At 62.4% G+C, this 52,750-nt stretch carries 34 protein-coding genes and 1 pseudogene (1 of these 35 cut by a window edge); 16 read left to right on the top strand and 19 right to left on the bottom strand.

What is annotated here, in order from left to right; translation table 11 throughout:
- The 4 genes and pseudogenes from AC244_RS20325 to AC244_RS20310 all read left to right on the top strand — a co-directional run.
- A pseudogene (locus tag AC244_RS20325) lies at positions 1–734 on the top strand (transposase); the annotation flags it as partial.
- Between the two features lie 271 nt (positions 735–1,005).
- Positions 1,006–2,169: an NAD(P)/FAD-dependent oxidoreductase gene (locus AC244_RS20320; protein WP_234716991.1), complete on the top strand. Its 1,164-nt coding sequence runs from the start codon at positions 1,006–1,008 to the stop codon at positions 2,167–2,169.
- A gap of 91 nt (positions 2,170–2,260) precedes the next feature.
- Complete coding sequence (locus tag AC244_RS20315) at positions 2,261–3,859, top strand: ABC transporter substrate-binding protein (protein WP_053250619.1); 1,599 nt, start codon at positions 2,261–2,263, stop codon at positions 3,857–3,859.
- A 5-nt stretch (positions 3,860–3,864) separates the two neighbouring features.
- Positions 3,865–4,998, top strand: a complete 1,134-nt coding sequence (locus AC244_RS20310) for a serine hydrolase domain-containing protein (RefSeq protein ID WP_234716990.1) — start codon at positions 3,865–3,867, stop codon at positions 4,996–4,998.
- A gap of 86 nt (positions 4,999–5,084) precedes the next feature.
- Here the strand turns inward: AC244_RS20310 and ade are convergent, their stop codons facing one another.
- The 3 genes from ade to AC244_RS20295 form a co-directional block, all read right to left on the bottom strand.
- Positions 5,085–6,875 carry an adenine deaminase gene (gene ade, locus AC244_RS20305; RefSeq protein WP_053250618.1) on the bottom strand — a complete coding sequence of 597 codons (1,791 nt, stop codon included), beginning with the start codon at positions 6,873–6,875 and terminating at the stop codon, positions 5,085–5,087.
- Between the two features lie 72 nt (positions 6,876–6,947).
- Positions 6,948–8,351 (bottom strand): NCS2 family permease, encoded by a 1,404-nt coding sequence (locus AC244_RS20300; protein WP_082366985.1) that lies wholly within the window; start codon positions 8,349–8,351, stop codon positions 6,948–6,950.
- Between the two features lie 58 nt (positions 8,352–8,409).
- Positions 8,410–10,212, bottom strand: a complete 1,803-nt coding sequence (locus AC244_RS20295) for an adenine deaminase (RefSeq protein ID WP_053250641.1) — start codon at positions 10,210–10,212, stop codon at positions 8,410–8,412.
- A gap of 108 nt (positions 10,213–10,320) precedes the next feature.
- Here AC244_RS20295 and AC244_RS20290 point away from each other — a divergent pair, with 108 nt between their 5' ends.
- Complete coding sequence (locus AC244_RS20290) at positions 10,321–11,280, top strand: LysR family transcriptional regulator (protein ID WP_053250617.1); 960 nt, start codon at positions 10,321–10,323, stop codon at positions 11,278–11,280.
- A 9-nt stretch (positions 11,281–11,289) separates the two neighbouring features.
- Here AC244_RS20290 and AC244_RS20285 read toward each other — a convergent pair whose 3' ends face one another.
- The 3 genes from AC244_RS20285 to AC244_RS20275 form a co-directional block, all read right to left on the bottom strand.
- Positions 11,290–11,652 (bottom strand): DUF1801 domain-containing protein, encoded by a 363-nt coding sequence (locus AC244_RS20285; RefSeq protein WP_053250616.1) that lies wholly within the window; start codon positions 11,650–11,652, stop codon positions 11,290–11,292.
- Positions 11,653–11,763: 111 nt separating this feature from the next.
- On the bottom strand, positions 11,764–13,119 hold the full coding sequence (locus AC244_RS20280; protein ID WP_053250615.1) for an ATP-binding protein: 1,356 nt from the start codon (positions 13,117–13,119) through the stop codon (positions 11,764–11,766).
- Positions 13,119–13,781, bottom strand: coding sequence for a response regulator transcription factor (locus AC244_RS20275; protein ID WP_053250614.1), 663 nt, complete (start codon positions 13,779–13,781; stop codon positions 13,119–13,121). The genes AC244_RS20280 and AC244_RS20275 overlap by 1 nt, the downstream gene beginning before the upstream one ends.
- A 172-nt stretch (positions 13,782–13,953) precedes the next feature.
- Between AC244_RS20275 and AC244_RS20270 the strand changes: the two genes are divergently transcribed.
- Complete coding sequence (locus tag AC244_RS20270; RefSeq protein ID WP_152976038.1) at positions 13,954–14,652, top strand: L,D-transpeptidase; 699 nt, start codon at positions 13,954–13,956, stop codon at positions 14,650–14,652.
- Between the two features lie 95 nt (positions 14,653–14,747).
- Here the strand turns inward: AC244_RS20270 and AC244_RS20265 are convergent, their stop codons facing one another.
- Complete coding sequence (locus tag AC244_RS20265; RefSeq protein WP_053250612.1) at positions 14,748–15,716, bottom strand: DUF808 domain-containing protein; 969 nt, start codon at positions 15,714–15,716, stop codon at positions 14,748–14,750.
- Positions 15,717–15,937: 221 nt separating this feature from the next.
- On the opposite strand from AC244_RS20265, the gene AC244_RS20260 reads away from it, so the two are divergent.
- The 4 genes from AC244_RS20260 to AC244_RS20245 all read left to right on the top strand — a co-directional run bounded on the left by AC244_RS20260 (position 15,938) and on the right by AC244_RS20245 (position 21,785).
- Positions 15,938–16,546 (top strand): TetR family transcriptional regulator, encoded by a 609-nt coding sequence (locus AC244_RS20260; RefSeq protein WP_053250611.1) that lies wholly within the window; start codon positions 15,938–15,940, stop codon positions 16,544–16,546.
- Between the two features lie 60 nt (positions 16,547–16,606).
- The gene (locus tag AC244_RS20255) at positions 16,607–17,764 is read left to right on the top strand and encodes an efflux RND transporter periplasmic adaptor subunit (protein WP_082366977.1); all 1,158 of its coding nucleotides are present in this window, start codon (positions 16,607–16,609) and stop codon (positions 17,762–17,764) included.
- A gap of 26 nt (positions 17,765–17,790) precedes the next feature.
- Positions 17,791–20,943 carry an efflux RND transporter permease subunit gene (locus AC244_RS20250; RefSeq protein WP_053250640.1) on the top strand — a complete coding sequence of 1,051 codons (3,153 nt, stop codon included), beginning with the start codon at positions 17,791–17,793 and terminating at the stop codon, positions 20,941–20,943.
- Positions 20,944–21,203: 260 nt separating this feature from the next.
- Positions 21,204–21,785, top strand: a complete 582-nt coding sequence (locus AC244_RS20245) for a DUF922 domain-containing Zn-dependent protease (protein ID WP_161807883.1) — start codon at positions 21,204–21,206, stop codon at positions 21,783–21,785.
- Between the two features lie 290 nt (positions 21,786–22,075).
- Here the strand turns inward: AC244_RS20245 and AC244_RS20240 are convergent, their stop codons facing one another.
- The 4 genes from AC244_RS20240 to AC244_RS20225 all read right to left on the bottom strand — a co-directional run bounded on the left by AC244_RS20240 (position 22,076) and on the right by AC244_RS20225 (position 26,678).
- Positions 22,076–22,843: a response regulator transcription factor gene (locus tag AC244_RS20240; RefSeq protein WP_152976034.1), complete on the bottom strand. Its 768-nt coding sequence runs from the start codon at positions 22,841–22,843 to the stop codon at positions 22,076–22,078.
- Between the two features lie 168 nt (positions 22,844–23,011).
- Complete coding sequence (locus tag AC244_RS20235) at positions 23,012–23,692, bottom strand: Crp/Fnr family transcriptional regulator (RefSeq protein ID WP_234716989.1); 681 nt, start codon at positions 23,690–23,692, stop codon at positions 23,012–23,014.
- Positions 23,693–23,949: 257 nt separating this feature from the next.
- Positions 23,950–25,233 (bottom strand): polysaccharide pyruvyl transferase family protein, encoded by a 1,284-nt coding sequence (locus AC244_RS20230; RefSeq protein ID WP_053250608.1) that lies wholly within the window; start codon positions 25,231–25,233, stop codon positions 23,950–23,952.
- Positions 25,233–26,678: a hypothetical protein gene (locus AC244_RS20225; protein WP_053250607.1), complete on the bottom strand. Its 1,446-nt coding sequence runs from the start codon at positions 26,676–26,678 to the stop codon at positions 25,233–25,235. Before AC244_RS20225 ends, AC244_RS20230 begins: the two co-directional genes overlap by 1 nt.
- A 232-nt stretch (positions 26,679–26,910) precedes the next feature.
- Here AC244_RS20225 and AC244_RS20220 point away from each other — a divergent pair, with 232 nt between their 5' ends.
- The 5 genes from AC244_RS20220 (at position 26,911) to AC244_RS20200 (ending at position 42,458) form a co-directional block, all read left to right on the top strand.
- Positions 26,911–27,675, top strand: a complete 765-nt coding sequence (locus AC244_RS20220) for a glycoside hydrolase family 16 protein (protein WP_053250606.1) — start codon at positions 26,911–26,913, stop codon at positions 27,673–27,675.
- 349 nt (positions 27,676–28,024) lie between these two features.
- Positions 28,025–29,971: a non-ribosomal peptide synthetase gene (locus AC244_RS20215; protein ID WP_082366973.1), complete on the top strand. Its 1,947-nt coding sequence runs from the start codon at positions 28,025–28,027 to the stop codon at positions 29,969–29,971.
- Positions 29,968–38,043: a hybrid non-ribosomal peptide synthetase/type I polyketide synthase gene (locus tag AC244_RS20210; protein WP_053250605.1), complete on the top strand. Its 8,076-nt coding sequence runs from the start codon at positions 29,968–29,970 to the stop codon at positions 38,041–38,043. The genes AC244_RS20215 and AC244_RS20210 overlap by 4 nt, the downstream gene beginning before the upstream one ends.
- Positions 38,040–40,847, top strand: a complete 2,808-nt coding sequence (locus tag AC244_RS20205; RefSeq protein ID WP_053250604.1) for a condensation domain-containing protein — start codon at positions 38,040–38,042, stop codon at positions 40,845–40,847. Before AC244_RS20210 ends, AC244_RS20205 begins: the two co-directional genes overlap by 4 nt.
- 24 nt (positions 40,848–40,871) lie before the next feature.
- Positions 40,872–42,458, top strand: coding sequence for a hypothetical protein (locus tag AC244_RS20200; protein ID WP_053250603.1), 1,587 nt, complete (start codon positions 40,872–40,874; stop codon positions 42,456–42,458).
- Here AC244_RS20200 and AC244_RS20195 read toward each other — a convergent pair.
- Both AC244_RS20195 and AC244_RS20190 read right to left on the bottom strand, forming a co-directional pair.
- Positions 42,379–43,179, bottom strand: a complete 801-nt coding sequence (locus AC244_RS20195) for a 4'-phosphopantetheinyl transferase family protein (protein WP_063934122.1) — start codon at positions 43,177–43,179, stop codon at positions 42,379–42,381. The two genes, AC244_RS20200 and AC244_RS20195, sit on opposite strands and share 80 nt — an antisense overlap.
- On the bottom strand, positions 43,169–44,350 hold the full coding sequence (locus AC244_RS20190) for a DegT/DnrJ/EryC1/StrS family aminotransferase (protein WP_053250602.1): 1,182 nt from the start codon (positions 44,348–44,350) through the stop codon (positions 43,169–43,171). Before AC244_RS20190 ends, AC244_RS20195 begins: the two co-directional genes overlap by 11 nt.
- A 276-nt stretch (positions 44,351–44,626) precedes the next feature.
- On the opposite strand from AC244_RS20190, the gene AC244_RS20185 reads away from it, so the two are divergent.
- Complete coding sequence (locus tag AC244_RS20185; RefSeq protein WP_053250601.1) at positions 44,627–46,351, top strand: FAD-dependent oxidoreductase; 1,725 nt, start codon at positions 44,627–44,629, stop codon at positions 46,349–46,351.
- Between the two features lie 33 nt (positions 46,352–46,384).
- On the opposite strand, the gene AC244_RS20180 is transcribed toward AC244_RS20185, so the two are convergent.
- The 6 genes from AC244_RS20180 to AC244_RS20155 form a co-directional block, all read right to left on the bottom strand.
- A complete protein-coding gene (locus AC244_RS20180; RefSeq protein ID WP_234716988.1) occupies positions 46,385–47,206 on the bottom strand; it encodes a methyltransferase, TIGR04325 family in 822 nt (273 codons plus the stop codon).
- Positions 47,207–47,252: 46 nt separating this feature from the next.
- A complete protein-coding gene (locus AC244_RS20175; RefSeq protein WP_161807881.1) occupies positions 47,253–48,773 on the bottom strand; it encodes an oligosaccharide flippase family protein in 1,521 nt (506 codons plus the stop codon).
- Between the two features lie 441 nt (positions 48,774–49,214).
- Positions 49,215–49,892, bottom strand: a complete 678-nt coding sequence (locus AC244_RS20170) for a sugar transferase (RefSeq protein ID WP_053250599.1) — start codon at positions 49,890–49,892, stop codon at positions 49,215–49,217.
- A gap of 201 nt (positions 49,893–50,093) precedes the next feature.
- Positions 50,094–51,401 (bottom strand): glycosyltransferase family 4 protein, encoded by a 1,308-nt coding sequence (locus AC244_RS20165; RefSeq protein ID WP_063934121.1) that lies wholly within the window; start codon positions 51,399–51,401, stop codon positions 50,094–50,096.
- Positions 51,402–51,405: 4 nt separating this feature from the next.
- Entirely contained in the window at positions 51,406–52,326 is a 921-nt protein-coding gene (locus AC244_RS20160) for a glycosyltransferase family 2 protein (RefSeq protein ID WP_053250598.1), read from the bottom strand.
- Positions 52,323–52,750, bottom strand: the 3' portion of a protein-coding gene (locus AC244_RS20155) for a GumC family protein (RefSeq protein WP_053250597.1). 1,846 nt of this gene lie beyond the right edge of the window; only the last 428 of its 2,274 coding nucleotides appear in the window; its start codon lies off the right edge, out of view; it ends in the stop codon at positions 52,323–52,325. The genes AC244_RS20160 and AC244_RS20155 overlap by 4 nt, the downstream gene beginning before the upstream one ends.

Below are 52,750 nucleotides of genomic sequence, written 5' to 3'. Positions count from 1 at the left end.
CCGCCCGAACGGGGTGAAGCACAGCCGCGACCGCCCCAAAACCCCGCGCCCCCCCGTGAGTTATCGCCAGCAGGCGAGTGAACAGTTGCCCCGGGCGCCGGGGCCGGGCCGAACTGGGGCAGCCCCAGCTCCGCCACTATAAGCCGCTGATCGAGCGGATCATCGCCCAGACCGAACGGCGGGTCCTGGCCGGCGAGCCGGTGCCGGCTGGCGAGAAGCTGGTGAGCCTGTTCGAGCCGCATGCCGACATCATCGTCAAAGGCAGCCGCGACGTCGACTACGGCCACAAACTCAATCTGACCACCGGCAGAAGCGGACTGGTCCTCGACCTCGTCGTCGAAACCGGCAACCCGGCCGACAGCGAGCGCTTGCTGCCGATGCTGGAACGCCACATCGCCTTTTATGGCCAGGCGCCGCGTCAGGCGGCGGCCGACGGCGGCTATGCCAGCCGCGATAATTTGAGCCGAGCCAAAGCCTGTGGCATCCGCGACATGGCCTTCCACAAGAAGTGCGGCCTCAAGATCGAAGACATGGTCAAGAGCCGTTGGGTCTATCGCAAGCTCAGAAACTTCCGCGCTGGCATCGAGGCCGGCATCTCATGTCTGAAGCGCGCTTATGGCTTGGGGCGCTGCACCTGGCGCGGGCTCGACCACTTTAAGGCTTATGTCTGGTCCTCGGTGGTCGCTTACAATCTCGCCCTCCTTGCCCGCCTCAGGCCGACCTTACGCTCCTGATCCGGTAGCGTTCAGAGCAAGCCCGGCGAGCGTCGGCCGATACCCCATGATCCCATTGCCGCCAGATCGCTCTTCGGGCCATAACCTGCGCGGCCTTGTGCCATCACGCGTCCCAAGAAACGATGGCAGCCGGCAAACAACCTTTCAAAACCGCAGAAAAACAGGCGTTTATGGACGGGCACTAGCTAGTTCAACTCTGGCCGCCCCGCAACAAGCGTCAAGAATTTTCCGATAGGCTAAATATTGACCGTATCGGAAAATAATTTTACCAATGCCTATGCGCTCAGGACCCTCTTCCCCCAAAGTGATTGTCGTTGGCGGCGGTATCGCCGGGCTCTCGGTTGCCGCCGCCGTCCAGCAATGGGCTTCGGTCACCCTCATCGAACGCGAAGCACATCTCGGCTATCACGCGAGTGGTCGCTCGGCGGCGCTGTTTGCAGAAACCTACGGCAACGCGGTGGTGCGGGCGCTGTCCGTTGCCAGCCGGCCGGCCATCGTCGACGGCGGTTTTGCCGAGCATGTGCGCGGCGCATTGCATTTCGGTGGACGCGATGACGACGCGATGGTCGATGAACTGGCGCAGAAGTACCAGGCGCTTGTGCCCAGTGTCCGGCGGCTTTCGGCAGACGAGGTCAATGCCCTTATCCCGGTCATCCGCGCCGATACCACCTGCGGCGGCGTCTACGAGCCCGGCGCTCTCGATATCGATACGGGCAAGATGGTCCATGCCTGCGCCGCTACGCTGAAGGCGCTCGGCGGGACGGTCATCTCCGGCGAGGAGGTGCTGGAGATCTCCCGTGCTTCCGGCTGCTTCCAAGTGCTGACGTCTGCCGGCTCCTATGTGGCCGATATGGTCGTCAACGCTGCCGGCGCTTGGGTCGATGTGATTGCCGAACGGGCAGGACTGGCCGGGCTCGGATTTTCGCCCAAGCGGCGCACCGCCTTCATGTTCGATCCGCCTCAAGGGCTCGACGCACGCAAATGGCCGCTGGCCGTCGATTTGCACGAGCGCTTCTACTTCAAGCCGGACGCGGGAAAGCTGATCGGTTCGCTGGCGGATGAGACGGATTCGCCGCCCTGCGACGCCTATCCCGAAGATATCGACGTTGCCATCGCCGTCGACCGGATCGAGCAGGCGACGGAGCTTCGCATCGGTCGCCCGCAAAGGCCATGGGCCGGATTGCGCACCTTCTCAGCGGACCGCACGCCCGTCGTCGGCTTCGATCCGCGTTTGCCGGGGTTCTTTTGGCTCGGCGGTCAGGGCGGCTATGGCTTTCAGGTGTCGCTGACTTTGGCGCGGATCGCCTCGGCGCTGCTGCGCGATGCGCCGATGCCGCAGGATGTCGCCGAATTCGGCGTGCAGTTCGATGCGCTGACGCCCGGTCGATTTATCGAGACGGCCCGCACCTCATCGCTTTCCCCGGTCGATCGATGACCGGACAGACCATGAAGATCGAAACGCTGTCGATGCGGTAAGGAGAACCCCGCGGCGACGTCAACACCAGAGGCAACCAGGAGCGTTTGCTATGAAATCCACACGTCTGATCCTGCGCACCGCGCTCGTCGCATCGACAATCCTGCTGGGCGAGCAGGCTTATGCCAAGACCCTGGTTTATTGCTCGGAGGCGAGCCCAGAAACGTTCAATCCGATGATCGGAACGGCGGATTCTACCATGGATGCTGCGGCCAAGCCGATCTTCAATCGGCTGGTCGAGTTCAAGCCCGGCACGACGGAAGTGGGGCCGGCGCTCGCCGAGAGCTGGGACGTGTCGGAGGATGGCAAGGTCTACACCTTCCACCTGCGCCATGGCGTCAAGTTTCATGCTAACGCGCAGTTCACCCCGACGCGTGAGTTCAACGCCGACGATGTGCTCTACACCTTCGACCGCCAGCGCGACCCCGACAATCCGTACCACAAGCTGTCGAACGCATCCTATGAGTACTTCAATGCGCTGGGGCTCGGCCCGCTGATCGAGAAGATCGAGAAACTTGACGACTACACCGTGCGCTTCACGCTGACGTCGGCGAATGTCACGTTCCTGCCCAGCATCGCGCTCGACTATCTCTCGATCCTCTCGCTGGAGCAGACCGAGAAGATGGTGGCAGCTGGTACGCCGGAGCTGATCGACCAGGCGCCTGTCGGCACCGGGCCGTTCGTGCTCGAGGCCTATGCGCAGGACAGCCAGATCAGATATGTGGCCAACAAGGATCATTGGAACGGCGCGCCGAAGATCGACACTCTGGTCTTCGCGATCACGCCCGAGCCGACCGTTCGTGTCGCTCGCCTGAAGGCGAACGAGTGCCAGGTGGCGGCACCACCACCGCCCGGAGCTGTCGCCGATCTCAGAAACGACCCCGATGTGACGGTCTACAACCTTGAAGGCCAGAACATCGGCGTCCTCGGCTTCAACGTCGAACATCAGCCGCTCGGCGATGCGCGTATCCGTTTGGCGCTTGCCAAGGCGGTCAATCGGCAGGCGATCGTCGAGGCGGTCTATCAGGGGGCCGGCAGTGTCGCCGGCAGCGTTGTGCCGCCGGCGCAGCTTGGTGCCGCCAAGGATGCGGGCATCGATTACGACCCTGAAGGCGCCAAGGCGCTTCTGAAGGAAGCCGGGCACGAAGGCGACCTGTCGGTTGCGCTCTGGGCGATGCCGGTGTCGCGCCCCTACAACCCGAATGCCCGTCGCATGGCGGAGATGATCCAGGCAGACTGGAACGCCATCGGCGTCAAATCCGAGATCGTCAGCTTCGAATGGGCCGAGTATCTGAGCCGCACCGCCAAGGGCGAGCATGACGCCTTCCTGCTCGGCGGCAGCAGCGACAACGGCGATCCGGACAACATGCTGAGCTATCTCCTGAGCTGCGACGGCGTGAAGGGCGGGTCCAATCGGGCGCGCTGGTGCAACGCCGACTTTGAAAAGCTGCTTCAGGATGCCCGGGTTGCTGCCGATCCGAAACAGCGCGCGGCGCTCTATGGTAAGGCGCAGGCCATCCTCAAGGCGGAAGTGCCGGTTGCACCGATCGCCCATTCCGTCGTGTCGATCCCCGTGCGCAAGAGCGTGACGAACTACGTTCTCGATGCCTTCGGCCGCCAGAATTTCGCTAACGTCGACGTTACGGAGTGAGCGGGATGGACGAGATGACAGTCAGCGCGAGCGCCACGCTCGCCGATCTGAGCCGACTGCTTCAAGGCTACCTCAACGACGGCGCCGTCGGCGTCTCGCTGGCCTTCTCGCGGGGTGACGGCGAGATCGCCACTGTGACATCGGGCCTTTCCGATCGGGCGCGGGGGATTCCGGTGTCGCCCACGCAATTGTTCAAGATCGGCAGTTGCACCAAGACATTCACGGTCGCCGCCCTGATGAAGCTGGCGGAAAGCGGTGCGGTGGATCTTGGCACCCCGATTTCGCATTGGTTCCCGGATCTGCCGGGAGCTGCTGCAATTTCCGTGCGCCAGCTGGTCAACCATCGCGGCGGGCTGCCGGAATTCGAGTACGACATACCGATGACGCTGGATCGTATCTGGACGCCGGCGGAACTCGTGGATCTCGCCTTTCAGGTCGGCGGTCAGACGGCGCCCGGCGGCCCAGCGGTCTACAACAACACCGGCTATGTGCTGGCCGGGATGCTGATCGAAGCGGTCACCGGCCAGCCGCTCGGGACCTATGTTCGCCATCACGTGCTCGAACCGCTCGGGCTCGAAAACACCTGGTCGCCCTCGACCGAAAGCTTCCCGCAGGAGCGCATGGTGCGCGGGTACTACCACCGGCCGCCGCCGGCTGCGGACGCGGGGTCGAGCGTCGCTGCCGGGGCAGAGATGTGGCGCATGGACGGCGTGCTCCCCTATTCCGACGCGCTTCAGGATTCGTCGGATTCGTTTCCGTTCACGGCGGCCTATGGCTGCGGCGACATGGTCTCGACGCCTGGTGACATGGTCGCCTTCATGCGGACGCTGTTCGGCGGAAGGCTGCTGACGGACGGGATGTTCCGCGAAATGAGCGAAGGCCGCGTCGCGGTCAGCTTTCCCGGAACGCGGATGCGCGAGACCGGGGTGGGGCTGTTCCAAAGCAGCTACGCCGATCGACTCCTCTATGGTCACCAGGGCAGCATTCCCGGCTATGTCACTGTGATGCAGCACGAACCGATATCGGGGCTGACGATCGCGATGACCAGCAATGTCGGCTCGGGCTACCGGATGTCCTTCTACGCCAGCGGTTTGCACCAGCTGCTTGATCGGGCGGTCGGCATCATCCTGGACGGCTAAGCTCGCCGAGCACCTGTCGGCGATTATGTTTCGACGTCAGATCTCGACCGCCCGGTTTGGGCGGTCGAGTGTTTTTGACAGCATTGTTATGAAAGAACGACGTCGACCTTCTCGAAGGTCCTGACATCGATCAGGCCCTTGTCGGAGATGCGCAGTTCGGGAATAACGACAAGCGCCAGCAGCGAATGCTGCATGTAGGCGTTGTTCAGGCGGCAGCCGCAGATGCGCATCGCCTCGACGATCGCCGCGGCCTTGTCCGCCACGATCTCGGCGCGCTGGTCCGACATCAGCCCCGCCACCGGCAGCTCCACCAATGCCAGTTCCTTGCCGTCCTTGATCACGACGATGCCGCCGCCGACCTCGTGCAGCCGGTTGGCAGCCTGCGCCATATCGGCCTTGTTGGTGCCGACGACGATCATGTGGTGGCTGTCGTGGGCGACGGTGCTCGCAACGGCGCAATCGCTGTCGTAGCCGAAGCCGGAAACGAAGGCGTTGACGACGTCGCCGGTGCCGCGATGGCGCTCCACCAGCGCGATCTGGCAGACGTCCTGGGCGCGATCCATCTCGATGATGCCGCCCGCCGCCGAAAGCTCGGCTTCCAGTGCACGCGTCGGCGCCTGGTTCTCGACGACGCCGATCACCCGGACGCGCGCGCGGGTCGCGGTGCTGTTAAGCCCGATGTCGAAATCTCCGGCTTTGAGCGTCTTGCCGAGGTGCACAGTATTGCGGGCACTCTCCGGGTAGATGAAGGGCGGGATATCGCGCACCAGCGCGCCGGAATCCGCCAGCAGTTCGCCGCGGGCAAACACCGTTTCGATCGGCAACGCGACAAGATCCGACGTAATGATCAGGTCCGCCCGCCGGCCGGGCGCGATCGAGCCGAGTTCGCGCTCGACGCCGAAATGCTGGGCGGTGTTGAGTGTGGCCATCTGGATGGCGGTGATCGGCTTCAGCCCTCGCGCGATGGCGTGGCGCACCACCCGGTTCATGTGACCGTCATGAACCAGCGTGCCGGAGTGGCTGTCGTCGGTGCACAGCAGGAAGTTGCGCGGATCGACGCCGGCTTCGGTGATCGCCTTGACCTGCGCGGCAACGTCGAACCAGGCGGAGCCGAGCCGGAGCATGGCGCGCATGCCCTGTCTGACGCGGGCGATCGCGTCCTCGACCGTCGTTCCTTCATGGTCGTCGGCCGGACCGCCGGCGGCATAGGCGTGAAATTCCCGGCCGAGATGCGGCGAGGCATAATGCCCGCCGACGGTCAGCCGCGCATCCTGGGTTGCCGCGATCTCGGCGACCATTTTCGGATCATTGAAGGCGACGCCCGGGAAATTCATCATCTCGCCGAGGCCGATGATGTTGGGCCAGCTCAAGGCTTCGGCCACGTCCTTGGCCGAGAGTTCGGCGCCGGCGGTTTCAAGCCCAGGTGCGCTCGGCACGCAGCTCGGCACCTGCACGTAAACGTTGATCGGCAGGCTCTGTGCTTCGTCGTTCATCAGCCGCACGCCGGCAAGGCCGAGCACGTTGGCGATCTCGTGCGGATCGATGAACATCGTTGTCGTGCCGTGCGGGATGACGGCGCGGGCAAATTCGGTGACGGTGACGAGGCCGCTTTCGACATGCATATGCGCGTCGCAGAACCCCGGCACGAGATAGCGCCCGGCGGCGTCGACGACCTTGGTGCCTTCGCCGATTGTGTGGCTGGCGTCCGCTCCGACATAGGCGAAGCGGCCGGCTCTGACGGCGATGTCGGTGTGCGGAATGATCTCGCCGGAATAGACGTTGACCCATTTTCCGTTGCGGATCACGAGGTCCGCAGGCTTGCGGCCCATGGCGACATCGACAAGCTCGGGTGCGGTCCTCGACCAGGATTGAAGCATGACAGGTTCCTTCGAATGGAGACGATCTCGGCGCCCCTTTTCACTTCTGAGTAAAAAGGGGCGCCGACAGGCTTACTGGGTCTGTGCGACGAGCGCTGCCGCCAGCAGGGCGACGAACCACATGACCGGCTTTACATCGCCCGGGCGGCCGCAGACCAGCTTGATCAGCACATAGGCGATGATTGCCAGCGACAGACCGAGTGTGATCGAGAATGTCAGCGGGATCAGCACGATGGCAAGGAAGGCGGGGATCGCCTCGTCAAGGTCGGTCCAGCGGATCTTGCTCATCGGCTCGGACATGAAGAGGCCGGTGAGGATCAGCACCGGCGCGGTTGCCACGGCCGGAACGAGCGACAGGAGCGGCGACAGAAACAGGAACGGCACGAAGAGCAGGCCGGCGACAAGGGCGACGAGCCCGGTTCGGCCGCCCTGGGCAATGCCGGCGCCCGATTCCAGATAGACGGTGGCGGGGCTGGTGCCGAGCAGTGCCGAGATCAGCGCGGCGACGGCGTCGACGTGCATGGATTGCTTGATGTTGCGCGGCAATCCCTGCTCGTCCTTCAGATCCGCCGCTTCGGCAAGGCCGAGGAAGGTCGAGAGCGCCTCGATGAAATTGGTGAACAGGAAGACGAAGATGAACGGCAGATAGATCAGGCTCAAGGCGCCGACGAGATCGATCTGGCCGACGAAGCTGAAGTCCGGGGCTGCGGAAAAGCCGCTCCAGTTGACCAGTGTATGCACATCCGGCGTATCCGGCCAGAAGGCGCTGCCATCGCCCCACCAGCGGCCGATCGGGATGGAGAGGATGGTGGTGAGGATCATGCCGGCCATCATTGCGCCGGGAACCTTACGAACCACCAGCGCGACGGTCAGGATGAAGCCGGCAATGAAGGTAAGGGTGACCGGGTTGAATGTCGTCAGCCCGACGATCGTATCCGGATTGGCGACGATGAACTTGGCGTTCTCGAATCCGATCAGCGCGATGAACAGGCCGATGCCGCAGGCGATGCCATAACGCAAGTCGACCGGGATCGCCTCGATGATCGTCTGGCGCAAGTTGAAGAAGGCCATCACGGTGAAGAGCACACCGGCCCAGAAGACGCAGCCGAGCGCGATTTCGAGCGGCACCTTGGCGCCGACGACCATTGTATAGGCAAACAGCGCGTTGATGCCCATGCCCGGCGCTACCAGGATCGGGCTTCGCGCATAAAGCCCCATGGCGCAACTGCCGATGAAGCTGACGAGCACCGTCGCCGTGACGCCGGCCGAGAACGGAATGCCGGCATGGGACAGGATCGAAGGGTTGACGACGATCACGTAGGATGCGGCGAGAAAGGTCGTCAGCCCGGCGAGAATTTCGGTGCGGATCGTCGAGCCGAATTTGGAGATCTGGAAGTAGTGATCAAGCAGGCTGGCGAGCCAGGAGGCTTGCGCCTTGCCCGACGCCGGCTCCACGGCCTTGGGTTGGTAGTTCATTTTGTTCCCCTTTTTTGAAATGAGGAAGGGGCCGGCGATGCCGACCCCTTCGAAGGCTTTACTCCGCTGCTGCGGCGCGCTCATCCTCGCCGCCGTTCCCAGCGAGCGGCGAGATCACTTTCAACTGAACGCAATCGACGACGCCGAGATCGGTGATGGCATATTCCGGGATCGCCGTGATCTGCAGCACGAACATGTACATGAACGGCCATGGCAGGGTGCAGCCGAGCGCCCGAGCTGCGTCGTCCAGTTCCTCCTCCAGCGCCGCCATTTGGGACGGCTCGATATCGGAAACGATGCCGCCGATCGGAAGATGCAGGAAGGAGACGACCTTGCCGTCTTTGACCACCACCTGGCCGCCGTGGTTGGCGATCAGATGGTTGATCGCAACACGCATGTCTTCCGGATTGGCGCCGATGCAGATGATGTTGTTGTCGTCGGGCGCGGTCGAGCTGGCGATCGCGCCTTTGCGCAGTCCGAAACCGGAGGTGAAGGCAACGGGCCGGTTCTTCGTCTTGCCGTAGCGCTCGACCACGGTGACATATTGGATGTCCTGGGCCGGGTCGGCGAGCACGCAGCCATCTTTCACCGGTAGGGTGATATCGCGGCGCGTGCGCACGAAGATCTTTTCCGGCGTGACGGCGATTGCCATGGCCGCAGCACTTTCGCCGGTGCCCTCATAACGCAGCTTCAGATCGTGGAGTTCGAGCGGCGCGACCTTCATCGACGTGAGCAAGGCGGCGCTGCGCGGCGGCGGCACGAGCTCGACGGCCATGCGGCCGTCGCGCGCCACTTCCTCGCCCTTCGCGATGACGGCTTCGATCCTGAATTCGCGCAGGTCGTTGACGAGCAGGATGTCGGCGGCGCGGCCGGGCGAGATCGAGCCGACCTTGTCGTCGATGCGAAGCGCATCGGCGCCGTTGATCGTCGCCATCTGGATTGCGGCCATCGGCGAGATGCCCATGGCGATCGCCATGCGCACCATATTGTCGAGATGCCCGCGCTTGAGGATGTCGCTGGCAACGACGTCGTCGGTGCAGAAGCTGATGCGGCGCAGGGCCTTGACGCCCATCTCGGTGACGATGCGCAGATTGTCGGAAAGGAAGTGCGAGATCGAGGATTCGCGCACGACGACATGCATACCGGCTCTCAGCTTCTCGAGCATTTCCTCCGGCGAATAGCTTTCGTGATCGGCGCGCACGCCCGATTGCTGGTAGCCGCTGAGACGCGCGCCGCGCGTCATCGGGCAGCAGCCGAGCACCGGCAGCCGGTTCTTTTCGGCAAGTTCGAGCGCCGCCAGCACGTCAGGGTCTTCCTCCTGGATGAATTCGCGGACCGTTTCCCAGATGCCGACGCATTCCGGCCAATGATGGGTGGCCTGGTGATCGGCCGGGCTGAAATAGTGACCGACGGTCGAGCGCGGCATGGTGTAGGGGGTCTTGCACGGCGCGCCCCAGAACACCTTGAGCGGCGTCTCCCTGGCCTCGTCGAGGAATTCGCGTGCGGCGTCCGGCCCGCCGACGACGATGATCTGGTCGAGGCCGGTGACGATCGAGGTGGTGCCGAGCGGCACGACCGCCTTGGCAAAGCTCGTCAGCGACATCTTCGAGCATTCAACATGCAGATGGCCGTCGATCATGCCGGGCGCCAGGTACTTGCCGGTGGCGTCGATAATCTTCGTGTCCGGCCCGACGTAGTCGGAGATGTCGCCGACGGCGATGATCCGCTCGCCATAGATCGCGACATCGGCCTGGTAGATCTCTTCCGAAACGACGTTGACCAGCCGGCCGCCGCGGATCGCCAATGTGGCCTTGTTGCCGGTACCCGAGGCTGCCCGGATGAATTCTCTGATATCGCTCACTGAAACCTCTCCCTTAGCGTCGGCGAATATTCCCAGTTTGGTTTCGTTTGTACAATGGGCCGAAATGGCGTATTTGTCGGACATATCATCCAATATTTTGGACGAAAAATGGACCTTTCCCTTCTCGACTGCTTCGTGAAAGTTGCAGATTCCCGTTCGATTTCAGCGGCTTCGCGCCTGCACCGGTTGCCGAAATCGACACTGAGCCACAAGATCCGCCAGCTGGAGGACGAGTTCGGCATCGAACTCTTCGTTCGTGAGGGGCACCAGTTGCATGTGACTGACGCCGGAGCCGAGTTTCTGCGCTATGCCCGGCTCATTCAGTCGAATTGCGAGGATGCGGCAACGGCGATGGCGGAGATGCGGCAGGAGGTGGCCGGCACGCTGCGCGTCGGCTCGACCGGTGAGTTCGGCACGACGATCACATCCGAATTGCTCTATGCGTTTCGGCAGCAATATCCGCAGGTCAATCTCGACGTTGTCTTTCTCAGCTCGCGGCAGCCGTTTTCCGAAGTCACCGAGCAAGCGCTCGACGGCATCTTCCACTGGGGCGAACCTTCCGACGTCGACTATATCAGCCGGCGGCTCTCCGTTTCATCCTATGGCCTCTTCGCCAGCCGCGAATACATCGCCCGGCACGGCGCTCCTGCAAAGCCCGACGACCTGACCGGTCATCGCGGCCTCGTCTTTCGCCAGCCGACCCGCCTGCAATCCTGGTATCTGACGAGGGATGGCGACGCCGAGATTGATCTGCTGCCGACGGCGACCTGCACGACCAACGACTATTGGACGATCAAATATTTCGCGGTTGCCGGCGAGGGGATCGCCTACCTGCCGGATTTCTTCGTGGAGACGGAGCGGCAGGCGGGATTGCTGCAGCCGGTACTGGCCGAATGGAGTTCGCCGAAGACGGCGATCAATCTCATCTATTCGCGCCGGAGGCACGTGTCGAAACGCTTCAGGGCCTTCGTCGAATTCTGCATCGATTTCTACCGGGATCGCGAGCGCGCCAGTATTCCGCGTTATTACGTGGAGAAGGTCAGTATGCCGAGCGCTGCGGGGCGCTGACGCGGCGCATCATCCTGATCCGTTGGCGGCGCGGAAAGCCAGGTCGATATATGCGACCACGTGCTTCTCCGCGATATCGGAGACGGACTGCATCTTGATGTGCCGACGTCCCTTGCCTTGACCCATCAGCACGCCATGTGCGTCCGTCAGTGCTGCGCCCTCGCTGAACTCCAGCGTGACATGAGCCGAATAGGGAAATATGCCGCAGAAGGGTTTTGCGGCAGAAAACAGCAGACCGCCATATTTGATTTCTTCCGAAATGCCATTCCCGGACGCCAGCACGATTTCGCGCAGCCGTGCAACGATCGCGAACTGCGTCGCGCCGCGGTCGCGGATATCGGCGAGAAAGGTTTCGATACGCTTGTCCATCATCGCTCGCTCACGATTTGTAGAATGATTTGAGTTCCGGTGCCGCTTGCGCGCCGAGGCACGACTTCCGGCAAGCTTCATACTGTGGACAGGACGGGCATTCTCCGCCTGTGCTCAAACGATGAGGTCTTTGGGCAGGACGATCCTCGCGGATAATCCACCCTTGGCCCGATTTCGCAATTCCAACGCGGCGTCGGCGTGATGGAGCGCGAGCTCGGCGATGCTGAGGCCAAGGCCGCTGCCGATTGCGGCCTTGAAGCGACCACGGAAGAAGCGCTCGGTGACGTGGGGCATTTCCTCCGGCGGGATTCCCGGGCCATCGTCATCGATTGCAATCGTGGCGGCTGCGTCATCTTTTTCGAGCGTACAGAGGATTGTCCCGCCTGCAGGCGAGTGGTGAAGCGCGTTTTCCATCAGGTTGCGGGCGGCAAGCCGGAGCAGATCCGGATTGATCCTGATTCGCAGATGGAAGAGGCCGGGATCAACCAAGACCGTTGCAGCACCGCCGGCATGGCCGAGCAGTTCATTCCTCAGCGAAACCAGCATATCGCCAGGATTGACCTCGGCAGCGGCGCGGGTCGTTTCGGATGCTTCGACCGAGGCGATGTCGAGCAACTGCCTGACGAGCCGTCCAGTGCGGTCGACGCCCGCGACGATCTGGCCGAGGGCCTTTTCTCGGATCTCGGCATCGTTGCTCGCCAGCGCCACCTGGGCCTGGGTCTTCAGCCCGGCCAGCGGCGTTCTGAGCTCATGGGCGGCAAAGGCGATAAAATTCTGTTCGCGTTGACGCGCGCCGGCGACGCGGCCAAACAAGCCGTTCAAGGCTCGGAGCACAGGGCTGATTTCGCTCGGCGTGGCGGTCTCCTTGATCGGGTGCAGGTCCGAGGCGTCGCGCGCGGCGAGATCGCCGGCCAATTTTCTGAGCGGCGCCAGTCCGCGCCCGACGCTCAGCCAGATCAAAGTTGCCAGCAGCGGTATGATCAAGAGGGCCGGAAAGAGCAGACCTTTGACGACATCGTTCACCAGCCTGTCGCGGATGCGCAGGTTGTCGCCGACGAGGACGCGCACGCCGAGTTCGGCGTTTTCGACCGCGTAGACCCGCCAGGTTTCGCCATTGATCACCGTCTCGGAAAGGCCGGTCGCATGCGCCGACAACGTCGTTTCCGGTGCGCTTTCCGACTTGCCGATCAAGGTGCCGTCCAGCGACCAGATCTGGCAGGAGAGCTGCCTGTCATAATGCGGGTGGTCGAGAATGGGAATCTTCGCCTTTGTCTGCGCCGGCCTGTCCGGGTCGATCTCCTGGTTGACCACCAGCGAGCTCACCATCTTCGCTGCCTCCATCAGCCGGGCGTCGAGCACCTGCTCGACCTCGGCGCGGGTGCTGAAGAAGATCCAAAGGGTGGCCGACAGCCACATGAGCCCGGTGGTGACGAGCAATATGAAGAAGAGGCGTGCGCGGATCGATCGCATCAGATGTCGCTGCCGAGCCGGTAGCCGATGCCCCTGACGGTTTCAATCAGGCCGGGTCCGAGTTTGTTGCGCAGGTGATGGATATGCACCTCGACCGCGTTGCTTTCGACTTCCTCCTGCCAGCCGTAAAGCTTGTCCTCGAGCGTTGCCTTGGAAAAGATGGCGCCGGGTTGCGACATGAGCGCATGCAGGATGGAGTATTCCCGGCGCGAGAGCCGGACCGGGGTGCCGGCCTTTTCCACCGATTGCCGGGCCGGATCAAGCCGGATCGTCGCCCATTCGATGAGGGCGGTCGAGCGGCCGGCGGAGCGACGCGCCAGCGCGCGCAGTCGTGCTGCGACCTCATCGAGGTCGAAGGGTTTGCCGAGATAGTCGTCGGCGCCCATGTCGAGCCCGCTGACGCGATCAGCCACCGTGTCGCGGGCCGTCAGCAGCAGCACCGGCGTGTCGTTGCGCGCGTCGCGCAGTTTTTTCAGCACGTCGCTGCCGGAGCCGTCCGGCAGCATTAGGTCGAGCACGACGGCGTCGAAGCTGCCGGCGGCCAGCGCCGCCTCGGCGCTCTCTCGGGTGGCGACGGCATCGGTCGTAAAACCGGCGAGCCCCAGCCCGACCTTCAGCCCGTCACGCAAAATGTCATCGTCTTCGACAATCAGTACCCGCACTCGGATCTCCACGACATAATCGGCGGTCGTTGTTTAGCACCTCCCTTAAGGCAGCCTTAAGGTAGCGCATTCCTTTGGGCGTCATCGTAACAAGCCCCCGAGTCGATGAATGCCCGATAGAGATGAACCGAACCAACCGCCGCGCGCCATAACCGATTTTCGGGCCGGCGGTATGTTGACCCGTCGCAGCCTTTTCGTTGGTGCGACTGCATTGCTGCTTTCCGGCTGCGCGGCAACCGCGCGTCCGACGCCGAAACCGGCGGTCGTCGAGACGCCGCCGCCGTCCAACGGCGCCGTTCCGCCGATGTACTACGCGATGCCGAACGAGCCGTTTCCCATTCCTGCGGTCGATGTCTCTGAGGTCGATCCGAAGTTCTGGCGCCAGGAAGTCGACTATCCCACTGAGGACCGCCCGGGCACGATCATCGTCGATACGCCGGCGAAGTATCTCTACCATGTCCTGCCCGGCCAGCGCGCCATGCGCTATGGCATCGGTGTCGGCCGCGAGGGCTTTGCCTGGTCCGGGCGGGCGGTTGTGGCCTATAAGCGGAAATGGCCGCGCTGGACGCCGCCTGACGAAATGGTGGCTCGGCAGCCGAAACTCGAACCCTACAGCATCAAGAACGGCGGCATGGGGCCGGGCCTGAAGAATCCCCTGGGTGCGCGGGCGCTCTATATCCACAAGGACGGCAAGGACACACTCTACCGTATCCATGGCAGCCCCGAGGCGCGTTCGATCGGCAAGGCCGTCTCGTCCGGGTGCATCCGCATGCTCAATCAGGATGTGGTCTATCTGCATGACCAGGTCGGCGACGGCAGCCCGATCGTTGTCATCCCCGATCCGTCGAAGGTGCATCTCGCAACCAGTTGATCGCGGCTTGCCGGGTCGGCAGGTGTTGCCCAGTGAAAATCCATCGCTCCGGCGCTGACAGGGCCGGAGCTTGGTCACGCCGGTACGCGGCGATGTCAGTGGTTTGCGGGTCTCAATCGGCCCCAGATCGGGGCGACAATGTTGCCCATCACCGCGATCGTTACGGCGCCGACGACGACCGCGAGCAGGGCTTGTTGCGCCGACGTGGCGATCCAGCCGACAAAGCCCGGGGCAACCGGCAGGGCGTGGACCACGGCTTCGGAGATGCCGTGGATGATATGTTCTGGCCCGGCATATCCCATCTGTGCAAGGCCATGAACGAGGATGCTGCCTCCGACCCAGAGCATCGCCGCAGTGCCGACGGCCGCGAGAAACTTCAGGAACATAGGCATGCCGACGACCAGGCCGCGGCCGATGGCACGCAGGGCCGACACGGAGGTTCTCGCCAGTGCGACACCCGCATCGTCGGCTTTGACGATCAGTCCGACGACGCCATAGACGGCAAGTGTGATGGCGATGCCGACCGCGGCAAGCACTGCGCCCTGGGTGTAGATGCTGGCGTCCGCAACGGTTGAGAGCGTCAGCGCCATGATCTCGGCCGACAGGATGAAGTCCGTGCGCACCGCGCCGGCGACCTTCTCGTTTTCAAGCGCGATGGGATCGGTCTTTTGTCCGAGCACGGCGTTTTCGTGCTCATGGGCTGCATGCGGAAAGAAGACGCCATAGAGCTTCTCGGCGCCCTCGTAGCAGAGGTAGATGCCGCCAAGCATCAACAGAGGCGTAATCGCCCAGGGCGCGAAATAGCCGAGCAACAATGCGCCCGGCAGCAGGAACAGGAGCTTGTTCTTGAGCGAGCCGAGCGCAATGCGGCCGATGATCGGCAGTTCGCGCTCCGGCGTCAGCCCGACGACGTAGCGCGGCGTCACGGCTGCGTCGTCGATGACCACGCCTGCCGCCTTCGCGCCGGCCTTTGCGGTCTGCGCGGCGATGTCGTCAAGCGAAGCGGCTGCCATCTTGGCGATGGCCGCAACGTCGTCGAGCAGGGCGATGAGACCAGTAGCCATTGAACGCTAACCCTTTGCGCTGAAATTCCGTGGAGCAGGGCGCTCCGAGGATTCGGCAGTAACCACCGCAGCGTGTCGAGTCAACGACATGCAAAACGTCCGGTGGGCGGACACCATATTGTGAGACGAAAAGCAGTTCGTTTGGATTGACGCGAAGCCGCTTTCGATTTACGACTGACGAAATACGAAAATCGTCAGTCGTAAATCGAAAGCAAGTTTAAATGGACGGCAGCATCGAAAGCCCGCTCGACGCCACGCGGCAGGAGAACGTCTCGCGGATCCTCGATGCGGCCGAGCGGCTGTTTCGGCATTTCGGCTATTCGAAGACAAACGTCGCCGACATCGCCCGCGATCTCGGCATGTCGCCGGCCAACATCTACCGCTTCTTCGCCTCGAAGGCGGAGATTCACCAGGCGATCTGCGGCCGCATGCTGGCGGCCAGCTACCAGCAGGCGCAGGACATCTGTCGGTTGCCGCTGAGCGCGACCGAGCGCTTGCGGCAATATATCCGCGCACAGCATCAGATGACCGTGGAGGTCATGCTCGACGACCAGAAGGTGCACGAGATGGTCGTCATCGCGATGGAACGCGACTGGCATGTGATCGACAAGCATATCGACCGACTGCACGCTCTTGTCGCTGAGGTGATCCGCGAAGGGATTCTTGCTGGCGAATTCCCCGAACAGGACGCCGACGCGGCCTCCAGATGCTTCGGCGCTGCGACCGTCATCCTCTGTCACCCGCAGATGGTGGCGCAATGTCTCTCGAAGGAAAATCGGGCGACGCCGGATGAACTGATCGAATTTGCGATCAAAGCACTGAAAAACTGACCAAGCCGCGCGCGGCCCCGATGTGAACCGTTTGGCTGATGCCACCCCAGGAGTGCGGAAATGCCCTTGCCCGTTCAAACCCGTAGCCGTTTCGCGTTCAGCGGAAAGATGGCCCTTCTTGCCGTGATCTCCGTTGTGCTCGCGGCTTGCTCGGAGGAGGCCGAGGAGGCCAAGCCGGTCGTTCGGCCAGTCAAAGTGGTCGAAATCGGCGATGCCGGCGAAGCGCGGCAGATGAACTATTCCGGTGTCGTGCGCGCCCGAACGGAGATGAACCTCGGCTTCCGCGTCAACGGCAAGATCACCGAGCGCTTGGTGAACGTGGGCGATCGGGTGAAATCCGGCGACCTGCTCGCCCGCATCGATGCGACGGATTACGACCTTTCGGTCAAGAGTGCGGCCGCCAACCTTGAGGCCTCCGAGCGCCAGGTCGAGACGACCGCATTGGTCCGCGCGCGCGCCGAACAACTCTTTGCCCGGAAAGTCGCCTCCCAGGCGCAGCTCGACCAGGCAACACTCGGCCATAACCAGGCCGTGGCAACGCGCGACGCCGCAAGCTCGGCGCTGTCTCAGGCGAAGAACCAAGTGACCTATACCGAACTGGTTGCCGATCGCAGCGGCATCGTCGCAGCAATCGCGGCCGATGTCGGTCAGGTGGTTGGCTCCGGCACCCCCGTCGCCACCGTTGCCGCTGACGGCGAGAAGGAAGTGCTCATTGCCGTCCCGGAAGTCGATGTTGCCAATTTCAAGCCGGGCATGGCGGTCAAGGCCGGCTTCTGGTCGGATCAGGGCCTGATGCTCGATGGCAAGGTGCGTGAGGTGGCCGGCAGTGCCGAACAGCCGTCGCGAACCTTTGCGGTCCGCGTCAGCCTGCCCAACGATCCGCGCGTTCTGCTCGGCATGACCGCGACGATCCTGGCTTCGGCTGATGACGCCGAGCGCCATATGTCCGTGCCCTTGAGTGCTCTGGCGCAGAAGGATGGTGGGACCACGGTGTGGGTCGTCGACCGTGATAGTCAAACCGTGAAGAGCCGGACGATTACTGTTGCCGACTTCACCGGCGAGGGCGTGCGCGTGATCGGCGGGCTGAAGAGCGGCGACCTCGTCGTTGCGGCCGGCACGCAGTTCATGACCGAAGATCTGAAGGTAGCGATATCGGGCGATGTCGTCCGCCAGTCTGCTGCGACCGACAAGACCGCAGCTGCCGAAATCGTGCGCTGAATCAACCCAACCGCGGAATGATGCCGATGTCCATGCCCACCGAAGAAAAGCGGCCTTTCAACCTTTCGCGCTGGGCGATCGCCCATCCCAGCATCGCGCGCTTCCTGTTCGGCTTGATTATCATCACCGGTGCCCTCGGTCTGATGCGCATGGGTCAGAAGGAAGATCCTGATTTCACCTTCCGCGTCATGGTTGTGCAGGCCTTCTGGCCGGGCGCCTCGATCCAGGAGATGGAGGACCAGGTCGTCAACAAGATCGAGCGCAAGCTGCAGGAGACCCCGCATCTCGATTTCGTGCGCTCCTATACCCGCGCCGGCAGCGCGATCATCACCCTGCAGGTCGAGGGCGACACCAATGCTGAGCAGGTGGCTGACGCGTTCTACCAAGTTCGCAAGAAGATCGGCGATATCGCCAATGAACTGCCCGAAGGGCTGCTCGGGCCGTATTTCAACGACGAGTTCGGCGACACCTTCATCACCCTGCATTCAGTGAGCGGCGACGGTTACAGCTATCCCGAGCTGAAGAAGTTTGCGATCGAGGCGCGTGACATGCTTTTGACGACGCCGGGCGTCGAGAAGGCGGTGATCATCGGCGACCAACCCGAGAAGATCTATATCGACGTCTCCTCCAAGGTGTTGGCCGCGCGCGGTCTGACGCTCAACGATCTTAGGAATACGATCGCCGGACAGAACAATGTCGATCCGGCGGGCTCGGTCGATACCGGTGCGCGCTCCGTGCGCATTTCCGTCGATGGCGGCCTCGACAAGGTCGAGGATCTCAGGAACCTCAGCCTGCGGGCCGGCGAGCAAGTCACCCGCCTCGGCGATATCGCCACCGTCACGTCTGGGCTTGAGGATCCCTATTCGCGCAAATTCCGCTTCAACGGTCAGGACAGCGTGCAGATCGGCGTAGTGATGGCCAAGGGTTTCAAGGTTACCGATGTCGGCACTGCCGTCGAAGAGACCTATCAGCGTTTCGAGGCCGCTTTGCCTTACGGTGTCGTCGTCGACCAGATCTCCAACCAGCCGGAAGTGGTCACGGAAGCTGTCGGCGAATTCATGAAGGCGCTCGGCGAAGCGCTGGTGATCGTCCTTGTCGTCTCATTCCTGTCGATCGGCTGGCGCTCCGGCCTGGTGATCGCCATCACCATCCCGCTGGTGCTCGCGGCGACCTTTGCCATCATGTACGAGCTTGGCATCGACCTGCAGCGCATCTCGCTTGGGGCGCTCATCATTGCGCTCGGGCTTTTGGTCGACGACGCGATGATCGTCGTTGAAATGATGGAGCGCAAGCTGGAGGAGGGGCTCGTCAAGGTCGAGGCCGCAAGTTTCGCCTACTCCTCGACGGCCTTCCCGATGCTGACCGGCACGCTCATCACCACCGCCGGCTTCATTCCGGTTGGCTTTGCCGCCTCGACGGCGGGCGAATATGTCCGCTCGCTGTTCTATGTGGTCGGCATCGCCCTGGTGGTCTCGTGGTTCGTTGCCGTCTATTTCACGCCGTGGCTCGGCAATATGATTCTGAAGCAGCGCAACCATGCCGGCGGCCACCACGATGTCTTCGACACACGCTTCTATCGGCGTCTGCGTTCGACGGTGTCCTGGGCGGTCCGGCATCGCATCATCGTTCTGTCGATGACGCTCGCCGCTTTCGTCGTGAGCCTGTGGGCATTCCAGTTCATTCCGAAGAACTTCTTCCCGCAATCCTCCCGGCCGGAAATCCTCGTCGATCTGTGGCTGCCGGAAGGCACCAGCATCAAAGAGGTCGAGACCCAGGCCAAGACGCTCGAAGCGCGGATGATGGACGATGCGGACAAGCGCTTCATTGCGACCTATATCGGCGAAGGTGCCCCACGCTTCTTCCTGCCGCTCGACCAGCAACTGCGCAATCCGAATTTCGCCCAGCTCCTCGTCATGGCCAATGACGAGCCGGCGCGCGAACGGCTGATCGTCAAGCTGCGCAAGATCCTCGCCGAGGATTTCCCGTCGATTCGCTCCAAGGTCGATCGCCTCTTCCTTGGCCCGCCGACCGGCTGGCCGGTGCAGATGCGCGTGATGGGGCCGGATCGCCAGGAGGTTCGCCGCATCGCCGATCAGGTCAAGGCGAAGTTCGCGGAAAACCCGCAGCTCGGCGCCGTGCATGACGACTGGCTGGAGCCGGTGACGGCGATGAAGCTGGTGATCGACCAGGATCGCGCCCGTGCGCTCGGCGTCACCTCGCAGCGTGTCCGGCAGATGCTGCAGGCCACCATGTCCGGCGTGCCGCTGGACAACTTCCGCGATGGCGAGGAGACGGTCTCGATCGTCGCCCGTGAACCGGATGCCACGCGCGCGCTGTTGTCGTCGGTGGAGTCCATCTATATCCCCACCGATTTCGGCAGTTTCGTTCCGCTGTCGCAGGTGGCCAAGGTCGTGCCGGTGCTCGAACAAGGCATCGAATGGCGGAGGGATCGCCTGCCGACGATTACCGTTCGCGGCACCCTGCCCGACGGTGTGCAGCCGAATGATGTGGCGTTGAAGATGTATGGCGACATGCAGGTTCTGCGCGACAGTCTTTCCCCCGGATACAGCATCAATATCCAGGGCGGCGCCGAAGACGCAGCCGAGAGCCAAGGCTCGATCGCCGCCAAGGCACCGATCATGCTGGCCGTCATCGTCGTGCTGCTGATGGTCCAGCTCCAGCATTTCGGCAAGGCGATGCTGGTTCTGGCAACCGGTCCGCTCGGCATTATCGGGGCGGCGGCAGCACTGCTGATCAGCGGCGCGCCCTTCGGTTTCGTCGCAATCCTCGGGGTTATCGCGCTGCTCGGCATCATTATGCGCAACTCGATCATCCTGGTGGACCAGATCGATCAGGATATCGCTGCGGGCATGGATCGCTCCGAAGCCATCATCGGATCGGCGGTGCGCCGGTTCCGTCCGATCATGCTGACGGCGCTGACAGCGGTTCTGGCGCTGATCCCGATCTCGCGCGGCGTGTTCTGGGGGCCTTTGGCCTATGCGATGATGGGCGGCATCCTTGTCGCCACTGTTCTGACAATTCTGGTGCTGCCGGCTGGCTACGCGCTGTTCTTCGGCCGGGAGCCGAAGAAGCAGACGCCCGAGCCGGAAACCGCTCAAACGGGTGAAGCCGAGCCCGCCGTGCCGATGATCTATCCGCCTGCGGTCGCTGCCGAATAGCACTGCCGACGAGGATGACATCCAATGCCGTCGTCGGCCGGCGGTTGATAGGATCAAATGACAGGGCGGCCGCCGAAGTTGTTGCAAGTTCGGCGGCCCCAGAAATGTCGGTTGAATGAAGGCGGGCGCACGAACGTGAAAACCTGCGGCCGCTTTTCTGCTTGAGCCGGTGCCGATCGGCGAGTTGTGTTGTAGGGTCGCCCGTATTCAGGTTTGCCTTCCAGGGGATTCGGGTGAAGCTAGACGTTCTCTTCTGCAGCATGATGATCTGCACATTTTCGTTGCCGCGCATGGCGCATGCGGAATGGCAGGCGGTCGAAAAGGACCGCACCTATGCGATCTCGGGCCAGACGGGGCCCGAGCTTTATGCGTCGATCGGCGAGCGGGGACCAAAGGTCGGCGGACTGGTTCGCGCCATTGCTCACACCGATTTCAAACTGACCTGGACCAGGAAATATGAGCCGCAGGGCAACGCCTGCACGCTTGTTTCGGCCAAGCCGAAGCTCATCATCACCTATACGCTGCCGAAGCCGTCGCGGCCGCTGCAGGGAGCCATTGCGCAGAATTGGGACACCTTTATCTCAGGTGTTCGCAGGCACGAGCTGGTACATGGCGACTTCATCAAGGATCTGGTCAAGGCGATAGAAAGCACGTCGGTCGGGCTCTCGGTTGACGCTGACCCCAACTGCCGCAAGATCAGGACCGAGCTGACAAGGCGTCTGGGCGAGCTGTCCGTTGCTCAACGCCAGAGGAGCCGGGACTTCGACCGGGTCGAACTCAGCGACGGCGGCAATATCCACCAGCTCATCCTCAAACTCGTCAATGGTGCCGGAAGTCGTTGACGGAGGCGCATACGTATCTCCACCCGCTCTTCGGAACGCAGGTCATCAACACAGACCGGCTTGAAGGCCAATCGGCGCGCTGAAACAAGACCTCCACGTCAAGCTCTTGCCAAGCCTGGCGAAGGCGGGTGACTTCATCGCCGCACACGTCTACCCATGCCGGCCGCATGGCCGGACATAGGAGGGACGTGTCAGTCGGTCAGAGCCGCCGTCAGCAGACGGTGATCAAAACACGCCTGTCGGCGCCGTCATTGTTCGTGAGGTCTACCGGGTCGTTTGCGACAGCCGGCCTACTTCATGAACTCCCTGATCTTGTAGGCGACCTCGGTGCGGTTGGTCGCGTTCAGCTTTTTCATGATGTTTCTGATGTGAACCTTCACGGTGCTTTCACACAGATCCATCTCATAGGCGATGATCTTGTTTGCCTTTCCACGGCGCAAGGCTTCGGCAACTTCGATTTCCCGCGGCGTGAACAGGCTGTCGGAGCAACGGGCGCCATTCACGACGGAGTTGATTGCCTCTCTCATCGTCAGGATGCTGCTTGCCGGAACGAAGACGCCACCAGCGCGCGCAAGCGCAATCGCTTCGGCAGCGACATTGATGCCGACATTGCTTGGAATGTAGCCACGGGCACCGCATTCCAATGCTTTGAGAATCTGGCCGAGTTCATCCGTTTCGGCGACCACGATCACCGGGCTGTACTTGAACTTCTCAACCAGCGTCTCGATCTTTTCGCAGACTGCAAGGTCGCCCACTTTGCTGCCGCCGACGATAAGAAGAATTGCGGAAGGGTCGGTCTGCAGCTTGCGGCTGCGCCATTCGTCAAACGATCCGACGGTGACGATCGTCAGCCCGGGGTCGTAGCCCGTCAGGCTTTTCGACAGACACTCCCGGTCGAGAGCTCGAGGGTCGATGAGCAGGATGTAGTCGAGGTCCTCCTCCTGATCGGTCATATCAGAACCTGCCAGGCTTTGGGGCAGACGCTGTTCCAGCACGCTTGGGAAGGATGTCGGCCGCGTCGTGGTGTTTCTTGCAATTGTTGCTGTGCGAATATCCATTGAATTTGCTCCTTCTTATTCTTATTTTCATGGGTGTAAATATTCTAGATACAAGTATTGGTATTAGTATTCCTTCAGGTTCCTCTCATATTTTGTTATTATAGATTGGCAATCAGATCACATATATTGGAAGTACGCATTAACACAGGTTAAAGGACCAGCAAGGAATCAACCGGGATTCGTGCTGAGATAGCCCGGATCGAAGTCGACCAGTTCGGCCAGCCGTCTGCGGTCGAGAAATTCGACGATGCCATTCCTGAAGGATAACAATCCCTTCAGCCTCATCTCCTTCAGAACGCGATTGATGTGCACGGACGACAGTCCGACGGCGTCGCCGATGTCGGACTGCGTCAGCGGGCATTCGAAGCCGTCAAATCCCGGCCTGTCGGGTTTACCCGCCCGGACTGCGAGCTCGAGCAGAAGGTGCCCAGTACGCTCCAACGCGTCGCGACGTGCGATGTTTGCCAACCGCTCTGTCAGTCTGGCCTGGCGCTTGAGCATCTCGTGCACGAAGTTCTGCTGGATCCTGGGCGACAAATCGGGTCCCCTGGTGCCGGGAGGCACCGGGAACTCGTAGGCGGTAACGTCGGAAAGTGCCTGGATCGTTTCCTGCGTCATGTCCGAAGACAAGGTCCAAACCATGTCGCCGCGCAGCATGAATTCGATGACAATGCGGGTACCGTTCGCCAGAATCTTGCGGCTGACGCTCCAGCCGGAGATGAAGAACAGAACGCATGATCTACCTTCGGGCTCGAAGAGAATCGAGCCCGCCGGGAACACCCGCTTTCGCGCGATGGAGAGTTCCGACTTCCGCTGGTCTGTGTCGAAACTCGACGGTTCGCGATACACTGACGAGCCTGTTAATGCCCCAAGTTGCCCCACCATAAAGGCGCACTCTCTCTTCGATCTTTTCGATTGTACTTAAGTATATAGCAAACAACCGGTGGTTAGGAATATTACCCAAGATGGTTAGTAATGGTGGGAAATCACATCGATATGAGCTTAATCCGGCTGGGTGGGGCCGGTGGTAAGAGGCTGAAGCGCTTGTGCTTTAAGCGTCGGCCGTGCCGAAGGCCGCGCGCCGCAGTGGGCGTGACCCGTGATGGCTAGAGACCGTTTGACCAGGCGTAGTCGGCCATGCCTCTGTCGTTCGTCGCAACCACTGGCTGGGTCTTCCGGCTCACGCCGCGGTTTTGATGTGCTACCAGGCAATCTTGCAGCTGGCTGATGCCTTCGCGGGCCTGATGGAGGACCGAGCCGTGGACCGCGGGGTCGATGCCCTTGCGCGCCGCCTCCTCAAGCAGCGAGGCCACATGCTGTGCGGAGATATCGGCTTCTCCGGCAAAATATTCCGACCGGCCGACGAACTGGAAGAAGCCGTCGACTTTTGGATCCCAGCCAAGACCGACCTGTGGCACGCCGAGGGAATAGGCGGCGATGCAGGCGTGCAGGCGATGCGCCAGTATGACCTGAGTCGATGCGAGGATGTGGATCAGTTCCTCGGGCGTCTTGGGGCGAGGGGCGAGATAGAGATTACCGCTGTCGATATGGGCAGCGAGACCCCCGCCGTTGAGAACGCGCCGCGCAAAGGCCTGGTCTTCCTGCGCTCCATTGGTGAAGAGGCAGACGCGATATCCGGCATCGAGCATCAGGTCGAGCAATTGGTGATAGTCATCGGCGTGTCGGAACGGAATTCCTTGCGAACCGTGGCTGGAATGACGCCGCAGGATGAGCGGATCGGTGACGCAGATACCGATTGCCCGGTCATCGACTTTCAGCGGCTCGAGTGCGTGGCTTGCGACGATCTCGCGAACGAGCAACCCGGGGTCGGGCAGTATCCGGGCGTGCGGCCCGGCTGGAAAATGGCCGAGCCAGTTGCGGCCGGCAATGGTATCGCGAACCGAGACGTGGACGAGTTGGCTTTCCTCGAGCACGCCGAAGAGCTGCCTTGCCCGCGACGACCAGTCCCGGCTGGTGCCGACGGCATAGACAGCCAATGGCTTGCCGCTGCGTTTGACGCAATCGAGCGCTGCGCCGACCTTGAGCGGAAAGTTCAGATCATCGTCCTGAAACAGGTTTCCCCCGCCGATGACAACAGCATCGGCATCGTCGATCTCCTTCTGCCATTCGACTTGTAATCGGCGGAGTGTCGGACCAAGTGCTTGCCTTACGACCAGCCGACGCGCGAATGACGGCAGTGCTTGCAGCACCTTCAACAACAGCCGGCGCCGCCCGCCACCGCCGGTACCGAAAGCTGTCCTGCCGGCGAGATCGATCGTCTTGACCTCCAACCCCCCGCCGCCGCGCGCCAGCGCCGTCTCCAGGCACTGGGCAAGAATGCCGTCGCCGAGGTTTTCGCTATATTTGACGTTGAAGATGACGATCTTCATCACGAGCCTCCTATGCGGCGCGGACTGGTCGCATCAACCAACCGCGGTTTTGCCGCTCTTGCCTCGGCGATTTGCCGGCATGTCAGCGCCGACACACTACCGGCGAGGATGTAGAACATCAGGCCCAGGTCATAGACGGTGCCCGATACGAGAGCCGTGCTGAGTGCGGCGATAAAGCCGGCTTTCGCCGCCCTCAGCGCGGCAACGCTTTCCGTTCGCCACTGAGCGCTTGACGCCACGCGAGCGCACAGGATTGTCGTGACAAAGACGCAGAAAATGACGAGCCCCAGGACGCCGACATTCGAAAGGAGAACCAGCAGATAGCTCGAGGCGCGTGCACTCCCCAGGCCCGCCCCCATGCCGGACGTGTTGACGAAGGCCTCGTAGGCGGCAGCGTTCCACATTGCTCGCTCGCGGCCGGACTGGCTGTCGACCTTTGACAGGAGCATCTCATCGAGAAAGTCGTAAACAGTCGACACCGTTTCCGGAAACAAGTTCACGACGGTGAGTATGACGAGCGGTACGACCAGGAAGAGAGCGGCCAGAAAGACTGGACGCCCCGGCCGTTTTTGCTCGAAGACCGCCACCAGCGCGCGTATCCAGAGAAATGGGAAGACCACCGCAAGCCCGAGCAGTGCGGTCGCCGAGGTGGAGAACACCAGCCCTGCGAGCGAGGCGGTCGCGAGGAAGGCTGTCGCGGGCGAACGCACCCGGTCGAGCCACAGGCTGGCGGTGGCGCCAAACAGGACCAGGGTGTAATCGGCAAAGGCCGATGCCTCGGGGAACGATCCGGAAATCCGCTTCAGACCGCCTTTTTCCGCCGCGGTCAGAAGGGCGTAGTTGGCTGTCCGCACCACGCTCAGCAGATACTCGGTGCCGGAGAAATAGGTGACAATGTCGGCCGCCGCGAAGGCGAGGTTGACCGCTGCCGCAATGAGGATGGCGTTGACGAGGTGTGACGGCGCGGCCGTCCGGCGCAGATAGGCATGGCAGAATCCGAAACAGGCAAGGCCGCCGAGCGCATAGACGGCCTGCGTTATGTTGTTGGACGAAAATCGCAGCGGCGACAGCGATATGAAACTTCTCGTGCCGACCGATCGCTCGACTGTCATCACGTCGACGGCGCCTTGGAAGAGGCGAGGCGACAGGACCGCCGTCAGCACGCCAAAAAGGGTGAGCACCATTAGCCAGAAGCCGGCACCGGCCGGCGCGAAGGCAGCAAGCACGGGTCCCTCGCCATAGGCCATCAGGATCCGCAGGCCGAAGAACAGCAGGAAAACATTGGGAACGAGGATGGATGCACCACCGAGCGCGGGAAGGTTGATGGCGGCTGCAGAGCCGAGCGCGGTCGAAACGACCATGAACGTCAGTGCCCAGTGGATCGGCGCCATCAGGACGCCCACTCCCACAAGTACGGTAACGAAGCCGATCAGTTCGAAGCTCATGCCACCAATTCCAGTTGCCGGAACGATCCTATCAAAGGCGGCATGTCGCGTATTTACGCCTGCGGCTAAGCCTTTCGCATAAAGCAGCGGCCTGAATCGGTAATGGACCCTTGATGGGAGGCCGCGTTAGTTTTGCACCATGACCCCATCTGTTCGCGAAGCTTGCCCTTGCCGGGCCCACCGCCTGCCAGTTCGGTTTTACATCCGGCCTGTCGTCGGCTGCCTGTGGCTGATGATGCTTATGTCGGCGGCCTATGCCGACGGATACACGGCCGGCGATACGGGCGATGAGCTTCCGATCGACGACATGCCGCTGACCTTCGACGAGAATTTCGACGATCTGAGCGTATCCGCCTGGGGCCCCGGCACCCGGTGGATCGCACATACGCCGTGGTCGGGGGATTTCGGCGGAGCTCGCTTTGCCAATCCCGGTCAACGCACTCCGTTCAAGACCGAGAACGGCATACTGAGGATCGAAGCCAAGCGTGACCCGGAAGGCGACTGGCAGTCCGGCCTGCTGGCCTCAGTGGACGCCAAGGGCAATGGTTTTGCCCAGCAATACGGCTATTTCGAAATGCGCGCGCGTTTGCCGGTCGGCCCTGGCGTGTGGCCCGCCTTCTGGCTGATCGGCAAGGACCGCTCGAAGTCGACGGCCGAGATCGACGTGATGGAATTCTACGGCGACAAGCCGGAAGGCTATTCCTCGGTCATCCATGTCTGGCATCGCGGTGACAAGGACGATTCCCAATTCAGCCGGATCGAGGTATTTCGCGATGCCGACCCCGGAGATTTTCATACCTATGGGGTGAAGATCGATTCTCAGTTCATCCGGATGTATTTCGATCGGAAACTCGTGTGGACGGCCGAAACACGGCCTGAACACCGGCAGCCGATGTACGTGCTGCTCAACCTCGCGCTCGTCGAAAAAACCGCCGACCAGGCGCCGGATCCATCCCACATGTTCATCGACTATGTCAGGGCCTACGACCTTCAATAGGCGGTGCCGGCCAAGTCGTTTCGCCTTCCTCGTTTCCACTCGGGCGCGTTCTGCCTGCGAGCCGGAAAAATCCAGAAAAAACAAATCGATGACGAACGGTTTTGACCGCCAGACCTGCGTGTCGTTCGCGCATCTCCGTGGCTTGCATCCCCCTAAGGACTAAGGGGGTCTAACCCTTTTGATGGCCGGGTGGCGATGCGGCTATCCCAATGATCATCTGTTCATTTTCCGCCACCATGGAATTCTGGCTGACGACGGCATTGCAGCAAATTTCGCCCGGCCGTCCGCTGCAAGGGGACGTCTTCGTCTTCCGCGGGGGTAGCGAAGCGACAGGGATAGGAGGCGAAAGATGGCTGAGTTCCGATTTTCCGAGCCCGACGGTTCGGCGGCGATGTCCGGCGGTGCGGCGGGCCGCTCGCGGGAAACGCTGCACTATGACCCTGACCACTCCGTTCATGCCGTTGTTCACCAGCAGGCCCAGGCTGCCCCGCTTGCAACGGCGATCGTTTTCGACGACCACTCGATCACCTATGGCGAACTTGATCTCATGTCCGATCTGCTCGCCGCCTATCTGATGGGGCAGGGCGTCAAGAAGGGCGATATCGTCTGCCTCTTCGTTCCGCGCTCCCTTGAGACGATCGTCGCCATGCTGGCCACACTCAAGGCCGGTGCTGCCTATCTTCCCCTCGACACGACCTTTCCTGTCGATCATCTCGACTATGTCATCGGCGACTGTGAGCCCAAAGTGATCTTCGTCGATACCTGTACGCTCGCCACCATGCGTCTGGTGCCGAGCGTCAAGGGGATGATCGCCGATCTGGATGCCGTTGTCGCCGATCTCGCGCAAGCCGAGAGAAAGCCGCTCGAACCAGTGCCTGTCGGCGGCGGCGACATGGCCTACGTCATGTACACTTCGGGTTCGACCGGCCGGCCAAAGGGCGTTTCCATTCCGCATCGCGGCATTCCCCGCCTCGCCCTCGATCAAAATTACGTGCAGATTGGAAGTGCCGACGTGATGCTGCACGCCGCTACAATCGCTTTCGATGCCTCCACGTTCGAGATTTGGACGACATTGACGAACGGTGGGACCATCGCCGGGCTGGCGGACGGAAATTTCTCGGTTGGCCGGCTTAGGGACGTCATCCGCGACAACGGCGTCACCATTTCCTTGCTCACCACCGGCCTGTTCAACCTGCTCGCCGATTTTTCGTGCTGCGAGCTGCCGAGGTTGCGGCACATGATGTTCGGCGGCGAAGTCGCCTCGGCCGAACATGTCAAACGCTTTCAAAAGGCGCATCCGGACTGCCGACTGACAAACCTCTATGGGCCGACGGAAATCACCGTCCTTGCCACCGCCTTCGACATCCCTGCGGGGTTCGATGGCAAGGACGTGCCGATCGGCGGCGTCGTCAGCCACACCGGTATACTGATCGTCGACGAAGACCATCGCCCGGTCGGGCGCGGCATAGAGGGAGAGCTTGTCCTCACCGGCGAGGGCGTCGCCATCGGCTATTTCCGACGTCCCGAGCTGACGGCAGAACGGTTCGTCACGATCCTTACCGAACAGGGCGATGTGCGCGGCTATCTGACGGGCGACCTTGCTGTGCTCGGCGACGATGGCATCCTGCTCTTCCGGGGGCGGCGGGACCGGCAGATCAAGCTGAACGGAAAGCGCATCGAGCTTGACGAAATCGAGGCCGCCTTGCGTCGCGACCCGCGGCTCGCCGACGGTGTCGTCATCTGCCAGAATCTGGATCAGTCGCACAAGCGCATCGTCGGTTACCTGTGCCCGCGTGAGGGCACCCGCGCAGACGACGCCGAGTTGATCCGCGACGTGATGGAGAGACTTCGCAACAGCCTGCCCGCCTACATGATCCCGAGCGCCGTGATCGTGCTCGACGAATTGCCATTGCATCAATCGGGTAAGGTCGACCGCGCCAGACTGCCGTTGCCGGTGGATGCTTTGCCGGCCGAAAACGCGCCGGTCGCCAGTCGGACCGAGGCACTCTTGCAAGACCTCTGGCGCAACGTCCTCAGCCTGCAGGCGGTGGAACTCGATCGCAATTTCTTCGACCTCGGTGGAACGTCGCTGCAGCTGATGCGGGTGCATGCGGCGCTGGAGGCAAATCTCGCCCGTCCGATCGACGTGGTTGCCCTGTTCAAGCACCCGACCATTCGCGAGTTGGCTGGTTTCCTCGACGGAAAATCGTCGGCCAGTGCCCGGGCGATGACGGCGGCCGAACGTGCGGCGTTGCAAAAGAAGAACATGTCCCACTTCCGCAGGAGCGCTTCATGACCGTTTTCAACGATGCGGATGACGTCCGCGGTTCGGATCGCAATGACCAGGAGGTGACGGGCATCGCGATCATCGGCATGTCTGGCCGCTTTCCAAGTGCCCCGTCGGTCGAGGCGCTCTGGGATCTCGTGTGCGAGGGACGGCACGCATTTTCGAAACTGAGACCGGAAGAAATCGAGGATGCATTCACCGACGAGGAACGTGCGGCGGCGAACTACGTGCCCGCCCGGCCGCAGCTCCCTGACATCGACATGTTCGACGCCGAGTTCTTCGGCATGTTCCCGCGGGAGGCGGCGGTCACCGATCCGCAGCACCGCATCTTTCTCGAGGTCTGCTGGGAGGCGCTTGAGCGGGCAGGCTATGATCCTCACCGCTATCCCGGCCTGATCGGCGTCTTCGCGGGAGCGTCGATGCCCACCTATCTCATTAACAATGTCCTGGGTGAGCGGGCGAAGGCCGAGGAGTTCACGTCCAACTATCAGATCGGTTGTTTCCAGCAGATCGTCGGCTCGGTAACGGACGTTCTCGCGACCCGCATCGCCTATAAGTTCAACCTGCGCGGACCGGCAATCGCCATCCAGTCGGCCTGTTCCACGTCGCTGTTGGCCGTGTCCCAGGCCTGCCAGAATCTGCTGACCTACAGCTGCGACATGGCGCTTGCGGGCGGGGTATCGATCACGATCCCGCAACGGCGCGGCTATATCTACCAGGAGGGCGGCATGGCTTCGCCCGACGGCGTCTGCCGGCCGTTCGATGAACAGGCGGCCGGAACGGTTTTCGGCAGTGGCGCGGGCATCGTTTTATTGAAGCGGCTTGAAGACGCGCTTCGGGATGGCGACCGGATCTTCGCGGTCATTCGCGGCTATGGCATCAACAACGACGGTTCGGACAAGATCGGGTTTACGGCGCCAAGCGTCGACGGGCAGGCGGATGCGATTTCGTCGGCTCTGGCAAACGCAGGCGTCGATCCCCAGACGATCGGCTATGTCGAATGCCACGGCACCGCGACCCCGCTCGGCGATCCGATCGAGTTCGGCGGATTGTGCGCCGCATTTGCCGATGCAGGCGACAAGCGGCAGCTTTGTGCCCTGGGCTCGGTCAAGGGCAATGTCGGTCACCTCGACGCGGCCGCGGGCGTCTGCGGACTGATCAAGACCACGCTGGCGCTCTATCACGCCAAGATACCGGGAATGGCGAATTATCAACGGCCGAACCCGCGCATCAATCTCGACGACAGCCCCTTCTACATTCCCGCCAGCACCACCGACTGGCCGGCCACCGAAGGTCCGCGCCGTGCCGGCATCAGCTCGTTCGGCGTCGGCGGCACCAATGTCCATCTCGTGCTTGAGCAGGCGCCGGTGTCGCAAGGCGACGTCGCCGACATGGCGCGGGGGCCGTATATCCTGCCGCTGTCCGCCCGCAACGAGGCCGCGCTTGCGGCCATGCGGCTGAACCTGCGTGATCATCTGCAGGCGCATCCGGCGTTGCCGCTGTCGCAGGTCGCGCACACGCTGCAAACTGGACGGCGCGCCTTCAGCCATCGTACTGCCATCGCCGTCAACGATATCGACCAGGCGATCGAGCGCCTCGGCGGCGAGCGAATGCCGAGCGCGGTCGCGACGGACAGGCCGCCGCTCGCCTTCATGTTCCCCGGCCAGGGATCGCAATATGTCGGCATGGGAGCGGCACTCTATAACCGCGAGCCGGAATTCACCCGCTGGATCGACAGGGGCACGGAGCTGCTTCGGGCACCGCTGAAGACGGACCTGCGCGATTTCATCTGCCACGCTGGCACCGTGAGCCAGGCCATGGCCGAAGAGCAGCGCGAGACCCGCATAGCGCAACCCTGTCTCTATCTCGTCGAATATGCTCTGGCACGGCTATGGATGAGCCGCGGCTTGAGGCCCGACGCCATGATCGGTCACAGCGTCGGCGAATTCGTCGCCGCGACGCTTGCCAATGTCATTTCCTTCGAGGACGGAGTGCGGCTCGTCGCTGCGCGCGGACGCTTGATGCAGTCGCAGCCGCAAGGCGCGATGGTTTCCGTGCGTGCGGATGTCGAGACAGTCTCCGCCCATCTCGGCGACGAGGTCGAAATAGCCGCGGTCAATGCCCCGAAACTCTGCGTGATCTCCGGCACCTTCGCCGCCGTCGATGCGGCGTGCGCTGCGATGGAGCGCGCCGGTATCGCCTTCAGCCGGCTTCACACGTCTCATGCGTTTCATTCGGCGATGATGGACGGCGTCACTGATGCCCTGCGCGAAGAGACGGCAAAGGTCACCTACGGCACTGCCATAACGCCCTATATTTCCTGCGTCACCGGCGGTTGGCAGACGATCGAACAGGGCATGTCGCCCGACTATTGGGCGAAGCATTGCCGCGCCGCCGTCCGGTTTTCCGACGGGCTGTCGGCCCTTTCCGAGGGACGGAAGCCTGTCTTGCTGGAGGTCGGGCCCGGTCGCACTCTGTCGGTGTTTGCCGCACAGACGCTCGCCCGCGATGCCGTCACCGCAGTCGTCCAGTCGCTGCCGGAACATGACCGCGCGCATGCCGCCGGCGAAACCCTCGCCGAGGCGCACGGCAAGCTCTGGATGTCGGGCTGCGACATCAACTGGCCGACGTCGCCTTCTGCCGGCAGGGCACCGCTGGTGCTGCCTACCTATCCCTTCCAGCGGCAGCGCCACTGGATCGACGCTCCAGCCTCGGCGCGGCGCGGCGTAAGCCGGCCGGCGTCGTCGGCTGTGCAGCCTCCTGCCACCGAACCGGCTTCCACCGACACTCAAGCGCAACCGATTGACGGGATGAAAATCATGAATGTTGCCACACCAGTTGCTGCCGCAAGCCGTATCCCTGCATTGCAAACTTCCCTCATCACTTTGCTCAGCGACATGTCGGGGGAGGCGCTTGGACCGAGCGAAACGGGCGCGACATTCCTGGAACTCGGCTTTGACTCGCTCTTCATCGGCCAGTTCGCCCAGCGGATCGAGAAGGACTACAAGATCAAGCTCTCGTTCCGGGAGCTCCTGAGCAATATTCCCACCATCCAGGACCTGGCTGCGCATCTCGATCGGCAGTTGCCGCCCGAGCAGCAGCAGGCGCCGGCAGCCGCACCGGTGGCCACACCGCCGCTCGCAGCGGCCGAGGCTCCGGCCGCAGCAGCACAGGCGCTGCTGCCGGTTGCGCCCGTCGCGACGGCAGCGACTATTGCCGGCATCGAGTCCGTCCTCCAGTCGCAACTGCAGATGTTGCAGACGATCGTTTCGCAGCAGCTGCAGGTGCTCCAGGCGACAGGTTCCGTCGCCACCCCGCCTGCAATGTCGATTGCCGCTTCGGCGGCGATCACCAGCCCGATTGCGTCGAATGAGCCGCAGCCGGCGCCGAAGGAGCAGGTCGGTCGCCCAGCCGATGGCGAGATCGGAGCGGAGCGCATCAAGCTCTACCGCCCGGGCGCCAAGAGCCTCGCGACGGAGATGACCCCACAGAAACAGGCGTTCGTTTCGGAATTGATCGCGGCCTACGAGGCACGGAACGGAAAGTCGAAGAGTTTCACCGACCAGAACCGGAAATGGCTGGCCGATCCGCGCACCGCTGCCGGTTTCCGTCAGGACTGGAAGGAGATCGTCTTCCCCGTCGTTTCCGACCGGTCGAAGGGCTCGCGCATCTGGGACGTCGACGGCAACGAATATATCGATCTGGTCAACGGCATGGGGCAGACGGCCTTCGGCCATGCGCCGGATTTCGTCGTGGAAGCGGTGAAGGCGCAGGCCGACGCCGGATTTGCCATCGGCCCGCAGACGCCGCTTGCCGGCGAAGTCGCCGAGATGATCGCTGATATAACCGGACACGAGCGCGTGACCTTCTGCAATACCGGCTCGGAAGCTGTCATGGCGGCCATGCGGGTGGCGCGTACGGTGACCGGCCGGGACCGGATCGTGGTTTTCGGCAACGATTATCACGGGCAGTTCGACGAGGTGCTGGTCAAGGGCAAGAACCGGGCGGGTGCGCCCGTCGCGATACCGGTTGCCGCCGGTATCCCGTCTGCCTCCGTCGCCAACATGACGGTGCTTCGTTACGGCGATCCGGAAAGCCTTGAGTGGATCAGAGCCAATGCCGGCGATATCGCCGCGGTGATCATCGAGCCGGTTCAAAGCCGTCATCCGGAATTGCGGCCGGTCGAGTTCGTTCGCGAGCTGCGCGATATCGCGTCGAAGTCCGAATTCGCATTGGTCTTCGACGAGGTCGTCACCGGCTTCCGCGTCGATCCCGGCGGCATGCAGGCCGTCTGGGGCATCAAGGGCGACATGGCGACCTATGGCAAGGTCATCGGCGGCGGCATGCCGATCGGTGTGCTGGTCGGCGACAGCCGTTTCATGGATGCGCTTGACGGCGGATGCTGGAACTACGGCGACGATACCGTCCCGATGACCGCGCCAACCTTCTTTGCCGGGACGTTCGTGCGCCATCCTCTCGTGCTTGCGGCGGCCAAGGCCGTTCTCCAGCACATCAAGGGCGAGGGGGCCGCACTTTACGGCGCCGTCGCCGAGCGTACGCAGGCTCTGGTCGCGGAGATCAATGCCGATCTCGCCCGGCGCGGGATCGCCAAGACCGTCAACGGCTACAAGAGCTGGTTCTTCACCGACTTCGGCAGCGACGATCCGCTCGGCCCGCTCCTCTATGCAAAGATGCGCATGCAGGGCATCCATATCCAGGACGGCTATCCCTGCTTCCTGACGACCGCCCACAGCGAGGCGGATTTCCAGGCGATTGCCGCCGCATTTCGCACGAGCCTTGACGCGTTTCAATCGGTCGGCATCCTGGGCACGCAACTCCAGGCAGAGAATATCGCGCCAGCGCCCGTCGCCGTGATCGCTGCCCGACCGTCAACGGCGCCGCTGACGGAAGCGCAAAAGGAGATCTGGTTGGCCGCCCAGGTCGGCGACGAAGCCTCGTGCTCCTTCAACGAGTCCTTCACCATGGCATTGGATGGGCCGCTTGATCGCGAGCGCCTTGGTCGGGCGCTCGACGCGGTGGTCGCAAGACACGACGCATTGCAGATCCGCTTCGGCCGGGCAGGCGATCATTTCGAATTCATTCCCGATTTCGTGCTCGATGTGGCCGATATCGACCTTGCCGGTGAGAGCGATGGCGAGGCGTTGTTCCGGCAGCTGATCGATGAGGATGCGCGCACCCCCTTCGATCTTGCCAACGGGCCGCTGGTCCGGGCTTCCATCGTTCGGATGGCGCCCGATAGCCACCGCCTGGTCTTCACCGCACACCACATCGTCTGTGATGGCTGGTCGGTGAATGTCGTGATCGAAGAGCTTGCCGCCACCTATTCGGCCGATGTGCGCAACGCCGAGGCCGGGCTGGCGCCGCCGCTGTCCTTTGCCACCTACGCGACCGATCTCGCTCCCAATGCGGAGATATCAAACGCGACCGAACAGTTCTGGCTCGACCAATACAAGGATGTCCCCGATCTGCCTGATATGCCGCTGGATCGGCCACGGTCGGATCGCCGCAGCTTTGCCGGCGGCACCGTTACCGGAAACATCGAGGCGGAAGCCTACAAAGCCCTGAAGAAGGCGGGGGCAAAGTCTGGCGCCACGCTGTTTTCGACCTTGCTGGCGGTGCTGCAGATCATGATCTCCCGCCTCTCCGGTCAGGACGACATCGTCGTCGCCGTGCCTTCGGCCGGGCAGAGCCTGCTCGACGGCCAGACGCTCGTCGGCCATTGCGTCAATCTCCTGCCGCTTCGCCAGACTGTGTCGTCCGATAGTCGTTTCGACGAGCATCTCAAGGTGACGCAGCAACTCGTGCTCGGTGCGTTCGAACACCAGGACTACACCTACGGCACGCTCGTCCGCAAACTGGGCGTCAAGCGCGACACGCATCGCCTGCCGCTGACCGAGATCCAGTTCAACCTGGAGCGGGTTCCGGACAATCTGGAGTTCGGCGGGCTGCAGACCAAGATTGCGTCGAATGCCAAGGCCTTCTCCAACTTCGACATGTTCTTCAACCTGACCGAAAGCCCTAAGGGCGTTCGCATCGATGTCGACTACAATGCGGAAGTCTTTGAGCGCAGCACGATCGAGCGCTGGATCGGCCATTTCGCGACACTGGTTACGGCGCTGGCTGCCGACATGACCCGGCCGATCCACGATCTGCCGCTTCTGTCTGCGGCCGAACAGGCCTGGCTTGCCGATGGCCTGAACGGCACGGCCACCGACTACGATCGCGATGCATTCGTCTTCTCGCTGTTTGCACGCAGAGCTGCCGAGCAGCCGACTGCGGTCGCCGTCGAACTCGACGGCGCGACGATGACCTATGCCGATCTCGAAACGCGATCCAACCAACTGGCCTGCCGGATCCAGAAGGCAATCCCGGAACCGGGGCAGCGCGTGGCACTTCTGGTCGAACGGTCGCTTGAGATGGTGATCGCCCTGCTGGCGATCATGAAATCGGGACATGCCTACGTGCCGCTCGACCCGGCGCATCCGGAAACGCGCCTGTCGCAGACACTGGAGGTTGCGCGTGTTGCAGGTATGATCTGCGATAGCGACCGGGCGGAGGGCCTGGCGGGCAAGGATGTCGCCATACTCCGCATCGACGGCGCCGCCGGGGCTGCCAACTCGGAAACGGAGCTGCCGAAAATCCCGACGGACGCGGCGACGCCCGCCTACATCATCTTTACCTCGGGATCGACCGGAGCCCCCAAGGGCGTCGAAGTTTCCCATCGTGCCCTGGTCAACTTCCTCACGTCGATGGCGCGGGAGCCGGGGCTTGACGATCGCGACACGATTGTCGCGGTGACGACGATCTCCTTCGACATTGCCGGCCTTGAACTCTACCTGCCGCTGATCACAGGCGCGAAGGTCGTGCTTGCCGGCCAGCACACGGTGCGGGACGGTTTTGCTCTGGTCCGGCTCGTCGAAAGCAGCCGTGCGACTGTGCTTCAGGCGACGCCGACACTCTGGCAGATGCTGGTCGAGGCCGGCCTCAGCCGTTCGAGCCTCAGGATGCTGTGCGGTGGCGAACCGCTTCCCAAGGCGCTGGCATCCTCGTTACTCGGTCTCGGGGCTGAGTTGTGGAACATGTATGGCCCGACCGAGACGACGATCTGGTCGTCGGTGCAGCGGATCGAAGATGGCGAAAAGCCGATCACGATCGGCCATCCGATCGCCAACACGCAGCTCCTCATCCTCGACAAGGCCAACCGAGTTGCCGCCATCGGCGTCACCGGTGAACTGCATATCGGTGGCGAGGGCCTCGCCAACGGGTACTTCGCCCGCCCGGATCTGACAGAGAAGGCCTTTGTCGATATCGACATCGGCACCGGAACTGTCCAGCGTCTCTACAAGACCGGCGATGTCGGCCGGCGGCTCGCGGATGGTTCGCTGCAATTGCTTGGCCGACGCGACCAGCAGATCAAGCTGCGTGGTTTCCGCATCGAGCTCGGCGACATTGAGGCTGCGATAGCCAGTGCCCCGGGTGTTCGCCAATGCGCGGTTGTGGCTGCCCAGAACAGCAACGGCGACAAGCAACTGGTCTGCTATGTCATTCCGGAAAACCAGGACAGCAAGCCGTCGACATCCATGCTTGCCGCGCATGCGGAGGCCAATCTGCCTGCACATATGGTGCCCGGTTTCTGGGCGTTCGAGGAGGCTCTGCCCCAGACGGCGAACGGAAAGCTCGACCGCAAGACGCTCGAACAGCGCGGCCTGCCGCAACGCGAGGTCGCAGCCATCAGGGTGCCGCCGCGCACCGCCATGGAGACGCGGCTCTGCGAGATCTGGCGCGACGTCCTGAACTCGCAGGAGATCGGCGTCGAGGACAACCTCTACGCGCTCGGGGCGGATTCACTGATCATCTTCCGCATCGCCGCCCGCATGCTGGACAGTGGCCTGCGCCTGGAGGCCAAACATCTGATGATGCATCCCTCGATCGCAGAACTCGCCACCTTTGCCGAGACACGCGACGACATCGATCTGAACGGCACCCAGCCGCAGGTCCCTTCGCTGAGAGATTTCCGCAATGGCGCGCGGCGCCGGGTTGAGCAGGTGTCACGAGCATGAAAGAGATTAACAACACTGCGCCTGTCGCCGAACCCACCGTAGTTGCGGAGTTCCCTTGCTCCCAGACACAGTTGCGCTGCTGGATCCTCGATCAGTTGAAGCCGGGCAATCCGGCGCTCAACGTTGCCGTGCGCTGGGAGATCCGTGGCGCGTTCCGCTCCTCGACGTTGGAGGCGGCCTTCCGAACGGTGATCCAGCGCCACGAGATCCTTCGCACCCGCTTCGTCGAGGTCGGCGGCAGGCCCTGCCAGCAGGTGGTCGACCAGGTCGACTTCAAGATGTCCGTCATCGACCTGCGAAACGTGCCGGCAGAACAACGCGATCAGCGCATCCTGTCGATCGGTGAGGAAACCGCCCGCGCGCCGTTCGATCTCGCCAGCCCCTGTCTCTTCCGCGTATCTCTGCTGATGGTGGAGAACGAGCGGGGCTTCTTACTGATCACCGCCCACCAGAGCTGCTTTGATGGTTGGTCGATCCGCGTCCTCGGTCGCGAGGTCGGCGAGATCGCTGCGGCGCTTGATGCCGGCCGGCAGCCGGTTGTTCCGGATCTGCCGTTGCAATACGGCGATTTCTCGCTGTGGCAGCAGGAGTATCTGAACAGCTACGGCTTTGAGACGGAGAAATCGTTCTGGCGCGAGCAACTGTCCGGCGCGCCGTATTTCGAGGTTGTTCCCGATACGCCGCGCGGGCCGGTAAAGACCAGCCGCGGCAATATCCTCTCCGTCAACAATACAGGTGATTTCAGCGAGCGGATCGACGCTGCTGCCCGCGCACACCGGGTGTCGCTCTACAGTTTCGGGGCTGCCGTCGTCAGCGCTTTGCTCCATCGCTACACCGGCCAAAACACCGTCATGTTCGGGTCCCAGGTCGCCGGGCGCGACGAGACGGACCTGGAGAACCTCATCGGGGTCTTCATCAACAATGTCGTTCTGCGCTTCGACATGGCCGGCGACATTTCCTTTGCCGACCATGTGCGGTCGGCAAGTGAAAAGGTGACGGCTGCGCTCAACCATCACAGGATGCCGTTCAACAAACTGGTCGAGTTGGTCAACCCGGTTCGCGATCCTTCGCGCAACCCGCTGATCTCAGTCAACTTCAACCTGCAGAAGGCCTTCCTGGAAGATCATCAATATGGCGGTTTCGAGCTGATCAGCGCGCCGTCGCAATCCCCGGGCGTTATCTACGATCTGAGCTTCATCATGATCGGCAGGCCGAGCGGATGGCGCATGTCCATCGAATATAATGCCGACCTGTTCGAAAAGAGCACGATCGAATCCCTGCTGCGGCTTTGGCAGGAGGCCTATGAAGCGGCGCTGGAGCATCCCTCGGCTCCGCTTTCGGCGCTGACCATCCCCGCGCGGGAGATCAAGACCCAGCGGGTAGAGACCGGTCGGGCAACGGCGATCGAACAGATGCTTGCCGCCCATCCGTCCGTCGGTTCGGCCGTGGTACTGGTCGAGGACGATGGGAAACGTGTGCATGCCTTTGTCACCCCGGCATTGACGATCACCGAGCCGCTGGACCGCCTGCCGGAGCATCTGATGGAGTATCTGGGGCGGCAACTGTCCCAATCGGCCATGCCGGGCGGCATCAGCGTGCTGCTCAACTTTCCGCGCGATGCGAGCGGCACCGTCGATCGCGCTGCATTGCGCATCCCGGCACCGCCGCCCGCCCTCGCCAAGACCGTGATCGGTCGCATCGAACCGGCGGGTGTTCCGGTGCCGCTACCGACAGCGCGAACCGATCAGACCAAGGCGCTTGCGGCGATCTGGGCAGAGGTGCTCGGCGTCCCGACGATAGCGCCCGATGACAACTTCTTTGCGCTCGGCGGCCACTCGCTCCTGGCATTGCGCATGCTCTCGGGCGCCCGATCAAAGCTCGGAGCCAAGGCTGACCTGGAGCAACTCTTCAAGCAGCCGACATTCGCCGGCTTTGCCAATGCACTGTTTGGCCGCACGGAGCCGAGCGGGACGGAACTGGAAGGACCGAGTGCAAGTCCCTGGAACGTCACTGCCTGCGGGCGTACCGATGCGCCCTATACGCTCTACACGCTCAATCATCCGTTCCTTTACTACCGGCTTGCCACCGATCTCGGCGATGCCGTGTCGGTCTACAACGCCAACATGTTCCATGCGGATCTCACCGGACATCTCGCCTCCATGTCGCTCGAGGAGATCGCCGGGCATGCCGTCGACAGCATGGGCGCGGACATTCTCAAAGGGCCGGTCGGCGTGATGGGGCTTTGCGTCAACGGCGTGCTGGCGGTCGAAATTGCCCGACAATTGCGCGAGCGCGGCGCCGATCTTCGTTTCACCGCCGTCATCGATGCCTGGGCCCCGGGCTATGTCAGGTCGCAGCCCCGGCTCCGGCGCCTTCGCTGGAACGGCGAGCGCCGCCTGAAACGCATCGGCTATTTCACCCGCAAGCTCTTTTCCGGCCGCATCAGTTTCGTCGACTATCTCAGGGAGTTCAACTTCACGCTTGCCTTGCTGAAGCGTCTGGGACTGCGGGCGGGGACCTATTCCCAGGAAGAAGCCGTCAATGCCGATGTTACCGACTTGCTGATCAATGCGGCCCGTCGCTACCGGCCGCCGACGACGAATGAAAAGTCGGTGCTGCTGTTCCGCAGCGAAGCCACTCATCGCCGCGCTCGCAAGCTGCTCTTCGGCTGGGGTGGTGCGATTGCCGGGGACAGCGAAGTATTCGACCTTGAAGGCTGGCATGAGGATAGTCTCAACAGCAACAGCATTCAGGCCCTGGCGACCATCGTCATCAACAGATTCCGCTCTCATGGCGAGAGCTGAACACGACGTGCGAAGGCAACATTCATGCGTGTCACAAGCCTCCCATTGCGCATCGGCATCCTGGTCGAACAGAACGAGCAATTCGAGAATTGGCAACTGATGGTCTTTGATCGGATCGTTGCCGATCCGCGATATTCCTTAACCGCCTTGCTTGCTCACCCGGCGCCATATGGGTCCGGCCGGAGTTCCGTGCTCTTCAAGCTTGCGCATCGGCTCGAGCAGGCGGCGTTCGGCCGCCAGGCAGTATACAATCCCTGCAACTTCGATGCGCACAAACAACGGATCGTGCCACTGGCGACATCGCAACACGGCGCCGCGCAGGCGCAAGTGGCGGAGCTTGGTCTCGATCTGGTGATCCGCATGACGCCGAATGGCCTGCCTGACGACGCTGTGCGCGAGCTGCCCTATGGCGAATGGGCGCTCTCTTTCTCCGATCAGAAATCGGGAGCGGGCGAGTGGTTCAGCTATCTCGAGGTGGTCAGCGGCGCGCCGGCCGTGGACCTGGCGCTCTACGTTCGTCTCGGGGCATCAGCGTCGTCCGTTGCCATCGCTTCGTCCTCCTTCAACATCAAGTTCAGCGCGGTCAGAAACATCAATTTTGTCAAGGAACGCGCCGCTACCCTGCTGTTGCGCGAACTGGCGCGACTGGCCGATACCGGTGAGCTGATCACGACACCGCTGCCGACGCGCCGGCCAGCCTCGCCGCCGTCGATCGACGAGTTGGCCCGGTATCTCGGCATCCTCAGCGGCCACCTCGCCGGGCGAGTGAAGAAGGCAGTGCAACACAAGGCCGGGACCGGGTCGGCCGTCTGGACGCTCTTTACCGGGAGCGGCCGTATCGACGATTTCGAGCCGGGCGTTTCCGTCGAGATCCCGCCGACGTCGACGGATATCAAGGCGGATCCGTTCCTGCTCCAGCATGAAGGCGAGTGCTACCTGTTCTACGAGGCCTATGCCAACGGAGACCGCAAGGCGCATATTGCTGTGGGCCGCTTCGACGGCGACCGCCTCGAGCCCGTGGGGATCGCGCTGAACTGCGACTATCATCTGTCCTATCCGTTCGTCTTCCGCGACGGCGAGGACATCTTCATGATGCCGGAGACGCATCAATCCAAGCGCATCGAAATCTGGCGCTGTGTCGAGTTTCCGCTGAAGTGGGAGCTGCACGCAACGGCGCTCAACGGCCTGTCCGCCGCCGACAGTGTGCTGACCCGCCATGACGGGCGGTGGTGGCTGTTTACGAACCTCTCCGAGTTCCACGCCTATGAGGACCATTGCAGCGAGCTTCATATCTTTGAAGTCGACGGGCCGGGGCTGGCGCGCATTACGCCGCACAAGCGCAATCCGGTGGTGCTCGGCAGCACATTTGCGCGCAATGCCGGCCGGATCTTCGCCCGCGAGGGCCGTGTCTTCCGCCCGTCCCAGCACAATGCCCACGGCATTTACGGCTATGGGCTGAACATCATGGAGATCGAGCAGCTGGACCTGGAGAACTATCGGGAACGGTGCATCAGAACGATCAAGCCTGATTTCAAACCCGGATTGCTCGGTTGCCACCATTTTGACGCTGCCGGGGATCGCTATGTGCTGGATGCGCGACTGACGCTTTGAGCGCGAGCACATCATCATTCCAGTAACGAAGATGGACGGCGTTGCCGAGGGTCAGCGCCGCCAAGGTGCCGGCGAACCCAGGCGGGGTCGCGACATCAAATAGGCTCCAGTTCAGCGGCGCGTCCCTATCTCCATCCAGGGATTCGAGCTTTGGGCGGGAGGTCGCGTCGACGGTGACGTCGAAGGAGTCGAGTGGCAGCGACAGTCCGGCGCCGTGGGCCTTCACGAAAGCTTCCTTCCGCGTCCAGCAGCGATAGAACGCGTGCAGATAGTCGTCGCCGTCGAACGCGGCCAGAGCATTGCACTCGCGCTTCGAAAAGAAATGCCCGGTAATATCCTCTTCCAGAGGTTTGATCGCTTCGATATCGATCCCCACAGGGTAATGGTCGGAAACCGCCAGCATCGCCACGGCGGCGCTGTGGCTGAGGTTGAAATGCAGCAACTCTGATGCGCCGGCGATGCGCGGCTTGCCGAAGACGTTATAGGTCAGACCGATGCGGTGTGGCGGAACATGGAGGTAGTGGCCAAGCACGAGGCGTAGGCCGGCACGTCCGGCGATGAAACGTTGGCGGTGTTCCGGATGCACGAAGCGTGAGGCTCGTGCCTTTTCCTCGCCGCTCAGCGTTGGGAATAACGGGTCGATTTCGCCCGGGGCCGGGTCGAGGTTCCAGCGCCAGATATCGATGAAGTTGGGACCGATCCGGTCCAGGCTAGGTCGCATAGACGAGGCTCCCCTTCGAAGCGGGCCGCTGGCGCAGCATGCGTCGGGCGAAGTAGGTCATGAGCGGTAAGGGATAATTCTCGCCAAGCCCGATGCGGCACGTCCTCTTCAGGATATCCAGCGAGCGCGGGCACATATCCGGCGAGTACTCGATCTTGCGGGACGCCCAGGCATAAGGGTTCATCTTCGGATTTGCCGTGCGCTGCTCCAGCACCGGCAACCAGTTGCTGTAGACGTGCCGGCTGGAATCGTAGAGGCGGTAGACCCCGCGCTTGTTTTCGGCGGCAAAGGCCCGGGCCTCCTCGGCGGTGTCGAAGATCACGTGCAGGCCGGCGGCATGGTCCTGATCGTTGTGCGGGCCGATGCGCATCGCATTGCTGGCCGAGAGGATCCCGGCAATCGCATCGTAGCGACGACGCATGCGACGGATCATCGGATCCAGCTTCTTCAACTGCACGTTCAGCATGGCGCCCTGGATCTGGCTGGCCTTGAGATTGACGCCGAGCATGGGCGGCTCGTTGGCATTGTCGAGGTGGCCGCGAAACAGCGCGCCGATGTCGTGATACATGCGGGCCCTTGCAAAGAGTTGGTCGTCGTTGGTCACGACTGCCCCGCCTTCGCCGATATTGATGTTCTTGAACTGGTTGAAGCTGAAGGCGCCGGCATCGCCGATCGTGCCCACGCGCACCCCCTTGTAGGTCAGGCCGACGGCCTGGCAGGCATCCTCGATGACGACGAGCCCATGCTGGCGGGCGATCGGCATGATGCTGTCCATGTCGCACACCATGTTGGCCATGTGCACGGGCACGATGGCGCGCGTATAGGGCGTGATCTTTCGCAGGATATCTGCCGGATCCATCGTCAGCGTCTCGTCGATATCGACGATGATGGGCACAGCGCCGACGGCCAGTGCCGCACCGGCCGTCGCGATCCAGGTATAGGCCGGCACCAGCACCTCGTCGCCCGGGCCGATCCCGGCCGCAGCCAGTGCCGCGATCAATGCGCCGGTGCCGCTGCTGACCGTCAGAACATGGCCTACGCCGAACTTGGCGGCGAAATCCGCTTCGAACCGCGTGAGCGGCCCGTTGCCGCCACTGCTGAAGCGGGCCAGTTTGCCCGATGCAAACACCGGAGCAAGTGCCAACCATTCCCTGATACCTACGCGCGCCATCCTGTGCTCTCCGATCCTCGCCGGCTCTCCGCGCTACGCCGACCATCGGCGTTCAGGGATGAAGACAAATCGCCTGCTGGGTACCGGCCCCAATGAATAAGCCTAGTCGCGTCGCGACATCGTTTCAAAATGGACTTCCGGCCAGCGCCTGAACAAAGTGTGCAGGCTCCAGCTAGCCGAAATCAGTAGTTGCCCTACTCCCCTATGCATATTGGGAGATTTCGGCGCGATAGCGCTGGTGCTATGACCGATATGTAGCACGCGGGAGTTCTTTGCATGCCGATCCGTGACCTCCGATCAATCACCCCAGACACCGAGTTTCGTCCGGATGTAGCGATCGTCGGCGGCGGCCCCGTCGGCCTGACGATAGCCCGGGAACTGGCCAACAGCCGTTGTCGGGTGCTGATCATCGAAAGCGGTGGCACCGACTTCGCAGCAGCGCAGCAGACGCTGAATTCCGTCGTTAATGTCGGCGAGCCTTTTGCCCGCGACGGTGTCGAAAGTCCCGGCCGGGGCTATAACGGCAGCCTCGCCTGGCTGAATGACATCCCCCCTTTCGAGTTACGCAACCGAGTGCTCGGCGGCAGCACGCATACCTGGATCGGCAAATGCGCGAGCTTCGACGAAATCGATTTCGAGCGACGGTCGTGGCTGCCGGTATCCGGTTGGCCGATGACGCGCGAAAGTCTGGCGCCAGCGCTTGATCGCGCGGCGCGCCTGCTCAATCTTGGACCCAATCTCTATGACGAGAGGCTGTTTGGCCGGCTGCATTCGCCGCCGGACGAACGCGGCTTCGACCGCGATCTCCTTCGCCCCTTCTTCTGGCAATTCAGCCATGAGCGCGATCGGCGGGGCGAGCCCATGCGGTTTGCCAATGTGGCGGCAGAGCTGGTGACCCCGAACATTGACATCCTGACGCATGCGACTGTCACGGCGATCCATCTCGATGAGAGCGGCAGGCGCGTCGCCTCGCTCGATCTTCGCAGCCTGGACGGAGCCGGTGCAAGCGTGCGGCCCGAGGCGGTCGTTCTGTGCACAGGCGGTATCGAGAACGCGCGCCTGTTGCTGGCTTCGACATCGGTCATGCCAGGCGGCGTCGGCAACGGCAGAGGTGTCGTTGGGCGCTACCTCGCCGATCACCCGCGCTCGACGCTTCTCCGGTTTGACCGGCGGGATATCGACGCGGTGGCACGCCACTTCAACTTCTACGGCCTGTCCGAGGAAGGGGCGACCCGGTTCTATCTCCATGGTCTGCGCCTCAGCCCGACCGTGCAAAGACGCGAGGCGCTCGTCAACTGTGCTGCCTATCCTGTGCAGGTCCATTCGGCGAGCGACCCCTGGGCGGCACTGAAGCGACTGATGCGGGGCGATCGCACGCGGCTTGCGAGCGATCTTGCCGTCGTCGCCAGGTCGCCTGCCTTCCTGGCGAAGGGCACCTTCCGCCGGATGGTACAAAAGCGGGGAATGATGCACAGATCCGACGAGCTGCGCTTCGATGTTATGGTCGAGCAGAAGCTCGACGCGGAGAGCCGCATCACCCTCGCGGATCAACGGGATACACTCGGCGTGCCGCTGCCGCGGGTCGCCTGGAAAATCGGCCCCACAGAGGTGCAGAGCGTCAAGCGGCTTGCGCGGGCACTGGCCTCCGAATTCGGACGCAATGGCCTTCCACAGCCGCGTCTGGCCGACTGGATAGCCTGGGATGACGATGGGAAGGCCGCGTTCACCGATATGGCGCATCCGTCCTGCACGACGCGCATGGGAAGCGACCCGGCGACCAGCGTCGTCGATCCGAATGCCATGGTGCACGGGGTGGAGGGGCTTTTTGTCGCCGGCAGCTCAATCTTTCCAACGCCTGGTCACGCCAACCCGACATTGATGACGCTTGGCCTGGCGATGCGTCTCGCCGACCATCTGAAAATGCGGCTGGAAAAACGTTCGGCAGCGACGTTGACGCCTCGCGCGGTCACTGAAGAAGCCGCTGCCGCACCCGGGCTTTGATGCCGGCCCCCTTCCGCTATTAGCGTCTGGTCGTCATTGCAGTCGGAAATAGAAACCGGCGCTTTCGCTCGGCCCCAGTTCGGGATGTGTCTCGATCACGTGCGCGAGCGACGGGATAGTCCAGCGGTCGACGAGGTGGTAGCCGAGCCGCTCGACATCACGGCGAATGGCCTCTTCGTCGCGCATCTGGTAAGGCACGATCGCTTTGCCGATACGCTCGAGCGTCACGATGGCGCCGCCCTCTCTGAGGGCTACCTTGTTGAGCAGGAGGTGACGCGGCAGGGCGGGCATCCGCCCCAGCAAGTCTGACAACTGGATATCGAGATATTGCAGCAGCCCTGAGCCGAGAAACAACGGCACAGGGCCGGCATCGCCGATACGGTCGACGAAATGCAGATTGTCGAGCTCGTCCTGCTCGGCCCTGCGTCGGCCCGCTTGGACGATGGCCGGCAGGTCGTAGACAACCCATCGGAAGGACCCCTCGAGAGAGAGAAGGTCGCGGAATGCCCTGTATTTCGTGCCCATATGGCCGCCGGCATCGACGAGACCGTCGATCTCGCCCATCACCTGCCGCATCCAGAAAAGCACCGGATAGTCCCAGGGCGCGACCTGGCACATCTTGTCGAAGGCGACCTGCGCGATTTCCTCATGATCATAGCCGGCAAGTCCGTTGGAGCGGGCAGCGGCGATGGCGTCTTCGAACGACGAGTAGGCACCGGTGAAGCGCTGTGGAAAAGGCGAGAGGTATCGCAGCCGGCCGCCGGCTGCCTTCAGCGGCGTCAGGGAGCGGTTGAGGCTACGCACGGCGCTGCGCAGAAGCGGGTAGGCGGTGTTCTTGATGTCGCTGGTCAGCACGATGCGTCTCCCGTGGTTTTCGCGCCTGCGTTATTCCGTGCGTTTCTCATCCGTGGCGACCGAACGCGAAGAGCGGCCGCAGGGCGTCGCTCCATCGCTGCAGAATGGCGAGCGCGGCAACATAGATCGCCGCACCGGCAACCACTTGCAGCGCGATCGTCGACATTTGCCTCAGCGACGACGCTTCGGCGATCCGGCCGAACAGAAAGACGGCGGCCGCCATGGCGCAGACGGCGATTGCCACCAGGCCGCAGTCGCGAAGAACGCGGTTCCAGGCAAGGTCGCCCTCGCGCGATTGAAGCCGCATGGATATGTTGAACGAGAACAGCGCGGCGACGCATTGTCCGAGCGCCGTAGCAACCGCGCCGAACGGGGTCAGGAGAATGATCAGGCTGACGGAAATCGCGCCGTTCAGCATGACCGCCCTCGGCATCCTGTGAATGTTGCCGCTCAGCGAAAGCAGCGGCTCGGTCACATAGCCCGGGATCAAAAGCGTCTGTTTTGCGGCGAGGATTGCGACGAGGATCGCTGCCGGTGCCCATTTCTCACCCAGTACGACGTCGATCAGTTCTGCAGAGATCAGTGCGAGGCCGAGATAGATCGGTGTCGAGATCGCCATCAGAACGGTCATGAAGGTGGTGGCCGTCGCCCCGATCGCGGCCCGGTCGACGTTACCCTTGTCCTTGCCCGCGACGCGGCCGAAGAGGATCCAGGCAAGCATCCGGGCCGGTTCGCCTATGAGCTCGGAGAAGGCGGCGACGATCCGCTCCGCCGCGCGGTAGTAGCCCGCTTCAGCAAGGCCTAGGAAGCTGCCGACCACCAGCGTGCCCGCGTATGAGCGAAAGAACACCACGAGCCGGTTGGCGACGATATGGCGCGAGAACTCCAGCACCTGCTTGGCGTATGAGCGGTGTAGGCGCAGATGCGGCAACCATCGCAGCATGATCATCGAGGCAACCAGGATCGTCAGCTGTTGCGCCAACCGCCCGCCGATGAGCGCAACGATGTTCCACCCCAGTGAAAGCCCGCCGATCGCCACCAGCAGCCCGATGATCTCGGCCGCGATCCTGATGATGGATTGGCCTCGCAATCGACCATGCGAGATGAGAATGCCGTCGTAAACTGTCGACAGCGACGCCGGCAGATACCAGGAACTGAAGAGGGCGATCAGCAACGCGCTCCAGCCATGGCCCAGCATGAACATGGTTGCAGCCGTACACAGCCCCAGGAGCGTGGCGATAAGGCCGGACAAAATCGACAGGGTCGCAAGCTGATCGAGGTCGGTCTTTTCAGTGCCGCCTTTCATCACGAACTCGCCCCAGCCGCCCTCGGCGACGACGAGAACGAAGATGGCGAGGGAGGAGGCAAAGGCAAAGAAGCCGAATTCGGCTGCCGCGAGCACGTGCGCCGCAACGATGAAGATCGACAGTTGAGCGGCCTGTGAGATGACTTTGGCGCACAGGGCAGCGAAGCCGTCGCCGATCAGATGCGGTAGGCGCAATACGCGGGGGAAACCTGGCAATAGCCTTCGCAGCCGGGGAAGTGCCGTCTCGAACCAGCTGGACATCACTGCACCACGACTGGGAGTAAGTGGCGTTGCCGGGAACATGAGAAGCCACCGGGCTCATGTGGGCGTGGCAGGTTTTGCATGCCGGCTTTTGCGAAATTGCCCCGTTTTGCTGAAAATTCGCAACTCCTAAGGTATGGTATGCGTTGACGCCATGATTCGGGTATAGCCCGTTTTGTGCGCCAGAATGCGCTATCGCATGAACGTTGGCGCCCGCAGTTCGCCTGAATTCCATGGCCGGTCGCGGTCAGGGAACGACTGGAGGCGTGCGCGGGAGAGGGGAGCTCGCAATAGATGTTGAGACGGATCTCGTTGGACAAAGAGGGCGCCATGACCAATCGGCCTTCATGGAACACGAAGCTGGCCATTCGCTGGTCCGTGGTCGTGCTGTGCCTTGTTTTTTGGGCGGCCGTGATCTTTTTCATCTGGTAAACGCCCCCGTCAGATCTCGTTTGTTGCAAAGAGGACGACGCCTACCGTTTTTACGATGATCACGATATCGAGGTAGATCGAGCGGGACTGGTAGTAGTCGATGTCGAACTGAACCCGCTCGTCATAGGTTGTTTCCGGCCGTCTTTTGACTTGCCACATGCCGGTGATGCCCGGCTTCAGCGCTGTGTAGTAGTGCAGGTTCGGGCCGTATTTCTCGGTTTCCTCCAGCGAGATCGGGCGAGGCCCGACAAGGCTCATGTCACCGCGCAGCACATTGTAGAATTGCGGTAATTCGTCGAGGCATGTCATCCGCAGGATCTTGCCGAGCCAATGCACACGTGGATCGCCGACGAGTTTGCGTTTCTCCATCCACTCCCTGTTTCGCTCGGGGTCCGACGCCAGAAGTTCGGCAAGCCTTTCCGCCGCATCGCGGCGCATGGTCCGGAACTTGAGGCATTCGAACATCTTCCCTTGCGCACCGACGCGGGCTTGCCGGAAAATGATCGGCCGGCCGTCGACGATGACAAGTGCTATTGCGATCAGCGCGAGGGCCGGCGCAAGGAAGATGAGCGCCAGGATGGAGATGGTCACGTCGATCAGACGTTTGGATCTGCTGCCGCGTCGTGCTGCGATGGCTCCGCGCGCAGTGTGTCTTTGATGTGCAGCGCCATCAGAAACAGACAGCATATCTCTCACCCCCCAAACACCGTTCGCCTTTAACAGGCTGCCAGCGGGCGCCTTGATTTACAATCGATCCTGATGGGCAAGGCCTAGTCCAATGGAGGTACGCAGCGGGCAGGATTGCTGTGCCACCGGGTAAACGTCCTAATCGCGAGGAGACGGAGCGCCTTCGCTGGCGGCTTGTTTCAAACACTGATTGAAGCGGTTTCATCCGGCCTCTCCACTGCGCAGATCGCCCCGAGCCGCGGTGGCTACCAGTTGGTGCCGTCGGATATCGACCGTGCTCCGGTTGGCGCGCTGCAACACGCGACCATAGAGGTCGACCAATGCGTCCGCCCAGGTTTCCGGCGTATGCGCGAGCGCGGCCGCCTCCCTGAAGCAGTTTCCGCTCATTTGCCGAACCAGTGCGTCGTTGGCAGCAAGGGTGCGCATCGTGGCGGCAAGATCCTCGACATCGGCGACGCGGAATTTGACACCGCAGCCGAGGGCAGCGATTTCGTCTGCGAGCAATGCGGCATCGGTCAGGATGACCGGTATGCCGCTGGAGATAGCTTCAAGGGCCGCCAGGCCGAACGGTTCCGGTACACGCGACGAGACCACGACGGCGCGAGCGCCATGAATGATATCCCGCATCTCGTCCTTGGATTTCCAGCCGTGAACGATTGCTTCTGGAAACGTCTTTTCGATAAGTGCACGACCGGCGCCGTCGCCGATGAAATGAAGCGGCACCTTGGCAAGGTGTGCCGCCCTGGCTGCATCCTCGAACCCCTTTTCGGGTTCCAGTCGGCCGACGAACACGAAGTTGCGGTTGGTCCAGGGCTGGAGCCCGGGGTCGATGAAGGGAAGCACAGGATTGCGGATCGTCTCGATGCGGGTGCCGTTCATGCCAGCGCGCTCGAAGTAGCCCCGCATCCTCTCGTGCACGACGATGATGTTTGCGGCCACCCGCTTGGTCGGGAAAAGATGTTCGCGCAGCATATGTCGCACTGAGCGCCAGGCCTTCTCGTGCAGGCCGCGTTTGTCGCATTGGGTCGTCAAGCAACGGCTGGACATCGGTTTCAGTTGACAGACGCGATGGGTCTGGAAGTTGACGAAGCCGCCATTGGGGCAGGCGAGGAAATAATCGTGAGCGTGGAGGACCACGCGGTCGCGCACCGGCGCGAGCGCCCGGAAGATTGCCGGCGACAGGATCTTCGACCAGCCATGAACATGATAGATCGTCGTTGGCGTATCCCGGCTGGCAATTAGCCCGGCGAGCGCCTCGTAGACGGGCGGATCGTAAAGGCCGAGACGCATTGCGTCGCTCCGCCGTCGCTCCAGCAAGGGAACCGCATCGAGATTGATCGTGTCGGCCGCCGGCTTGTTGGCCGGCACGCCGTCCCCGGCAAAGAACGTGACCGAGATTCCGCGCTGCTGGAGCAGTTCGGCCGAGAGTATGGCGAGATTCGTGGCGCCACCGACCCTGGTGGAACGATCGTTGATGACGACGACGCGGTCGGGCGGCTGAACTATCATGGCACTACTCGAGCCTTTCGACGTTCTGCGGCGCCAGCCGACCGGTGAACAGATCCAGGAATGCGCGTGCATTGCCGCGCAGGCGGCCCTTTCGATCGACCCACGGCTCCGGGTTCCAGACCTTGACCGAGTTCGCAATCAGGTTTCGCCCCATCTGGACGGTGGCGTGACGGATGCTCATCGTGTGCTTGCGCATCAGGTAGATGGGGTTGGCGATCTGCGAGTAACCGAATTTGACGCCAGGAGTGCGGGCCTTCTTCGTTCCAAGATGAACACCCAGCAATCGGCTCGACCGAACGACGCGGCCTTGTTTGGCGACCAACCGGCTAAAGTCGACATCTTCGAGCCAGCCATAGAGCGGCAGGTTCTCGTCAAAGCGCAACCCGCCGCGCCGGATCGCGGCGGTCCTCACAGCCATGTTGCACCCGTAGGCACTGTAAATCGGCGCGAAAGTCTCCGTCTGATCAGGTTGGGGCAATCCGACCTCGATCATCTCAAGCCCGTCGTCGATTGAGATGCCAGGTCCGATAATGCCATCGGCGATAACAGTGCCCGTGCACATGACGACATCAGGCTGGCTGAGAAACAGCCCTAGGAGTTCGTCTACATAGGATGGCGCCATCAGGAAATCGTCGTCGAGAAACAGAATGATGTCGGCATCCACGGCCGCCAGTATCCGGTTGCGCTGGCGGCACAGGCCACGTTCGGACAGGATCACGGTGACGGGGCAGGTGAGCCTGTCCGTACAGCTCGGGTCCATGTCCTCCGGCGATGAAAGGCAGACGAAGATCTCGTCCGGTTGCCGGGTCTGCCTGGCGATAAGGGGCAGGACGGCGGAGAGAATGTCTCTTCGCCCACAGCTCGGTATGCCGATGGCAACCGTTACCGGACGAACGTCGGGATGGTTATCCGTTGCTGGCATCATTTTCTGAACTTGCGCCATTGTTTTCGGTCCCAGCGAATGTTGGTACGGCGCGGGCCGTCGCTTCTGTTTGAAATGACGCCGAGCAGCGCGACGCGAGATTTGCCGAATGTCGCAAGAGCCTCGCCGAGCCGTTCGACGGTCATCTTGTCGGATTGCCCGAGGACCACGACGATGCCGTCGAGATAGGTGCAGATTACGCGCGTATCGGCGGAATCTTCGAACCCGGACATATCGACGATGATCACTTTGTAGCGCTGTCGCAGCAGCTCGAGTTCTGATTTCAGCGCCGGCAGGTGGCCGTAACGTTGATGCGCGACGGCGGCCTTGCGTGTCTGGTCGACCGTCAGAACCGGCACGCAGCGCACGGCCTTGCCGTCGAACTCCTCGACGTGCTGTATCGCCTCACTCGATCTACGCCGGGAAT

The sequence above is a fragment of the Ensifer adhaerens genome, from assembly GCF_001270265.1.
Classification (GTDB): Bacteria; Pseudomonadota; Alphaproteobacteria; order Rhizobiales; family Rhizobiaceae; genus Ensifer; species Ensifer adhaerens_B.
Note: the sequence above shows the minus strand (reverse complement) of the source record. Positions and strands in the feature narration are given on the sequence as shown.

What these genes read in the sequence shown, in the direction of transcription:
- AC244_RS20320 (WP_234716991.1), top strand. Translation starts at nt 1,006, where the DNA reads ATGCCTATGCGCTCAGGACCCTCTTCCCCCAAAGTGATTGTCGTTGGC.
- AC244_RS20315 (WP_053250619.1), top strand. Translation starts at nt 2,261, where the DNA reads ATGAAATCCACACGTCTGATCCTGCGCACCGCGCTCGTCGCATCGACA.
- AC244_RS20310 (WP_234716990.1), top strand. Translation starts at nt 3,865, where the DNA reads ATGGACGAGATGACAGTCAGCGCGAGCGCCACGCTCGCCGATCTGAGC.
- ade (WP_053250618.1), bottom strand. Translation starts at nt 6,875, where the DNA reads ATGCTTCAATCCTGGTCGAGGACCGCACCCGAGCTTGTCGATGTCGCC.
- AC244_RS20300 (WP_082366985.1), bottom strand. Translation starts at nt 8,351, where the DNA reads ATGAACTACCAACCCAAGGCCGTGGAGCCGGCGTCGGGCAAGGCGCAA.
- AC244_RS20290 (WP_053250617.1), top strand. Translation starts at nt 10,321, where the DNA reads ATGGACCTTTCCCTTCTCGACTGCTTCGTGAAAGTTGCAGATTCCCGT.
- AC244_RS20285 (WP_053250616.1), bottom strand. Translation starts at nt 11,652, where the DNA reads ATGATGGACAAGCGTATCGAAACCTTTCTCGCCGATATCCGCGACCGC.
- AC244_RS20280 (WP_053250615.1), bottom strand. Translation starts at nt 13,119, where the DNA reads ATGCGATCGATCCGCGCACGCCTCTTCTTCATATTGCTCGTCACCACC.
- AC244_RS20270 (WP_152976038.1), top strand. Translation starts at nt 13,954, where the DNA reads ATGTTGACCCGTCGCAGCCTTTTCGTTGGTGCGACTGCATTGCTGCTT.
- AC244_RS20265 (WP_053250612.1), bottom strand. Translation starts at nt 15,716, where the DNA reads ATGGCTACTGGTCTCATCGCCCTGCTCGACGACGTTGCGGCCATCGCC.
- AC244_RS20260 (WP_053250611.1), top strand. Translation starts at nt 15,938, where the DNA reads ATGGACGGCAGCATCGAAAGCCCGCTCGACGCCACGCGGCAGGAGAAC.
- AC244_RS20255 (WP_082366977.1), top strand. Translation starts at nt 16,607, where the DNA reads ATGCCCTTGCCCGTTCAAACCCGTAGCCGTTTCGCGTTCAGCGGAAAG.
- AC244_RS20250 (WP_053250640.1), top strand. Translation starts at nt 17,791, where the DNA reads ATGTCCATGCCCACCGAAGAAAAGCGGCCTTTCAACCTTTCGCGCTGG.
- AC244_RS20245 (WP_161807883.1), top strand. Translation starts at nt 21,204, where the DNA reads ATGATGATCTGCACATTTTCGTTGCCGCGCATGGCGCATGCGGAATGG.
- AC244_RS20240 (WP_152976034.1), bottom strand. Translation starts at nt 22,843, where the DNA reads ATGGATATTCGCACAGCAACAATTGCAAGAAACACCACGACGCGGCCG.
- AC244_RS20230 (WP_053250608.1), bottom strand. Translation starts at nt 25,233, where the DNA reads ATGAAGATCGTCATCTTCAACGTCAAATATAGCGAAAACCTCGGCGAC.
- AC244_RS20225 (WP_053250607.1), bottom strand. Translation starts at nt 26,678, where the DNA reads ATGAGCTTCGAACTGATCGGCTTCGTTACCGTACTTGTGGGAGTGGGC.
- AC244_RS20220 (WP_053250606.1), top strand. Translation starts at nt 26,911, where the DNA reads ATGATGCTTATGTCGGCGGCCTATGCCGACGGATACACGGCCGGCGAT.
- AC244_RS20215 (WP_082366973.1), top strand. Translation starts at nt 28,025, where the DNA reads ATGGCTGAGTTCCGATTTTCCGAGCCCGACGGTTCGGCGGCGATGTCC.
- AC244_RS20210 (WP_053250605.1), top strand. Translation starts at nt 29,968, where the DNA reads ATGACCGTTTTCAACGATGCGGATGACGTCCGCGGTTCGGATCGCAAT.
- AC244_RS20205 (WP_053250604.1), top strand. Translation starts at nt 38,040, where the DNA reads ATGAAAGAGATTAACAACACTGCGCCTGTCGCCGAACCCACCGTAGTT.
- AC244_RS20200 (WP_053250603.1), top strand. Translation starts at nt 40,872, where the DNA reads ATGCGTGTCACAAGCCTCCCATTGCGCATCGGCATCCTGGTCGAACAG.
- AC244_RS20195 (WP_063934122.1), bottom strand. Translation starts at nt 43,179, where the DNA reads ATGCGACCTAGCCTGGACCGGATCGGTCCCAACTTCATCGATATCTGG.
- AC244_RS20190 (WP_053250602.1), bottom strand. Translation starts at nt 44,350, where the DNA reads ATGGCGCGCGTAGGTATCAGGGAATGGTTGGCACTTGCTCCGGTGTTT.
- AC244_RS20185 (WP_053250601.1), top strand. Translation starts at nt 44,627, where the DNA reads ATGCCGATCCGTGACCTCCGATCAATCACCCCAGACACCGAGTTTCGT.
- AC244_RS20175 (WP_161807881.1), bottom strand. Translation starts at nt 48,773, where the DNA reads ATGTCCAGCTGGTTCGAGACGGCACTTCCCCGGCTGCGAAGGCTATTG.
- AC244_RS20170 (WP_053250599.1), bottom strand. Translation starts at nt 49,892, where the DNA reads ATGCTGTCTGTTTCTGATGGCGCTGCACATCAAAGACACACTGCGCGC.
- AC244_RS20165 (WP_063934121.1), bottom strand. Translation starts at nt 51,401, where the DNA reads ATGATAGTTCAGCCGCCCGACCGCGTCGTCGTCATCAACGATCGTTCC.
- AC244_RS20160 (WP_053250598.1), bottom strand. Translation starts at nt 52,326, where the DNA reads ATGATGCCAGCAACGGATAACCATCCCGACGTTCGTCCGGTAACGGTT.